Source organism: Spirochaetota bacterium (assembly GCA_004297825.1).
GTDB lineage: Bacteria > Spirochaetota > UBA4802 > UBA4802 > UBA5368 > FW300-bin19.
The window spans coordinates 115,343-173,013 of sequence record SCSX01000068.1; the positions used below are offsets into that span (position 1 = coordinate 115,343).

General features: G+C 59.8%; 46 protein-coding genes and 1 tRNA gene (2 of these 47 running past the window's edge). 30 read left to right on the forward strand and 17 right to left on the reverse strand.

The window, feature by feature from the left end; genetic code table 11:
- The 11 genes in view from EPN93_14380 to EPN93_14430 are tightly spaced (at most 31 nt apart) and all read left to right on the forward strand, a layout consistent with a single transcriptional unit that may run on beyond the window.
- A protein-coding gene (locus EPN93_14380; GenBank protein ID TAL33216.1) for an NADH-quinone oxidoreductase subunit L crosses the window boundary here: on the forward strand, positions 1 to 591 show its 3' portion. Its footprint begins 1,242 nt before the window's first position; the window shows 591 of its 1,833 coding nt (coding positions 1,243–1,833); its start codon lies beyond the left edge, outside the window; it ends in the stop codon at positions 589 to 591.
- A gap of 13 nt (positions 592 to 604) precedes the next feature.
- A complete protein-coding gene (locus EPN93_14385; protein ID TAL33217.1) occupies positions 605 to 2,038 on the forward strand; it encodes an NADH-quinone oxidoreductase subunit L in 1,434 nt (477 codons plus the stop codon).
- Between the two features lie 13 nt (positions 2,039 to 2,051).
- Positions 2,052 to 2,558: a hypothetical protein gene (locus EPN93_14390; GenBank protein ID TAL33218.1), complete on the forward strand. Its 507-nt coding sequence runs from the start codon at positions 2,052 to 2,054 to the stop codon at positions 2,556 to 2,558.
- Positions 2,551 to 2,868, forward strand: coding sequence for an NADH-quinone oxidoreductase subunit K (locus EPN93_14395; protein ID TAL33219.1), 318 nt, complete (start codon positions 2,551 to 2,553; stop codon positions 2,866 to 2,868). The genes EPN93_14390 and EPN93_14395 overlap by 8 nt, the downstream gene beginning before the upstream one ends.
- A 4-nt stretch (positions 2,869 to 2,872) precedes the next feature.
- Complete coding sequence (locus EPN93_14400) at positions 2,873 to 3,205, forward strand: hypothetical protein (protein ID TAL33220.1); 333 nt, start codon at positions 2,873 to 2,875, stop codon at positions 3,203 to 3,205.
- Positions 3,206 to 3,208: 3 nt separating this feature from the next.
- Positions 3,209 to 3,652: an NADH-quinone oxidoreductase subunit B gene (locus EPN93_14405; GenBank protein ID TAL33221.1), complete on the forward strand. Its 444-nt coding sequence runs from the start codon at positions 3,209 to 3,211 to the stop codon at positions 3,650 to 3,652.
- 31 nt (positions 3,653 to 3,683) lie between these two features.
- The gene (locus EPN93_14410) at positions 3,684 to 4,154 is read left to right on the forward strand and encodes an NADH-quinone oxidoreductase subunit C (GenBank protein TAL33222.1); all 471 of its coding nucleotides are present in this window, start codon (positions 3,684 to 3,686) and stop codon (positions 4,152 to 4,154) included.
- Positions 4,155 to 4,159: 5 nt separating this feature from the next.
- A complete protein-coding gene (locus EPN93_14415) occupies positions 4,160 to 5,374 on the forward strand; it encodes an NADH dehydrogenase subunit (protein ID TAL33223.1) in 1,215 nt (404 codons plus the stop codon).
- Between the two features lie 22 nt (positions 5,375 to 5,396).
- Positions 5,397 to 6,338 (forward strand): NADH-quinone oxidoreductase subunit H, encoded by a 942-nt coding sequence (locus tag EPN93_14420; GenBank protein TAL33224.1) that lies wholly within the window; start codon positions 5,397 to 5,399, stop codon positions 6,336 to 6,338.
- A complete protein-coding gene (locus EPN93_14425; protein TAL33225.1) occupies positions 6,335 to 6,718 on the forward strand; it encodes a 4Fe-4S dicluster domain-containing protein in 384 nt (127 codons plus the stop codon). Before EPN93_14420 ends, EPN93_14425 begins: the two co-directional genes overlap by 4 nt.
- On the forward strand, positions 6,681 to 7,205 hold the full coding sequence (locus EPN93_14430) for a hydrogenase 3 maturation endopeptidase HyCI (GenBank protein ID TAL33226.1): 525 nt from the start codon (positions 6,681 to 6,683) through the stop codon (positions 7,203 to 7,205). The genes EPN93_14425 and EPN93_14430 overlap by 38 nt, the downstream gene beginning before the upstream one ends.
- Before the next feature lie 167 nt (positions 7,206 to 7,372).
- On the opposite strand, the gene EPN93_14435 is transcribed toward EPN93_14430, so the two are convergent.
- Positions 7,373 to 8,374 (reverse strand): MBL fold metallo-hydrolase, encoded by a 1,002-nt coding sequence (locus tag EPN93_14435; GenBank protein ID TAL33227.1) that lies wholly within the window; start codon positions 8,372 to 8,374, stop codon positions 7,373 to 7,375.
- 381 nt (positions 8,375 to 8,755) lie between these two features.
- Here EPN93_14435 and EPN93_14440 point away from each other — a divergent pair, with 381 nt between their 5' ends.
- A complete protein-coding gene (locus tag EPN93_14440; GenBank protein ID TAL33228.1) occupies positions 8,756 to 9,631 on the forward strand; it encodes a cation transporter in 876 nt (291 codons plus the stop codon).
- A 2-nt stretch (positions 9,632 to 9,633) separates the two neighbouring features.
- On the opposite strand, the gene EPN93_14445 is transcribed toward EPN93_14440, so the two are convergent.
- From EPN93_14445 to EPN93_14455, 3 genes are all read right to left on the reverse strand, one after another.
- Positions 9,634 to 10,569 carry an acyltransferase gene (locus tag EPN93_14445; protein TAL33282.1) on the reverse strand — a complete coding sequence of 312 codons (936 nt, stop codon included), beginning with the start codon at positions 10,567 to 10,569 and terminating at the stop codon, positions 9,634 to 9,636.
- A 231-nt stretch (positions 10,570 to 10,800) separates the two neighbouring features.
- A complete protein-coding gene (locus EPN93_14450; GenBank protein ID TAL33229.1) occupies positions 10,801 to 15,951 on the reverse strand; it encodes a GAF domain-containing protein in 5,151 nt (1,716 codons plus the stop codon).
- A 146-nt stretch (positions 15,952 to 16,097) separates the two neighbouring features.
- Positions 16,098 to 17,177, reverse strand: coding sequence for a 4Fe-4S dicluster domain-containing protein (locus EPN93_14455; protein ID TAL33230.1), 1,080 nt, complete (start codon positions 17,175 to 17,177; stop codon positions 16,098 to 16,100).
- 409 nt (positions 17,178 to 17,586) lie between these two features.
- Between EPN93_14455 and EPN93_14460 the strand changes: the two genes are divergently transcribed.
- Both EPN93_14460 and EPN93_14465 read left to right on the forward strand, forming a co-directional pair.
- Entirely contained in the window at positions 17,587 to 19,479 is a 1,893-nt protein-coding gene (locus EPN93_14460) for a hypothetical protein (GenBank protein TAL33231.1), read from the forward strand.
- Entirely contained in the window at positions 19,469 to 19,996 is a 528-nt protein-coding gene (locus tag EPN93_14465; protein ID TAL33232.1) for a hypothetical protein, read from the forward strand. The genes EPN93_14460 and EPN93_14465 overlap by 11 nt, the downstream gene beginning before the upstream one ends.
- Before the next feature lie 42 nt (positions 19,997 to 20,038).
- Here the strand turns inward: EPN93_14465 and EPN93_14470 are convergent, their stop codons facing one another.
- Positions 20,039 to 24,169, reverse strand: a complete 4,131-nt coding sequence (locus EPN93_14470) for a hypothetical protein (GenBank protein TAL33233.1) — start codon at positions 24,167 to 24,169, stop codon at positions 20,039 to 20,041.
- A gap of 441 nt (positions 24,170 to 24,610) precedes the next feature.
- On the reverse strand, positions 24,611 to 26,296 hold the full coding sequence (locus EPN93_14475; protein TAL33234.1) for a HAMP domain-containing protein: 1,686 nt from the start codon (positions 26,294 to 26,296) through the stop codon (positions 24,611 to 24,613).
- A 179-nt stretch (positions 26,297 to 26,475) separates the two neighbouring features.
- Here EPN93_14475 and EPN93_14480 point away from each other — a divergent pair, with 179 nt between their 5' ends.
- Complete coding sequence (locus tag EPN93_14480) at positions 26,476 to 27,504, forward strand: radical SAM protein (GenBank protein TAL33235.1); 1,029 nt, start codon at positions 26,476 to 26,478, stop codon at positions 27,502 to 27,504.
- A gap of 37 nt (positions 27,505 to 27,541) precedes the next feature.
- Entirely contained in the window at positions 27,542 to 28,111 is a 570-nt protein-coding gene (locus tag EPN93_14485; GenBank protein TAL33236.1) for a hypothetical protein, read from the forward strand.
- Positions 28,112 to 28,168: 57 nt separating this feature from the next.
- Here the strand turns inward: EPN93_14485 and EPN93_14490 are convergent, their stop codons facing one another.
- From EPN93_14490 to EPN93_14505, 4 genes are all read right to left on the reverse strand, one after another.
- Positions 28,169 to 28,960 carry a Nif3-like dinuclear metal center hexameric protein gene (locus tag EPN93_14490; GenBank protein ID TAL33237.1) on the reverse strand — a complete coding sequence of 264 codons (792 nt, stop codon included), beginning with the start codon at positions 28,958 to 28,960 and terminating at the stop codon, positions 28,169 to 28,171.
- Positions 28,944 to 29,300: a hypothetical protein gene (locus EPN93_14495; protein TAL33238.1), complete on the reverse strand. Its 357-nt coding sequence runs from the start codon at positions 29,298 to 29,300 to the stop codon at positions 28,944 to 28,946. Before EPN93_14495 ends, EPN93_14490 begins: the two co-directional genes overlap by 17 nt.
- A 132-nt stretch (positions 29,301 to 29,432) precedes the next feature.
- Positions 29,433 to 30,599: an ATP-binding protein gene (locus tag EPN93_14500; GenBank protein ID TAL33239.1), complete on the reverse strand. Its 1,167-nt coding sequence runs from the start codon at positions 30,597 to 30,599 to the stop codon at positions 29,433 to 29,435.
- Between the two features lie 250 nt (positions 30,600 to 30,849).
- Positions 30,850 to 32,739, reverse strand: a complete 1,890-nt coding sequence (locus EPN93_14505; GenBank protein TAL33240.1) for a gamma-glutamyltransferase family protein — start codon at positions 32,737 to 32,739, stop codon at positions 30,850 to 30,852.
- 431 nt (positions 32,740 to 33,170) lie between these two features.
- Between EPN93_14505 and EPN93_14510 the strand changes: the two genes are divergently transcribed.
- Together EPN93_14510 and EPN93_14515 are read left to right on the forward strand one after the other, a co-directional pair.
- The gene (locus EPN93_14510; GenBank protein ID TAL33241.1) at positions 33,171 to 34,220 is read left to right on the forward strand and encodes a 6-bladed beta-propeller; all 1,050 of its coding nucleotides are present in this window, start codon (positions 33,171 to 33,173) and stop codon (positions 34,218 to 34,220) included.
- Positions 34,221 to 34,502: 282 nt separating this feature from the next.
- Positions 34,503 to 34,907: a hypothetical protein gene (locus EPN93_14515; GenBank protein ID TAL33242.1), complete on the forward strand. Its 405-nt coding sequence runs from the start codon at positions 34,503 to 34,505 to the stop codon at positions 34,905 to 34,907.
- Between the two features lie 78 nt (positions 34,908 to 34,985).
- On the opposite strand, the gene EPN93_14520 is transcribed toward EPN93_14515, so the two are convergent.
- Positions 34,986 to 36,782 (reverse strand): long-chain fatty acid--CoA ligase, encoded by a 1,797-nt coding sequence (locus EPN93_14520; protein TAL33243.1) that lies wholly within the window; start codon positions 36,780 to 36,782, stop codon positions 34,986 to 34,988.
- 364 nt (positions 36,783 to 37,146) lie between these two features.
- On the opposite strand from EPN93_14520, the gene EPN93_14525 reads away from it, so the two are divergent.
- From EPN93_14525 to EPN93_14540, 4 genes are all read left to right on the forward strand, one after another.
- Complete coding sequence (locus tag EPN93_14525) at positions 37,147 to 37,593, forward strand: DUF3015 domain-containing protein (protein TAL33244.1); 447 nt, start codon at positions 37,147 to 37,149, stop codon at positions 37,591 to 37,593.
- A gap of 2 nt (positions 37,594 to 37,595) precedes the next feature.
- A complete protein-coding gene (locus EPN93_14530; GenBank protein TAL33245.1) occupies positions 37,596 to 39,536 on the forward strand; it encodes a DUF4105 domain-containing protein in 1,941 nt (646 codons plus the stop codon).
- A 12-nt stretch (positions 39,537 to 39,548) separates the two neighbouring features.
- Complete coding sequence (locus EPN93_14535) at positions 39,549 to 40,442, forward strand: Hsp33 family molecular chaperone HslO (GenBank protein ID TAL33246.1); 894 nt, start codon at positions 39,549 to 39,551, stop codon at positions 40,440 to 40,442.
- Positions 40,443 to 40,527: 85 nt separating this feature from the next.
- A complete protein-coding gene (locus EPN93_14540; GenBank protein TAL33247.1) occupies positions 40,528 to 42,381 on the forward strand; it encodes a GNAT family N-acetyltransferase in 1,854 nt (617 codons plus the stop codon).
- Here EPN93_14540 and thyX read toward each other — a convergent pair.
- Positions 42,376 to 43,017: an FAD-dependent thymidylate synthase gene (gene thyX, locus EPN93_14545; GenBank protein TAL33248.1), complete on the reverse strand. Its 642-nt coding sequence runs from the start codon at positions 43,015 to 43,017 to the stop codon at positions 42,376 to 42,378. The two genes, EPN93_14540 and thyX, sit on opposite strands and share 6 nt — an antisense overlap.
- Before the next feature lie 197 nt (positions 43,018 to 43,214).
- On the opposite strand from thyX, the gene EPN93_14550 reads away from it, so the two are divergent.
- Both EPN93_14550 and EPN93_14555 read left to right on the forward strand, forming a co-directional pair.
- Positions 43,215 to 44,306 carry a class I SAM-dependent methyltransferase gene (locus tag EPN93_14550; protein TAL33249.1) on the forward strand — a complete coding sequence of 364 codons (1,092 nt, stop codon included), beginning with the start codon at positions 43,215 to 43,217 and terminating at the stop codon, positions 44,304 to 44,306.
- A 3-nt stretch (positions 44,307 to 44,309) separates the two neighbouring features.
- Complete coding sequence (locus tag EPN93_14555) at positions 44,310 to 46,463, forward strand: GAF domain-containing protein (GenBank protein ID TAL33250.1); 2,154 nt, start codon at positions 44,310 to 44,312, stop codon at positions 46,461 to 46,463.
- A 16-nt stretch (positions 46,464 to 46,479) separates the two neighbouring features.
- Here EPN93_14555 and EPN93_14560 read toward each other — a convergent pair whose 3' ends face one another.
- Positions 46,480 to 48,123: a B12-binding domain-containing radical SAM protein gene (locus EPN93_14560; protein ID TAL33251.1), complete on the reverse strand. Its 1,644-nt coding sequence runs from the start codon at positions 48,121 to 48,123 to the stop codon at positions 46,480 to 46,482.
- Positions 48,124 to 48,332: 209 nt separating this feature from the next.
- Between EPN93_14560 and EPN93_14565 the strand changes: the two genes are divergently transcribed.
- The 3 genes from EPN93_14565 to EPN93_14575 are packed head-to-tail and all read left to right on the forward strand — an operon-like array spanning position 48,333 to position 51,034.
- Entirely contained in the window at positions 48,333 to 48,611 is a 279-nt protein-coding gene (locus tag EPN93_14565; protein TAL33252.1) for a hypothetical protein, read from the forward strand.
- Between the two features lie 3 nt (positions 48,612 to 48,614).
- Positions 48,615 to 49,940, forward strand: a complete 1,326-nt coding sequence (gene rsxC / locus EPN93_14570) for an electron transport complex subunit RsxC (GenBank protein TAL33253.1) — start codon at positions 48,615 to 48,617, stop codon at positions 49,938 to 49,940.
- Positions 49,941 to 49,960: 20 nt separating this feature from the next.
- Complete coding sequence (locus EPN93_14575; GenBank protein TAL33254.1) at positions 49,961 to 51,034, forward strand: RnfABCDGE type electron transport complex subunit D; 1,074 nt, start codon at positions 49,961 to 49,963, stop codon at positions 51,032 to 51,034.
- 1 nt (position 51,035) lies between these two features.
- Here EPN93_14575 and EPN93_14580 read toward each other — a convergent pair whose 3' ends face one another.
- Together EPN93_14580 and EPN93_14585 are read right to left on the reverse strand one after the other, a co-directional pair.
- A complete protein-coding gene (locus EPN93_14580) occupies positions 51,036 to 52,727 on the reverse strand; it encodes an AMP-dependent synthetase (protein ID TAL33255.1) in 1,692 nt (563 codons plus the stop codon).
- Positions 52,728 to 52,969: 242 nt separating this feature from the next.
- The gene (locus EPN93_14585; protein ID TAL33256.1) at positions 52,970 to 53,962 is read right to left on the reverse strand and encodes an MBL fold metallo-hydrolase; all 993 of its coding nucleotides are present in this window, start codon (positions 53,960 to 53,962) and stop codon (positions 52,970 to 52,972) included.
- Between the two features lie 109 nt (positions 53,963 to 54,071).
- Between EPN93_14585 and EPN93_14590 the strand changes: the two genes are divergently transcribed.
- Positions 54,072 to 54,854 carry a DUF2461 domain-containing protein gene (locus tag EPN93_14590; GenBank protein ID TAL33257.1) on the forward strand — a complete coding sequence of 261 codons (783 nt, stop codon included), beginning with the start codon at positions 54,072 to 54,074 and terminating at the stop codon, positions 54,852 to 54,854.
- Positions 54,855 to 54,920: 66 nt separating this feature from the next.
- Positions 54,921 to 55,430: a flavin reductase family protein gene (locus EPN93_14595; GenBank protein TAL33258.1), complete on the forward strand. Its 510-nt coding sequence runs from the start codon at positions 54,921 to 54,923 to the stop codon at positions 55,428 to 55,430.
- Between the two features lie 179 nt (positions 55,431 to 55,609).
- Here the strand turns inward: EPN93_14595 and EPN93_14600 are convergent.
- Positions 55,610 to 55,682: transfer RNA gene (locus EPN93_14600), tRNA-Phe, on the reverse strand.
- 27 nt (positions 55,683 to 55,709) lie between these two features.
- Between EPN93_14600 and EPN93_14605 the strand changes: the two genes are divergently transcribed.
- Entirely contained in the window at positions 55,710 to 56,651 is a 942-nt protein-coding gene (locus EPN93_14605; GenBank protein ID TAL33259.1) for a tetratricopeptide repeat protein, read from the forward strand.
- Positions 56,652 to 56,655: 4 nt separating this feature from the next.
- Here EPN93_14605 and EPN93_14610 read toward each other — a convergent pair whose 3' ends face one another.
- Positions 56,656 to 57,671, reverse strand: partial view of a tetratricopeptide repeat protein gene (locus EPN93_14610; GenBank protein TAL33260.1) — the 3' portion only. 991 nt of this gene lie beyond the right edge of the window; the window shows 1,016 of its 2,007 coding nt (coding positions 992–2,007); the start codon falls outside the window, past its right edge; the stop codon is at positions 56,656 to 56,658.

Below are 57,671 nucleotides of genomic sequence, written 5' to 3' on the forward strand. Positions count from 1 at the left end.
TTCCTGAAGCTGGGACACGCGGTCTACTTCGATCCGAAACAGGAAAGCGCCGAAAAGGTGCGCGAGGCTCCGCTCGCGATGCTCGTCCCCATGATCGTACTCGCGCTCCTGTGCGTCGCGTTCGGCGTGTGGAACGCATGGCCGATCGAGACGCTCATTGCGCCGTCCATCGCGGCGAGCGGCGCCCCGGTCGCGGATGCGCACGGCGGCGCCGGGATATTCCTGATCGTAATGACCTGCGTTGCGCTCGGCGGCGCGGTCCTGAATCACCTGTCCGGCTTCAAGATCACGCACCGCGGGCTCACCGCCGTGGACCATATCCACGACACCCCCGGGCTCTCATGGGCATACGACCGTGCGGAAAACCGCTACAACGATTTCTATGACCTGGGCAAGAAGGCGCTCGTGTCCTTCGCGAAGACGTTATGGAAAATAGACCGCGCCATCGACTGGATATTCGAGCATCTTGCCGGCGCCGTGGCCTTCGCGTTCACGGCGCGCCTGCGCGCCCTGCAGACCGGAAACTATTCGCTCTACATCGTGTTCAGCCTGCTCGGGGCCGCCGCGGTGGTAGCGTACCTGGTGCAATGATGGGAGATAGACCATGCCTACCCTTCTGATAATCGTGCCCCTTGCCCTTATGCTCGTCCTTAACCTCCCGTTCCTCCGGGCGGCCCGGCGCGTCTCGTTCTGGTTCTGCGCGATCCTCGCGCTCGTCCAGGTCGCCGCAGTCGCCGCGCACATGGGCGGGCTCATTCCCGGCTACGAGGATCTGTTCGACCGCTACATTAATTTGACCCTCACCATGAGCGGGCTTTCGGAGGTGGTGCTTCTCTCCATCGGCATCGTGGTTACCGCGAGCCTGTTTACGGCACGCGCGGTGATTGAAAACCACGAGGAGCGCTTCAAGTTCGGCAACCTCGTGATGCTCGCGATGGTGGGCCTCAACGGAACCGCGCTCCTGGCCGACCTCATCTCGCTGTACGTTTTTATCGAAATCACCGCGGTCTCGTCGTTCATCCTCATCGCCTTCAACCGGGACGCGGACGGGCTCGAGGGATCGTTCAAATATATCATCCTCTCCGCCGTGGCGACGGCGGGGCTCCTCTCCGCGATCGCGCTGCTCATGATGGTGTCGCAGGGCACCTCGTACGCGGCGGTGAGGGAGGCGCTGGGCGCATCGAGCAATTCATTCTATGTAAAGCTCGCGATGGGCTTCTTCATGTGCGGGCTCTTCATCAAGGGCGGGATCGTTCCCTTTCACTGGTGGCTGCCCGACGCGTACGCGTCGGCTCCGGCGCCCGCATCGGTGCTTCTCGCGGGAATCGTCACGAAGGTCTCCGGAATCTATACGCTCATCATCGTCACGACGTCGATATTCAGGCTCGATGGCGCCGTGGGCGAGATCATCGTCGTCCTGGGCGCCGTCTCGGCGATCGCGGGCGCGCTGCTCGCGCTGGGGCAGAGGGACATGAAGCGCATGCTGGCGTATTCGAGCGTGAGCCAGGTGGGCTACATCCTGCTGGGTCTGGGTACAGGATCGGCCCTGGGGATCGCGGGGGCCGTGTTCCATTTTTTCAACCACGCGATATTCAAGTCGCTCCTCTTCGTGAACGCCACCGCCGTCGAGGGCTCGCTCGGGACCCGCGATATGGACCGCATGGGCGGGATCGCCTCGAAGATGCCCGTGACGGGCGCGACTTCATTAATTGGATTTTTCTCGGCTGCCGGTATCCCGCCGCTCGCGGGGTTCTGGAGCAAGATTATGATTATCATCGCCCTGTGGCAGACGGGGTACACGGCCGCGGCCGTGATCGCGGCTCTTGTGGGTGTGCTCACGCTCGCCTATTTCCTCTCGATGCAGCGCAGGGTTTTCTTCGGGAAGCTGCGCGAGGGACTGGGCGGGATACGCGAGGCGCGCCTGTCGGTCCTGGTGCCGGCGGTATCGCTCGCGCTCATCACGATAGCCGCGGGCTTATTCTTCAAACCGATCTACACGATGGTGCTCATGCCCATCGGCGAGATGCTGGCGAAATGAACGGGGTGCGCGCATGATCGATGACCTTGCAATAAACGTAATACTCTGCGTGTTAATGACGGCGGCGGCCCTCTGGACCGTTCTCACCGTACGGCTGCTGCGCTCGGCGATAGGGCTCGCCGTGACAAGCGCGCTCCTGACCATAATCATATACCGGTTCGATTCGCCCCTGGCGGCCGCCTTCGAGCTCTCCGTGTGCGCGGGGCTCATATCGGTGATATTCGTGAGCGCGATCACCCTCACCGCCCGCCTGAGCCCGGATCGCCTGACCCAGCGCGAGGGAGAGGTGCTGCGGCGCTTCTGGTTTCTCCCCCTCCTGGTCATCATCGCGGGGGTATTGCTGTATCAGACCTCGATCCCCATCGAAATGGTCGTCGGGGAGGCTAAAACGGGGGCCCAGGGCGACGTCCGGAGCATTATCTGGAACACGCGCCACCTGGACCTGATCGGGCAGATCGCGATTTTATTGGCGGGCGCGATTGGCGTGGTATTATTGTTCAAGGAGCGCAAGCATGACTGACAGCGTGTACGTATTCTGGTTATTCGGCATTTTCGTGGCGCTCCTGGCGATCGTGGGCTTTTACTGCATTCTCATCACCTCGAACCTGATCCGGACGCTCATAGGCCTCGAGATCGTGACCAAGGCGGTCACGCTGCTCATTATTCTCGTGGGCCGGACCACCAACAATACGGGGCTTGCGCAATCCTTCGTGATCACGCTCATCGTCGTCGAGGTCGTGGTGATCGTCGTCGCGAGCGGCGTGGTGATCTCGGTGTTCAGGCGCAACGGCACCGTCGACGCGAATCTTTTCAGGAATCTAAAGGGGTAGGGCAATGGACCACTGGATACTGTCGCCGCCTTCCATATTCATAATCGTGTTCTCCCTCGCGGGAGCGGCGCTCGCGGTCTTTCTGCATGTCGCGCGCCGGAAGCCCGGGGAGGTGTGCGCGTCCCAGGAGCCGTACGCGTGCGGCGAAGATTTACAGAATCACCTGCTCCAGCCCGACTACAGCACCTTCTTTCCTTTCGCATTTTATTTCACTATATTGCATGTGGTCGCGCTGTTCATCTCGACCGTTCCGGCCGAAACGGCCGCGAGTTTCCCGATTGCGGTAATCTATATTATCGGCGCGATGATCGGCATGTTCATCCTCCTGGAGAAATAGGCCATGGGTATCGGCAAAAAAATAATGACGTGGGCCAGGATCAAGTCGCCGTGGATCCTGCATTTCAACACGGGCTCGTGCAACGGGTGCGACATCGAGATCGTCGCCGCGCTCACGCCGCGCTTCGACGTCGAGCGCTTCGGCGTGATTCTCAAGGGAACGCCCCGTCACGCGGACGTGCTCGTCTGCTCGGGACCGGTCACCCGGCAGATCCGGGAGCGGCTCATACGCATCTACGCCCAGATGCCCGCCCCCAAGTTCGTGATCGCGGTCGGGACCTGCGCTTGCAGCGGCGGGGTCTTCGAGGGCTGCTACAACGTCATGGGGGGGATCGATACGGTCATCCCCGTATCGGCGTATATCCCGGGATGTCCGGTCAATCCGCAGGCGATAATCGACGGCGTGGTCAAGCTGGTCGGGAGCCTGGAAGAGGGAAAAAGCGCCTGAGGGGCGCCATCGTGAAGGGGGCATCACTCCAATGGAAGAAGAAAAAATCATACAGGATATTATCGGCGAATACGCCTTTTTAAAAGATTCGATACGGCTCCAGCGCGCGCGGCGCATCTTCATCACCGTGCCCCGCGAGCAGTTCGAAAACGTCTTCAAGAATCTTGCGACGACCAGGGGATTCACCCAGCTCGCCACCATCACCGGCATCGATACCGGAGAAACATTTTCGATACTGTACCACCTGGCCACCGAGAACGGCATCGTGTGTACGCTCACGACGCAAATCCCGCGCGCCAATCCCGAAATAAATTCCATAGCCCGATTCTTCAACGGGGCGGAAATTTACGAGCGCGAGCTCGTCGATCTCCTGGGCATATGCGTGAACGGACTGCCCAAGGGGAACCGTTATCCGCTACCCGACGACTGGCCTGATAATCAGTATCCGCTAAGAAAAGACTGGCGGCCCGAGGGCGCGCCGGTCGAACCAGGCGAGGAGTAACCGCCATGTCCGATCACTCTATAAACGTTCCCATAGGACCGCAGCACCCGGCGCTCAAGGAGCCCGAGAGTTTCATGCTCTCCGTGAGCGGCGAGAAAATCACCGGGGTGTCGATCCGCCTCGGGTATAACCACCGCGGCATCGAAAAGGCCTGCGAGGACCGCAGCTACATCCAGGACATCTACCTGATCGAGCGCATCTGCGGCATATGCTCGCACTCGCACTCGACCGCGTTCATCCAGGCGGTCGAGGAAATCGCGGGGCTCGAAATCCCGCGGCGCGCGGTCTACATTCGCACACTCGTCGCCGAGCTCGAGCGGCTGCACAGCCACCTGCTCTGGCTGGGCGTCGCCGGCCACGAAATAGGGTTCGATACGCTCTTAATGTATACCTGGCGCGATCGCGAGTCCGTGCTCGACGTGCTGGCGGCCCTGACGGGCAACCGGGTCAACTACGGGATCAACACGATCGGCGGGGTGCGCCGCGACATCGACGCCGCACAGCTCGAGAATATTCTTAAAGTTGTCGACGCCGTCGAGGAGCGCACGAAGTACTACATCAAGCTCGCCACGGAGGAGACCACGATCATACAGCGGCTTTCTGGCGTCGGGGTGCTGACGAAGGAAGACGCCCTCCGGCTGGGGGCCGTGGGTCCCACCGCGCGCGCGTCCGGCGTGGCGCGCGACGTGCGCAAGGACGATCCGTATCTCGCGTACGGCGAGCTCGACTTCAAGGTGAGCACAAGCGAGCTTTCGGACGTATACGGAAGGACCGTCGTGCGATTGCTCGAGCTCATGGAATCGTTTTCCATTATTCGCCAGGTGGTCGCGAACATGCCCGACGGGCCCGTGTCCGTAAAGGCGCCGCGCAAGGTTCCCGCGGGGGAGGCCCTCAGCCGCTACGAGGCCCCGCGCGGCGAGGACGTGCACTACGTGCGCGCGAACGGCACCGAGCGTCCCGAGCGCGTCAAGGTGCGCGCCCCTACGCTGGCGAACCTCCAGTCCGTCGCGAAGATGCTCGAAGACCGCTACCTGGCCGATACGCCCATCATCATCGCGGCGATCGACCCGTGTTTTTCGTGCACGGACCGCATGATCGTGAAAGACGAGCGCACGGGAAAGAGCGGCATGATGAACTGGGACGAACTGAGGCGCTACGGTATCGAGTGGTACCGCGGCCGCGGCATCGATACGTCCACGCTGAAACTCGCGCTGCCGTAACGCGCGATTGTGAGAGGAGACAATGGCCGAGATACTTTTTTACATATTCATTTTCCCCGGGATACTGTTCCTGCTGGTGACGAGCTTCGTCATCGAGTTCATCGACCGGAAGCTCCATGCCAGGCTCCAGAACCGCGTAGGTCCGCCCTGGTTCCAGCCGCTCGCCGATTTCATCAAGCTCCTTGGAAAAGAGGTGGTGATAACCGATGACGCCGACCGGACGATATTCCGCACGATGCCGGTGGTCGCGCTCACCGCGGCCGTCACGGCGTTCTTCTATATCCCGCTCTGGGGGACGCAGGCGATATACTCCTTCAACGGGGATCTTATCGTGGTGCTGTACCTCCTCACGCTGCCCACGCTCGCCTTCTTCCTGGGCGGCTGGTACTCGCGCAGCGTCTACGCCATGATCGGCGCGTCGCGCGCGCTCACCCAGCTCTTCGCGTACGAGGTCCCGCTGCTGCTCTCCGTCCTCGCATCGGCGCTCCTGGCGGGCACATGGTCGCTCTCCGAGCTCGCGCAATTCTACGCCGGACACACGGGCTGGTGGCTTTTCAACCTGGTCGGTTTCTTCGTGGCGCTCATCGCGCTCCTGGGCAAGCTCGAGAAGGTTCCCTTCGACATTCCCGAGGCGGAGACCGAGATCGTGGCCGGCTACCTGACCGAGTACAGCGGGAGCCTCTATGCCTTCATCCGCCTTACGCTCAACATCGAGCTGATCGTGGGTTCCGCGCTCCTCGCCGCGGTATTTTTCCCCTGGGGGCTCTCGTACGGCCCCGTCGCCGGCTTCGCGTTTTTCATCCTCAAGCTCGCGCTCATCATGGGACTCATCACGCTCCTGCGCTCGGTGCTCGCGCGATTCCGCATCGACCAGATGATCGAATTCTGCTGGAAGTACGTCTCAACGGTCGCCTTTGCGCAGGTGATCGCCACGCTGGTAATCAAAGGGGTGCTCGTCAGATGAAAAAGCCCGCCGCCATGACCATGCAGCTTCTGCGCTCGCTTTTCACGAAGCCCGCGACGACGCGCTATCCCCACGAACCCTCAAAGATGCCCGACGGCTTCCGGGGCCGCCTCAATTTCGATCCCCGGAAATGCATAGGCTGCAAGCTCTGCGTACGCGACTGTCCCGCCGGGGGCATCGAGGTCACGAAAACCGGCGACCGCGAATTCGAGGTGGTGATCGACCTGGGCAAATGCATCTACTGCGGGCAGTGCGCCGAGAACTGCAACAAGGAAGCGCTCTCCTTCTCGGACGACTTCGAGCTGGCGGAGCTTGAAAACAGCAAGCTCGTGCTCCGGTACAATGTCAAGCCAGAACGAAAGCCTGTCCAGGAGCCTTGAAGGCGCGACACGCGTCGCGGTCCTGGGCGTGGGCTCCGAGCTGCGCGGCGACGACGGCGCGGGCCTCGTCGCGATCCGTGAACTTGAACGCATCTGCCCGGACCTCGTGCACGAATGTTCCCTGGGCGTCTACTGGGGGTCCACCGCTCCCGAAAACCTCACCGGCACGATACGGGATTTCAATCCGTCGCATCTCGTCATCATAGACGCGGCAATGCTCGGGCTCCCGCCCGGCGGCACGCGCGTAATCGCGCGCGACGAGATCGGCGGGGTTTCGTTTTCCACGCACCGCCTTCCCATGAACATTCTCATCGATTTTATCTCGGCGACGCTTTCCTGCGCGATCGTGGTTGTCGGCATCCAGCCCTCGCAGACCGGGCTCTGCTGCGACGTTGATCCGCGGGTGGCCGCAGGGGCCCGGACTCTCGCGGGAGAAATCGCGGACGCCCTCCGCGCGATCCCCCGGGAACAGGTGGATTGCACATAACGGAAGTTCACCGCCCGCGCTCGTCACGGGTGTCACCCTGAGCGAAGTCGAAGGGCGACATTTATCGCCGGAAAGCATGGTTCGGCTCCGCTCACCATGACTGTGGTTGGACGGGGTTTATCCCGAGATTGTCGAGGGACTCGGGCGCCGATTCGCCATTCACCGGTTCAGGCGCGCCCCGCGAAAAACCGTGTCGGGCTTCCTTCGTCGGATTCCGCCCGGCCGGCGTTCACCAGGTGCCTGAGTGTGAGCACTACCCAGCCCTCCGCCATCATGCGTTTTACCCCGCCCCCGCCCGGATAGAGCGTGCGAAGAAGCTGCCTTACCGTGGCGCCCTTTCCACCGTACGAGCGGAGTGCCGCCCACACGTCCTCGATGCGCTTCCGCCTCCAGGCGATGAGCTCCCTGATACGGCCGCGCGGGTCCGTCACCGGGCTTCCATGCGCGCTCAGGATGAGCTCCAGGCGCGGCAGTGCGAGCATCTCTTCGAGCGAGGCAATGTAGTCCATGAGATGGGACTTCGGGGGACCAAGCCATGAGGTTACGCCGCGGAGCACGTTGTCCCCGGAAAAAAGCACGCCCCTGCCCTCGTGGTAGAGCGATATATGGTCGTCCGCGTGGCCGGGCGAGGGGAAGATGCACCACTCCTCGCTGTTTATTATGAGGGGGCCCCGTTCCGCGATGATCAGGTCAGGGTCCGGCAGGAAATTTATTCCGAAGAGCTTCACGTAGTACCGGTGAACCAGCGGGGCGGCCGCGCGATAGAGTAGCTGCCTGAGCGGCGAGTTGGCCACGTCCCCGAAGATCGAGTCCCCGCGCTGGTACGATGCGCGGTAGCGCTCCCCCGACGAGACGATAGACGCCATCTTCGCCGTGAGCGCAACGGGAACGCCGAGCGAGGCGCGGAGCGCGCGCAATCCGGAGAAATGGTCCGGATGGACATGGCTTGGAATGATGCGCGTTATGCGGAACCCACTGCCGCCCGCGTACATCGATTCCAGTTTCCGGAACTCCCGGACAAAGTGGCGCACCGATCCCGGGTCACCGTAACCCGCGTCGAATATAATGCCGTCCGGGCCCGGCAGCACGTAGATATTCACCGGAGGCTTCAATGCGCCAAACGCCCCCCTCTCCGTGATCATGAATATTCCCGCAGCCACCTCGCGCATCCGCTTCTCCTTCGCACGGCCCCGGCCGGCGGTGGCGCCATATTTGCACTATCAGGATAGCCATATCCAGTATTTTCTTTTCTCGAAAGCATAAAATATCCTCTGAATATGCATTTTCTATTATTGGCAAATGTCGTTGCCCCCCGCCGGGGGGTATGGGGGGCTTTGGTCTTGCCCCATCATTGAAAAATTATTGACAATAATTCGAGGCACATTCCTGATTTACTTTAGGAATTCGAAATATCATCGAGATCAGTCGATCCCGCGCGCGCGGGACGCGGACGGGCCCTTGCGGGCAGCAGGCAAAGCTCTGTGGGACAATATGTTCTGCGGGGCTTTTTTGTCATTTGAGCACCCATGGAATGGAGAGGGGGTACCCACATGGCCTCACAGCATAACGATGGCGGGGCAAAGACCCGGGTCGCGCTCGCCTCGGTCTTTGCCGCGGTCTTCCTCACGGGATCCAAGGTGGCGGTGGGCGTGCTTACCGGGAGCCTTGGCATACTCTCGGAGGCCCTTCACTCCGGGCTCGATCTCGTCGCCGCGGTAATCACGTACTTCTCCGTAAGGGTATCGGACATCCCGGCGGACGATGATCATCATTACGGACACGGCAAGGTTGAAAATCTGTCAGCGTTTATCGAAACGCTCCTTCTGCTCGTGACCTGCGCATGGATAATATACGAAGCAGCGCACCGTCTCATTACGGGAAGGGTGATGATCGAGGTTACCCCGTGGAGTTATATCGTCGTTGCGGTTTCCGTCATCGTCGATTTCACGCGATCGCGCGCCCTCATGAAGGCGGCCCGTACGCACAACAGCCAGGCGCTCGAGGCCGATGCGCTTCATTTTTCGACCGATATCTGGAGCTCGGGCGTCGTCTTCCTGGGGCTCGTGTGCGCCAACTTTGGCTGGTTTTTCGCCGACGCGGTCGCGGCGTTTCTCGTGGCGCTCATCGTCCTTTTCGTCTCCTACAGGCTCGGGAGGCGCTCGGTAGAGGTCCTGCTCGACAAGGCGCCGGGCGATATCGTGCCCAGCGTGAGCCGCATCGCCGCGGCGACGCCCGGAATCCTCCGGTACCACGACGTGAGGGCGAGGAACGCGGGGGCGGACGTATTCATCGACCTCTGCATCCACGTGGCGCCCCACTGCACCATCGCGGAAGCTCACGGAATCGCGGAGGAGCTCGAGCGGCGCATCACGGCCGCGATCCCGCGGTGCACGGTGCACATCCACGAGGAGCCCGAGGACGCATAAACCTAGGTCTCCAGCAGCGCATCCTTCCGGATCCAGACGGTATTCAGCCATTCCTGGAATCGCGCCTGGTATTCCTTGTCCTCGATGTAATCGCCGAGCAGTTCGGCGGTGATGGGTATCTTTTCCACCAGGACGCGCACCTCCCTCACCCTGCCCGAGAGAAAGCTCCAGAACCTGGTGTCGCCGCCGGGGTACACTATGGTCACGTTGAGGATGCTGCGCAACTGTTCCCCCATCGTGGTGAGCACGAATCCCACGCCCCCGGCCTTCGGCCGGAGGAGGTGCTTGAAGGGCGATTTCTGGCCGATATGCTTCTTCGCGGTAAAGCGGGTTCCCTCGACAAAATTCATCACGGAAACGGGTATCTTTTCGAACTTCCTGCACGCCTTGCGGGTGATTTCGATGTCCTTGCCGCGCAGGTGGGGGAATTTCTTTAAAAATGCCGCGGAGTAGCGCTTCATGAAGGGAAAATCGAGCGCCCACCATGCCACGCCCAGGAGCGGCACCCATATAAGCTCTTTTTTCAGAAAGAATTTCAGAAACGGTATCTTGCGGTTGAACACCTTCTGCAGCACGACGATGTCGCTCCAGGTCTGGTGGTTGGCGATGACGAGGTACCATTGTTTCATCGAGAGGTCGTCCATCCCCCGCACATCCCACCGAATCCCCTTGGTAAGGTTGATATTCAGGTTATTCACCGATATCCAGCCCTTGGCTATGCCGTTTATGACCTTCCCGCAAAGTTTTCTCCAGCCGTCTATCGGAACGGCAAGCTTCAGCAGGGCCGCAGTCATGAGGGGTCCGAAACAGAATGCCGTGTTCGCCGCGAGGAGCAGGACCGATATCGCCCCGTGAATGTGGTACCCGATCGTGGTAAATATCGACTCCCTCCCCCCGGGGACGGGGTTTACGACGCGTTTTTCTTCAGCAATTCTCATGGCCATGGGTGAGATCTCCAGTATTTTATTGTATACCGCAACACAGAATCGAAGGGAGGCGGCGTTCCAGCGAGTTTATGTCACTGATTTATGAGACAGATATAGCGCACACCGGTTGCAAAATAAAATCTTTATGTAATATTACAAACAATTTTTTGCCGTCCTAATTATTTCGGTCCGCAGCGGACGGCGATCCTTGAGCCCCGTACCGGTCTTCAGCCGGCCGGCCGGCTATTTCGCGCGGAACTCGACTATCAGGATGGTCAGGTCGTCCTCTATCTGCCGCCCCTCGCCCGTATATTCCCTGACCTGGGCGTATATCCCCTCGCACATGCGGGAGGGCGACTCCCCGGAAAGCGACCCCGCCATCTCGAAAAACGCGTCGTCCCCCATCATCACCAGGTTCTCGTTGCGCGCCTCGGTGATGCCGTCCGTATACAGTATCAGCTTATCGCCGCGTTCAAGGAGGATCGTACGGTCGTCGAACTCCGGTTTCAGGTCCTCAAGGATGAGGCGTCCCTTGAGTTGCACGATTTCGAGCGAACCCCCGCGGCGCACGAGGATCGGGCGCGGGTGTCCCGCCGAGCAAAGCGCGAGCTTCCCGCTTTTCAGATCCAGGCAGCCCGCACACGCGGTAATAAAATTGCTGCCCATCTTCCCCTCGAGCGCCTGCTGGATCGATCGGAGCGTCGCCGCCGGCGAATCGAGGGTATCACTCCAGGTATGCAGGGACATCTTGACCATGGACGCGAGAAGGGCGGCAGGCACGCCGTGTCCCGACACGTCGCAAATGAAAAGGCCGAGCAGGCCCCGCCGCGCGTCATACAGCACGTCAAGGAAATCGCCGCCCACGCCCATCATGGGCGCGTAGGTGAAGGCGAGCTCCGCCCCGGGTATGCGCGGAATTTTCTGGGGGAGGAGCGCCGTCTGTATCTTTTGGGCAAGGGTTATCTGGTTTTCGAGCTCCTGCTTCTGGCTCTCTATGGTTAGGGTGCGCTCGGCGACCTTCTCCTCCAGATTCGCGTACAGGCCCGCGTTTTCAATGGAGATCGCGGCCTGGGTCATGAACACGGAGAGGAGGTCGGCGTCATCGTCGGTGAATACGCCGGTCGAGAGGGGATTGTCCAGGTAACATACCCCGATCATGCGTTCGCCCCGGGAAACCGGAATGCAGAGGATCGACTTGAGACCATAGTCCCGCACGCTGCGGAACTCGGTGAGGGCCTCGTCCTCCCCCGCGTTCGTGGTGATCATGGCCCTGCCGCGCCGGAAGACGTCCTCTATAATGTGCTGCGAATACTCCGGTATGCCGGATTCACCAATATTCTTGGCGGCCCTGAGCTCTATGGCGCCGGTACGCTCGTTGTGCATGAAGAGGTAGCCGCGCTGGGCCCCGGTCACCTCGATCGCGCGCGCCATTACGTGCTCCAGGAGCACGTCGAGCCGGAGGATCGAGCTCATGTCCTGGCTGATCCTGATTATCGACGAAAGCCTCTGGCGGTCGGTGAGCCTCTGCATGGGACCACGCTCCTCCGCGGCAGCGCCCGCGCTTTCCGCGGCCTTGCGCTCGTATTGGCGCGCGGCTATTTCCCGGAAAAGCCGCAGCGCCGATTCGAGCCGCCCGGCTGCCTTTCCCCTGTCCCCCGACACGCGCAGCACGAGACCAAACTCCAGGAGCGTCTTCGCCAGCTCGAAACGCCTTCCCGCACGCGAACACTCCTCGACCGCACGCCGGTAGAGCCGTTCCGCCCGCGCGGGTCTTCCCGCGAGCGCCTGGAACCGCGCACGCACCCGGAGCGCGGGGCCCAGATGCGCGGGCCAGCTCCGGCAGGCCTTCCACGCCTCGGCGCAGGCAGCGCGGATCTCGGCAAGGCGCCGTCCCCGTTCGCCTTCTTCCATCGCCGCGTGCTCGTCCTCGTAGGCGCGCAGGAGCGCCTCGGCCCGGTAGACGTAGAGCGGGGCCGCATAGACGCGCAGGGTGAACTTGTGCCGGCGGTCGAGCCCGCGCGCGGCTTCCGTCATGCGCAGCGCGCGCACATGATCGCCCGTCTCGGTATAGAAATACCCCATGTACGCGCTCGCGAGGAAATGCGCGAACCAGATGCCCTGGCTTCTCGAAAGCTCCATGGCCCGCTGCCCGTATTCGCGCGCGCGCGCGTAATCGCCGCTCTCGACGTACACCCAGACGAGGTTCGCGAAGGCGTTGGACAGCCCGAAGTCGTTGCGGATCTTCGTGCTGATATCGATCCACTCGTACAGGGATTTCTCGCACTCCTCGTAGCGCGACATGTAGTACTGGTTGACGCTCATTATGTTGCAGGTCTGCCCCGTTTCCCAGAGGTCGCCTATTCGCCTGAAATCCGCGTACGCCCTGCCCAGCCAGTCCGCGCTCTGCTCCATGTCGCCCGCCCACGAATAATGGGTGCCGATTAACTGCTTGGAGATCGCGATGTACAGCGCGTCCTCGATCTTCCGGGCGATATCGAGCCCGCGCTTCAGGTAGATCATCGCCAGGCCCCGCACGGGCGCCGCCGAATACATCATGCCCAGTCCCAGCAGGCTGATCGCGAGCTCCCGCGAGGTTCCGATACTCTTCTCGGAAATGTTCAGCATGCGCAGGGTGGAGCGCACGAATTTCAGGAGCGAGGAGAGCGCGTAGTTCCAACCCAGCGTATGGTAGAACTGAATGACGAGCTTCAGCCTCAGGTTCTCCGGGCGGCGCCGCGCCCTGTAGGCCGGAGGGAACAACCGGAGGAGGAGATGTACGGCGAACTCCCTGAAAATCCCCGCGATCACCGCGGGCATCGAGAGCGGAAGCGTCTCCCCGAGAAGGGAGAGACCCTGGGCGCCGAATTTCTCGGAATTCGCGAAATCGCCTTTTTTAAAATATGCATAGCTTATCTGCCGGTAGGCCCACGCCTTTTCCTGCTCCGCGGCAAGGTGCGGGAGGAGGCGCGTGTAGAGCGCGATCACGTCGTCGTTCCTGCCGGTGACCAGGAAGAGCTCCCCGGTCATCTTCATGCATTCGCGCAGGAGTGGGCCCGTGCGCGCGTGCGCGGATTCGAAGCCGCCTTCGGCCTCCAGTATCTTCATCATCGCGGCGAAGTACCCGATCGCGTCTTCGTTCGCGAAGCTCGCCATCGCATTTTTCCCGGCGGGCAGCGCATACCTGAGCACGCCCTCACCGTCCCCCGCCTGGGTGAAATGATGTACGAGGTCGAACGCCGAATGCTCCCCCCCGCGCTCCAGGGTACGGGCTATCTCGAGGTGCAGGGCCCTCCTGCGTTCCTCCCCGATTCTATTATAGAAAGCCTCCTTGATCCTGTCGTGGACGAAAAAGAGCTTTCCCTTTTCCTGCGCGTCGGCCTCGAGGAGCTGCATCGCGACGGCGCGGTCCACGATGTGCACCACCTCGTCATGCGTGAAGCCTTCCCCCGCGCCCGAACCCCCGACCAGCAATTCGAACAGGAGCCGGATGTCGAACCTGCGGCCTATCACCGCGGCGCACGAGAGCACCTGGTTTTCGCGCGCGGAGAGCCCGTCGATCCGCTTCATGACGGTGTCGAGCATCGTGGAGGAGATGTTGACCCTGCGCAGGCGCGCCTCGTTGGCGCGCCATGAGCCGTTCACCAGTGAGAGCGCGCCGTCCTGGACGAGCTGTTTCAGTATCTCGACCGCGAAAAAGGGATTGCCCATGCTCTTGTTATACACGATGTCCGCGATCTGCCCCACCTGGTCGCGCTCCTCGTATAAAAGCCCCGCGATGAAGGCGGCGACCGATTCCCGATCGAACGGGGGCAGGCTCATCAGCTCGAGGGGCCGGCCGGAATCGCGCGCGCTTCGGATGAGCCTCTGTACGCCGTGGTCGTCGCCCGTTTCGTTATCCCTGAACGCCCCGACGATCATCACGGGGGCGTGCGCGATCGAGGAGGCGATCTCGTCCAGGAGCGAAAAGCTGCCCTCGTCGGACCATTGCAGGTCGTCCAGGAAAATCACGAGCGGGGCATTCGTGCCGGCCAGGGCGAGGATGAACCCCGCGTTCACCATGAGAAAGCGGCGGTTTTCCCGCTCGGGGTCCAGCTCCACCGGTGAGGGCGTGTCGCCCGTGATCTCGCGCGCGAGCGGGTTAAGCCGGAGCGCCAGCCCCATGAGGTCCCCGCAGCGGGCGCGCACGCGCTCGCTCACGGCGTCCTTTTCGGCCGGGCTCATCCTCGCGAACTTGTTAAAAAACACGTTTTCGGCGTCAATGATGGGCCCGTAGGGGTTCTTGTTCTCGGAGGCGAAGCATTTCCCCTCGGCGAAGGTGCCTCCGCCGGCGATGACGAGCGCCCTGAGCTCCTCGGCCAGGCGCGTCTTTCCGCGGCCCGCCTCCCCGCCGATCAGGCATATCGACCCCCTCCCGCGCAGCAGGTCGTTCCAGCGCGTCTTAAGCCGCGCAAGCTCCGCCTCGCGGCCTACCAGGTTGGTGCGAAAATTCAGGCGCTCCAGCCGGTCGTCGCTCCCCGGGATGAAATCGCGGTCCCCCGAGAGCGCGCGCAGGACGTCCCGCTGCAGGCCGCGGGCGCTCTGGTAGCGGTTCTCCGGCTCCTTTTCCAGGAGCTTGAGCACGATCCGCTCCACCACCATGGGGATGCCGGGCGCGCGGCGCGAGGGCGGCTCGGGAGGCTGGGCGATGTGCAGGTGAATGAGCGAGCTTACGTCGTTCGCGCTAAAGGGGAGCATCCCGGCGAGCAGGCGGTACATGAGCACCCCGAGCGAATAGAGATCGGAGCGCTCGTCGACGCCGCGGCGCATCATGCCGCTCTGCTCGGGCGACATGTAGCTGAAGGTTCCGATTACGGCCTCGCGGCCCGATTCGCTGAACTCCCGCACGTGCGCGAGGCCGAAATCGATGAGCATGGCGCGCCTGCCGCCCGCCCCGTCCGCGGCGAGCATCACGTTCCCGGGGGAGAGGTCGCGGTGCACCACGCCCAGCTCGTGCACGTGTGCCAGGGCCTCGCACAAATGGGACACGATGTGGAGCGTCTCGTCCACCGAAAAGCGCGCGCCTTCCTTGATGAGGGCATGCAGGTTTTCGCCATCGATATATTCCATGACGATGTAGGGAACCCCCGTGACTCCGTCCAAAGAGATTTCCCCCACCTCCACCACCTTCACGATGCCGGGATGGCTCACGCGCGCGACCAGCCGCGCCTCCGCGTGAAAGCGGATCACGTCCTCGATGCGATGCGAGCAGTCGGCGTCCCGTACGATCTTGATCGCGTAGAGCCTGCCGGGATTATCCACGGCGCGGGCGCGGTAGACCACGCTCATGCCGCCTTCCCCGATCAGGTCCTCGACGAGGTATCGTTCATTGATTATTCGGTTCGTGAGATTTGTCATGGCATTACCGGGTCATCGCCGCGCGCGCCCGAGGGCCTTTCTATATAGTGACGTTAATATGGTAAAGAAAGATCATAGACCGTCAATTACTTTTAGCCCTCTCGGGCGGGGGGTCCGATACGCTTCACGGAAGATCGCGCGCGCCCCTATTCGAAGCGCGTGATATCCAGCCCCTGGGCGCGCGCCTTGGCCCGGTACCAGTCCATCTCGTCCTCGGGCGGCTCCGCCTGCAGCGCGGCCTCCTTCCTGACGAGGACGATCGCCTTCTCCGGGCAGGCCGATGCGCACAGCCCGCAGCCGATGCAGCGCGCGGTGTTCACCCTGCGGGCGTTCTCGACGGCGTCGATCGCCTTGATGGGGCATCGCGTTTCGGAACAGGTACCGCAGTTTTTACAGCGTGATTCGTCGATCCGCGCAAAGTAATGCGCGTTCACCGTATCCGGGAGCCCAAACCGCGCGGCCATTAACTGGACGCAGCAGCACCCACAGCAGTTGCAGATGAAGAACTGGCCGTGCCGCGTGTTGGTGGTCATGTGCACCAGGCCCGCCTCCTCCGCCCTTTGGAGGATTTCGAGCGCCTCCCCGCGCGTGATGATGCGCTTCACCAGCGGGTGTCCCCGGAAGTAATCCGGCTTGTCCGATACCGAGAGGCACACCTCGCGCGGTTTGTCGCACGCCCGGTTCAGGAACGACATCTGTTTCTTGCAGATACAGTCGTTCACCGCGAACGAGACGGAGCGCTCGATGATCGCGGAGACCTGTTCGTAGGGGGTCGCGTCGTGTGCGGGGGTGAGCTCCTTCTCGATGGGGAGCACCTGCATCATGTGCGGGCGCGGCGCCAGGAAATAGGGCCCCACGGACTTGATGTACTTTGCGTGCAGGCGCGCGAAACCCTCGTCCAGGCGCTTGTTCTGCAGCTCGTAAAGTCCCAGTATCCACGGCACCAGGCCGTAGCGCCGCGCGGGGCCGGAGGGATCGCAGTCCACGAGCCCCCGCTCCCACATCGCCCCGAGGCGCTCCCCAAGGGAAGCCTCGTCGCGCCCCGTCCTCATGGCAATTTCGTCCACGGTCTCCTTACGCAGCTTCAGCGCGCAAAAGAGCTCCGCCTCGTGCGGCTCGAAGACCTTCTTCAATAGATCGATATCAGCGCCGTTCTGGGCGCGCGGGAAACCGTTCGGAAGGGAACCGAGCACCTCGGCGAGTTTCAGGTAGATGTCGTCGCTCATATTCACTCCTCCGGTGATGCGTGCGGCGCTTGAGGTCGTCGGTCGAAACGATGGCGCCAATGCGCGGCAGGATGATAATCTGCCCCCCTGTGTTCTTTTCGTCACAGTGTACCACGACGCGGGACTCTCAACCAGAAAATGCTGCCTGCATGGTTTTATGCTGCCTTAGACTGTCAAGCATTATCATCCACGGCATAATCTGATGGCGATTGCTGCTTGCATGGGGCTGCCGCAAATCCTTTGAAGGCCGTACCGCGTCCCTCCATCTCCTGCCGAACGGAAACACGATGCTCTGTTTTCCGCTCACTTGTGAGGATTTATCTTGACAATGGGAGATATATAGTATCCTTTTTTTAAAATAAACATACATTACTGAATACTGTTCAACACCATCCATCGAGGTCCGGACATGAAATATAAAAAGACAGTCCCGGCGCTTCTCACCATCCTGTGTTTGAGTCTCCCGTCCTGCATTGGGGCGAAAAGCGACGCATCGTCGTCCATACGGAACCAGAATTACGAGGACGGCTGGATGTACACGGTCACCTATCTCCAGGAGAACCAGGAGGACAGGGATGCCTACCTGGTGTTTTTCGGGAATATCGCGGCGATTCTCAAAGGGATCGATCCCATCAACCAGTCAATCGTCGAAGTGAGCGAGATCGAGGCAATGCGGGGGCGCGTCGACGCGCGCCGGCCCCTGCTCCTGACGATGCGAACGGATTTCGACAAGGCAAGAAAGGCATTCAACCTGAGCGAAGAATTTTTAAGGAAGAATGTCTGGTTCGCGACGGTCAAACTCGAATTCGAGGAAAAAGACAAGACGCTGGCCGATTTCACCACGCGCTATGAACGCGCCCAGTTCGATCTCATCAAGCGGGTGGCGGCCCACGATTCGATGGCTAGGAGGTTGTACAACGTGGGACTCAGAAACCGTGACACGGGCGGTTATGAGGTTGCAGCGGCGGCGTTTACTATTTGCAGGAACTACAACAGGAGCTTCACTGAATCGGCGGACCGGATAATTGCGGGGATGAAGGCCCACGAGGAGGCGGAACAGGCGCGAAGCCGCGATGCCGACAGCTCCAAAACGGAGAATCTATTCCGCCTGGCGATGGGCATGGATCCCACCAATCCGCGCATCATCGAGGGATCGGCGTATTACATGAACCGGCACCTGGTAAACGCCTACCAGCTTGAAACCAAAATGCTCTTAGGCGCCGCGGCGCTGGAATACGCGCAGGTCCTTCGCTTCAAGAACGCGGCACAGGATCTGAACTACCGGAACAAGTATAACGCGCTTGTCGGCGGCGCGAAAAACATGCCGCTCCTGACCGTCGCGATTACCCCGCGCGACGAAGGACAGAACGCGGCGGATGCGGCTGCGTTAACGTCTAATGTAGAAACTGACCTGCGCCAGATCATGGTGGAACAGGGAAATATTATCGATATAAGAAGCGGATACCTTGCAGGGGAAGTAGCGATCGTGTCTATCCCCCGACCGGCTTTCAACGGGGCCGATCTCGCCCTTGGCATTTCCGTGCAAAGCATACGCATGGAGCCGTTGCAGCAGACATCCAATCCCAAGACCCAGAATTTCGTGTACTGCCAGAAATGCATAGAAGTTCAAAATCCCGAGTACATCTCCGCCCTTGAAAAGGTGAGCACCGCGGAAACCGCGGTGTCAACGGCACGGACCTCGGTGGAGATGATGAGGGCGATGCGCATGCACGTCAATGACTCGGCCGTCGATATCGCCGAAAAGGCGCTGGAGGTGGCGCGGATTTTTCTTTCCACCATACCGCAGACAATAATGGGGGACGATGTCCGCCAGGCTTACTGGAACGAGACCGAGAATACCCAAACCGCCGTGGTCGATCTCAAGGTGGAATTCTTCTCCCCGGGGAAGGGTGTCATTCATTCACTCGCGATCCAGGGTACCTCCCGGCACACGGCCACGTCGATAGACCCGGGCGAGTATTGCGATCGCGTGGGCATAACGGCCAAGAATGCGGAATTGCGTCCGGACGACGATCTCCTCCGCGAAGCCAGGGAATCCGCGCGTAAAAACACGTCGGATGATATCCTTCGGGAAATCGGGAAAGACGCCAATCTATTAAGGTACGTTATGCGCAACGTGCCGCCCAGCCTCTCGACATTCGAAAACAAGTGCCTGGCGGCCGATTACTGCGTGCGCATCCTGCTGACCGCACCTTCAAGCACCGGTTCGGATGAGGCACGAAACATGCTGGCGGAAGCCATGCCCGGATATGCGATGGAGGGGATTATCAATGAACGATAACACGGCGTCTCGAATGTCAACATGCGCGCGACTCATAGTCGTACTTCTCGTCCTCATCACCTCGGTTGCGGCGTTCGCCGATGACAAGGTCCTCCTCATTCCCGGGTGCGGTAATTATTCTTCCACCGGTTCCGGTGTTATCCAGAGAATGCTTGCCGCCAATCCCGAAATATTGATCGTGCCCGCGGCGGAAATCGACCTCATGGCGCGTGCAATGAAATCTGACATTGGATCATGTGCCGATCCCGTACGCGCGCTTGCGCTTGCGAGGAACCTTGGCTCCGGTGCCCTCGTGTGGGTTGAGGCGCGCAGGGAGGGCGGAGAAATCTACTTACAGGTGAACGCAATCAGCGCTATCGACGGATCCGCGCTCTTCGCCGAAGAAAAAAGGGTCTCCGAGGCCGGCGCAGATGCGGCATTCGCGGAGATGGGCGGCCGCATGGCGGCAGCGCTTGCGTACTATTTCTCCATTCTCCCGCCCGAGGCTACCGTGACGCTGCTGCGGAACGACCAGTAAAACGTATCCCCCGCGGGTGCCGACTGTCCGCGGCAAGGTATGTTATACAGCCTCCCTGCGCAGTGATTCTTTCTGCCCCGCCGCGAGGTTACGCAGGTACACCTCCGCGATCCTGTTCGGATCGCTCGTGCCGTCGTAGAAGAGCGTGAGCACCGGCGCCGCGAGCCCAGGGGCCAGCTTCTGGAAAATGGCGTTCGTGACGTTCCCCGGCATGCAACCGAAGGGCGCGCAGTTGACGACCATGGCGGCGCCGTCGTTGATAAACCTGAGCGCCCGCCCCACCGTGACGATCGCCTCCCCCTCGAAGATGAGCGGGAAGTATTCCTTTCCCAGGTCGAGTATTTCTCCAACGGGCGGCTCCATCCTCCCGGGCAAAAGCGGCGCGAGCGCCTTTTCAAAGCGGTGCACGCGGTGAAAGAGATAGCGCGTCTTGAGGGCTACCCCCGCGCGCTCCGTCATGCCCCTTCGTTTCACGCGGGCCATGTGGCGCTCCATCCACTGCGTGTAGAGTATCCATTCCATGATGGGCGAGAGCCAGGCCTCGCCGCCGGCGTGCTCGATCGCGCGTACCACGTCGCGGTTGCAGAAGGGATTGCAGCGCACATATATCTCGCCCACGATCCCCACGAGCGGCAGCTCCACGTCGCGCGCGGGGACCGCGAGGATCGATTCGATCGCGCGCTTCGTGGGATCGATAAGGTCCGCCTTGCGCTCGACCTCCGCCTCGAGGATTTCAAGCGCCGATTCCGCGGCGCGGTCGGTCGAGCCGGGCTCGATCTCGCGCGGGCGCACCCGGCATACCGCCTTGTAGAGCATCTCGGCGGCGGTGATGGAATCCCCCAGGTAGAGGCGCAGGCTGTCGGGCATTCCCATGTATGAGTTCACGGAGGTGGGCGAGAATATCTCGCACGCGCCAAACCCGTGCCGCTCCAGGATCCCGCGGTGAAGGATCGTGTACTGCCCAAAACGGCAGGGACCCTCGGCGGTGGGCATGAAGAGGGCGTGCTCCTCGGGACGCGCGCCTATTTTTCGTAAGGTCCGCATGAAGGACCCGATCGTGGTGTGCGCGGGAAGGCACTCGCTGCCGCGCACACCCTGCCTTCCGGCCTCGAGCGCAGCCTCATCCTCGAGGGGAAGCGCCTGTGAATCGAAGCCCCAGGCGCGGAACGCGGCCGCGGTGAAGCGCGGCGCAAACTCGTGCATGGCGGGGATCCAGAGCTTGCGGCCCCTCCCCGTCCACGCCGAATGAAAGCGCTCCCGCACGCGCGGCGCACGCGCGCCCCGCGCGCGCTCCGCGCGCACGACGTCCATGAATGCCTCGATCCGCGTGATGTAGCCTGTCTCCGATCCGTGCTCGTCGAGCTCGATGATGAGGTAGGGCTTGCCGCGCATGAGCTTTTCGAACCGTGAAAGGATGAACGAGTCCGGCCCGCAGCCGAAATTGGTGAAGTAGATCGGGTATATCCCGTCCATGTCGCGGATTTTATCGGCGCACGAAAGGATGCGCTCACCGTAGTTCCAGTACATGTGGTGGATTTCCGGGCCCTCGTCCGCGGGGTCGATAAGCGCCTCGAAGGGAAAGGCCTGGGCGCCCATCGCGCGGAACCGTTCGGGAAGACCCAGGTTGATGACGCGATCATACAGGTTATAGGGCCTTCCCACGAAGACAATGCCCGTCCCTCCCTCCCGCGCGATGCGCGCGGTCAGCCGTTTTCCGTACTCGAAACGCGCCGCGAAGAATGCGTCAAGATCGCGCATCCCGGCCCGGTACGCGTCGCGGACCTCGCGGGCTTCCACGCCCCAGGACGCGAGCGACCGTGTGAGCTCCTCGGTCGCGTGGCGCTCGTCCAGCCTGAAGTCGAGCGCGGGCGCGACGACCGGAAGGCCCGCGTCCATCGCGTGCCGCACGAGCGAGGGAAACGAGATCACGTAGGGGCAAAACACGCGCGGCATCCCGTTTTCCTGGTTCTTCTCGCTTATGACCGTGGGAAAAAAGACCGCGTCCGCCTCGCCCGAATCGCACAGCGATTCGGCGTGCGCGAGGGCCATCTTCACGGGGAAGCAGAAATCCGACTGCGCGATGCGCGCGCCGCGCGCCTTGTGCCCTGCATCGGAATTTCCCGAGGTCACGACCTGGAATCCCAGCGCCTTGAAAAATCCCGACCAGAGCGGGAGATAGTTGAACATCGAAAGCGTCATGGGTATCCCGATGCGCCCGCGCGTTTTCGCTGCCGAGCCTTTCGCCGCGGGGCGCCCGGAAAGGCGCATTACCCTGGTGAAATGATCGGGCGTGCGCGTCCCGGCGGCATCGCCCCCTTCCTCCCTTCCGCACATGCGTCCCCATGAAACGGGGGCGCCGCCCGCGCGGGCGTGCGTGACCTGGCACTTGTTGGCGCACTCTTCGCACCGCGAATACTCGAGCGAAATCTCGTCCTCGAACACGGACAGCCCGCGGAACGTCCGCTCCGCGGCCTCGGCGCGCTCGAGCGCAAGGAGGGCGGCCCCGTACGCGCCCATCACGTGGCAGTGAGGGGAGACGACGATCTCGCGATCGAGCAGAATTTCGAACGCCGCGACGAGCCCGCGATTGCGGGCCGTCGCCCCCTGGAAGAACACCTTGTCGCCGGTTATGGGGCGCTGCCCCACAACGCGGTGCAGGTAGTTCTTCGCGACCGCGAACATAACGCCCGCGAGCGCTTCCTCGCGCGAGTGTCCTTCCCTCAACAGGGCGTGGATGTCCTGCTCCATGAAAACCGTGCAGCGGTCGCTCGCGCGCGGGACCTGTGCGCCCCTGGTAAGCTCACCGATCTCCCTGACGTCGAATCCCAGGCGCGAAGCCTGCTCCTCGATGAACGAGCCGGTCCCGGCCGCGCACACGTAATTCATCGCGCAGTCCTGGACGGCGCCCCCCATGCCGCGGATGTATTTCGCGTCCTGGCCGCCTATCTCGAAAATCGTCTCGATACCGGGATCGCATTCCGCGGCCCCGCGGAAGTGCGCGGTGATCTCGTTCACGATGAGCTCCGCCCCCGCGAGCTCGCCTATGAGCCTGCGCCCCGAGCCGGTGGTCGCGGACGCGGTTATCCGCGCCTCATCGCGCACGATCCCGCGCAGCGCCCGGAACAATGCCCGCGCCGCCGCCGTGGGATCGCCCCCCGTCTTGCGGTAGATGTCGGCGGCGACCTCGCGGGTGCGCGCGTCCACGAGGGCGAGCTTGGTGCTGGTCGAGCCTATATCGATCCCCAGGGCGTAGCGCGCCCCCGGGTCGATCTCCGTGTGGATGCGCACCTCGTTCCCGTCTAACGCGTACTCGTTCATCGCGCCGGGCATCTCGTGCCGGGAGCGCGCGAGCTCCAGCCTGGGCCTATCGGCCCCCCGCCCGTCTTCCGCCGTTTTTTCCGGCCTTGGCCGCGCGCCGGGGACGCCGCGTTGCGCGAGGGAGAGCGCGCCCATAGCGGGAAAGAAATTTCCATTCTCGCGGAACACCGCGCCGGGGAGAACGGACGCGGTCCAGTGCCGCACGTGCCGCGAGAGGAACATCCCGCCGCAAAAGAGGACGCTGCCCGCGGGGTCGCCGCCGTGAAACGCGGTGCGCAGCATCGTCCCCACGACGCCCCGGCAGAGCCCGGACCACATCTGCGCGCGCGAATAACCCTCCTGCTGGCGATGGATTATGTCGGATTTCGCGAAGACCGCGCAGCGCGTGGCGATCTCGCAGGGCGACTCGTCCACGTCCATACCGGAGAGCTCCTCGTAGGTGAAGCCCATGCGCCGCATCTGCTCGTCCAGGAAGCTTCCCGTTCCCGCGGCGCACAGCGAATTCTCCCGGTATGCACGGAATCCCCCGGACTCGTCCAGGTCCACGCAGTTGATGGAACCGGCCCCGACGCTCACGATATGCCGGCATCCGGGCGCGTGCAGGCGGGCCGCCTCGACGAGCGCCGCCGCGTCATCCATGACGGTCCACCCCCGCGATCCCGCCGCCAGATTGTGCGCGAAATGCCCGGTGACGGCGACGCCGCCGTCATGCGGAAGCTCACCGCCGGCGCGAAGCTCCGCAAGCGTAGTTTCCGGGCTTCCCCTGTGTTCGCGGCAGGTGAACCGCGCCGCGCCGGAATCGTCCAGAATTATGAGTTTGAGGAACTTGCTGCCCGCGTCGATACCAGCCCGCATGAGAGACCTCCCCGTCGAAAATAAAGGCCGAAAGCTTACACTTTCGGCTTTATTTACACTTATATTCGAACACTATGCCAATAAATGTATTTTTTCGAACAGGTTTGTCAATGGTATTCTATTGGAAAAAGGCTGTTGGGCGTTGATATTACTAAAATTCCGTGGACACCGTGTCCGGAAGAGGACACGATATTTGAATTATGCGCAAAGGAACCGGGTGCAGGGGGATGTATAACTATGTGTTCGGATTATGCGCTAAAGGCCGGTCATGCGCATTGCATGGAGGAAGCCCATGGAGATTCGCCCTCCGCGAGCGGGGATGACGAATTAATTACATAAACCGAGAATGAACGCCAATGAACGCGAATTGGGGGATCGATATTCGCGTCCATTCGTGTCTATTCGCGGTTAAACATGCCTTTCCCGGCACCTTAAACCGCGTCACACCCTGAAGTAATCCACCCTTCGCTTCAGCGTTTCGGCCATGCCGGAAATTTCCTCGGCGTTGCCCGATATCTCCTCGGCGTTCGATGCGACGCCCTGGGTGAGTGCGCTGATGTTCGATATCGACTTCACGATCTCGGTCACCGCCGTTTTCTGCTCGGCGGTCGCGTTGCGGATTTCACCGGCGCGCTCCTTCACGCCCCCCGATTCCCGGGCAAGCTGGTCGTTCGTTTCCATCTGCCTGCGCATGAAATCGTAGATCGAGGCCATGAGCGTGCTTACCGAGCCCACCCCGCTTATGATTTCACTGATAACGCTCACCGTGCCCTCGACGTCCGTCTTGCCGTGCACGATCTCCTGCTCGTTCACGCGCACGAGGTTCCCGATCTCCTTCACGCTGGAGGCGGTCTGGTCCGCCAGCTTGGAAATCTCGTCGGCCACGACGGCGAATCCGCGCCCCGCGTCTCCCGCGCGCGCCGCCTCGATCGCGGCGTTCAGGGACAGGAGATTGATCTTGTCCGATATATCCCCTATGATGTTCAGGATGCCCGTCATCTCGGTCGAGCTTTCCCGGATCTTCGCCATACTGTCGCTCATCCCCGCGAGGGTGGCCTCCCCGGACTTCGCCTTCTCCGCGATGCCGCGCGAAAGGTCGAGCGACGACTTCACCTGTTCCCCCATTTCGATGATGATGCGCGAGAGCTCGCCAATCCGTCCCACGAGCGAGCCCATGCTGCCGAACTGCTCCTCCGCGTGGTTCGCGACCGAATCCATGCCCGCCGATATCTCTTCGACCGTCGCGGTGATCTCCTCCGAGTTCGCGGCCTGGGTCTGCGCGGTTTCCGCGAAGGTCACGGACGCGGAGGACAATGTCGCGGACGACGCGGTGAGCGTCACCGCCATCTCCTTCATCTCCCGCACGGCCTCGCCCACCCTCGCGATGAAATCGTTGAAGGTGAGGGAGAGCATGCCCAGCTCGTCGCGGGATCCGAGCTCGATGCTCGTGGTCAGGTCCCCCTCCGCAGCCCGGCTGAAGCCCCCCGAAAACACCGATATGGAATGGGTAATCGACCGTATCACGCGCACGGCGCCAAACCCCAGGAGCGCCGCGAGAACCAGGATCACCGTGATCGTCAGGAAGCCGGAGGTACGGCTGAATCCCTCCATTGCAGCCTTGTTGACTTTCACCATGTCGTCGTTGATCGCCATGTGACGATCGAAGAGCTTGCGCAATTCCTCGAGATTTTTCTTCGTTTCGTTCGCGTAGATGGTGATGGCCGCGGCCTTGTTCTCCTCCGCTATGATCTTCGCCGCCGATTCGTGAAGTTGGATATGGAACGGCTCGACCGCGTCGATGATGCCGCGCTGCTCGTCCCCCAGACTCAGGTATGCGGGCGATCCCTTGAACGAATAGTACCATTTCCCGAGCCCGCACTTGTGATAATCCAGCTCCCCGGTGAACGGCTTTTTCATCGATATGGATTCCTGGAGATTGTTCACCCAGGAGAGATGGTCGATCAGGCGGCTTTTAAAAAACAGGCTCTCGTCCTGGAATCGGAACGCCTCCCCCGCCTGGGAACTGATACCCTTCTCGAACGTGAACGACATGAGGCCGAGTCCAATGACCACAAGCAGAATAGTTATAGACGCGAAAATAAGCAGCTTTTTAATCGTAATCTTCATACTATATCCTCGATCGGTCTCATGTGTATAAAAATTGAACTTGAATAATCCGCCGGCTCACCCGGATCCTTAATTCCCACAGAAATAATAGTTGTTTAGCATAGCTCAATCAATGAAAAAACGCAACACAGAAACCCGGATACAATCCATTTTTCCCCGCCCTGAAGGACCGGATCCCGATGCCTAAAACCCAAATAACCATACCGGTATTCGTTCCCCACCTGGGCTGCCCGCACACCTGCGTATTCTGCAACCAGCGGGTAACGGCAGGGGGGGCCGATACGCCAACCCCGGACCAGGTGCGCGGGCTGATTCTACACTACCTGGGGACCGTGCAGCCGGGCGTACGGCGGATCGAGGTGGCCTTTTTCGGGGGAAGCTTTACGGCCATAAACCCGTCCGTGCAGCGCGCGCTTCTCGGGACGGCCCGCGAATTCCTGGAGGCCGGGACCGTGCACGGCATTCGCGTATCGACGCGCCCGGACTGCGTGGACGAACCGGCGCTCGAACTGCTGGCGGAGTACGGCGTGGACACGGTCGAGCTCGGTGCGCAGTCTTTGGATGACGGGGTGCTTTCCCTGGCGGACCGGGGACACTCAGCGGAGGACATACGCAGGGCCTTCCGGGCCGTACGCGGCAGGGGGATGCGGTGCGTCCTCCAGCTCATGTGCGGGCTCCCGGGGGACACGCATGCAAAGGCCGTCGGTTCGGCGCGGGAGGCGGCGCTCATGAACCCGGACGGCGCGCGCATCTACCCGGTGGTCGTGCTTCCCGGCACCGGGCTCGAGACGCTTTTCCGCGAAGGGCGCTACGTCCCGCTCACCCTAGAACAGGCGGTAGAAACCGCCGCCGACATGACCGGCGAATTTTCGTGCGAAGGCGTCCCCGTAATCCGGACCGGACTCCACCCGCTTCGTCCGGAAGAGGCGGCGCGCATCGTATCGGGCCCCTATCATCCGGCCTTCGGATTCCTGGTCCGCGCGCGACTTCGCAGGCGCGAGGCGGAAAGCCTGCTTGCCGCTGCGCTTGACGAGCGGCGCCTGGAACACCCGAAACGCGTTGTGCTGGTGCTCCCCGAGCGAAAGGCGGGCGAATATCTTGGCGGCGGGAGAGAAAATCTCGAATGGCTGCGGGCACGCCATCCCGGTCTCACCCTGGAATTCCGCGTGGAACCCCTGGCGCACGCCTTGACGCTGGAGCTCCTGTAGAAGTACATTAATACTACAGGCTTCGCCGATACCACCTATGAACCTATCGAACCCCGATCCCGGTCTCGAATACCGCCGCAGGGAAGAGCATCTCAAGATGTCCGAGATCAGCATCTGGCTGGACGGATACGACGACATATTCTCGGACTTCGACCCGCGTCCCTACTCGGAGCGCGTTCTCTCGGACGATTTCCTGAAAGAGGCGCAAAAGGTGAGCGATGAGAAGTTCCCCGCCACCCACGAGCTCAACCTCCTGGTCCCGCGCGCCGGGCGCGAAACGAAAACCGAAAAGATAATCCGCAAGCGGCTCAAGCTGTACTTTCGCGCGCGGCTTGATCTGGCGCGGAAAGACCTGCTGCGCATGCGCCTGAAGGGACTCATGCTCGTGGGGATCGCGATCGTCATCCTTACCGTCGCAACACTCGTCTCGCTCATCGAGGAGAAAAACCTCGCCGCGCACATGTTCCTCGTGCTGCTCGAACCCGCCGGCTGGTTCACCATCTGGAACGGTTTCGACGAGCTCTTCTTCGCCCCGGCAAAGAAAAAACCTACGCTCGAATTCTACCGGAAGATGGCGCGGTGCAACATCGTGTTCGTGTCGTATTGAAAAAGGCGTGTAAGAGTGGGAGATGTGGAGATTGAAGAGATAGAGGGGATAGAGATTCTACATCCCCGTCGGAAGATCAATGAAGTGACTCGCGAGGGAAAACTTCCGCGCGCAGTGGGCAGCAAGCGCTTTTACGCCCAGCGTTTCGGTCGCGTAATGCCCCCCGAAGATGACGCTTATGCCAAATTCTCTTGCCGCGTGGAAGGACGAGTGCTTCGTCTCGCCCGTAACGAGCGTGTCGTATCCCGCGCGCGCCGCCTCGTCGAGGGCGAACGTTCCCCCGCCCGAAACGATCGCCACCCTGGACGAGGCTTCGCGATTGGCGAGCACCATGCATTCCGAACCGGTGCCGCCGGAAAGCAGCGCCGCTACCGCGTGTGGATCGAGCGGCTCCGGAAGCGCTCCTCCGCACCCGATCGAGACACCGTGATACTCGCCGAACGGCTGCCGTTTCTCGATCGAAAGGATGCGCGCGATTTCCGCGTTGTTGCCCACCTCGGGGTGAAGATCGAGCGGAAGGTGCGATGCGTAGAGCGATATTCCCCGCTCGATGAGCGTTTTTATCCGCGTGTAGTGCGCGCCCGTGATGGTTTGGGGTTCTCTCCAGAAAAGCCCGTGATGCACGATGATCATCTGCGCGCCGCATTCGGCGGCCATTTCGAACGAGGCGAGCGATGCATCGACCGCCGCCGCGATTGTCGTAATCTCGCCGGGCCCTTCGACCTGCAGGCCGTTCTGTGATTCGTCCCTAATCTCCGCCGTGCGGAGGTAGGAGTCGAGATAGGCGACAAGATCGGCGCGCTTCATGGTTTCCGCTTCCCGGTGACGGTCGTTACTTTTTCCGGACAAGGGTGACGGGTTTTCCGCCGCCCCCGCTCATGGTGATGTTGCTGTCAAGGCCGGGGCGCTTGATGGTGTACTGGTTGCCCATGCCATCCTGGACCTTGTACACCCAGCCCTTGCCCTCGCCCGCGTAGTCATTGCCGATGATCTCGTACTCGAGCCACTTGTCGCCTTTTGCCGAGAAATACACCGCCTGCAGTTGGTCATTGATGTCGAACTTCAGCAAAGCGCTGAACGAAGCGCCTGAATAGATCATGTCCAGATTCGGGTCCATTTCCAGTGCGGCAAGCGGGCCGGATGTTGCGATCAATCCAATGAGTGTGAGCACGATCAGGAACTTTTTCATATCTACCGCCGGTTATTGGGGAGTTCACCGCGCCGTTGCGCGCGCGGTGATATGCGGCCAGGCCGCTCCTGCACTCCGCGACATAAGGCGGCATGTGTCAAGCCGGAATTCCCCGGGTTCTGCAACTACAAATCAAACGAGCGATTCTAAAAATTTATCCGCCGAAATAATGCGTATCCCGTCCTTCAACCAGTCGACGCCGTCTTTGCGCACGACCTGATATACGAAGGGTATTTTCAGCTTATCCTTGAAATGCGACAGGGAGGGAGCGAGCGAATCATCCGAGCTTTTCGCCTCGACGGCGAACCACGGCCGATCATTGACCGTGACAAGGAAATCGACCTCACGTTTTTCCCTGTCCCTTAGAAAATGGAGATTGCATTTGTATCCTTCGGCATCGTACAGGAAGTGCACGAGCTTTAAGAGATGGGAAGCAACGAGGTTTTCAAACCGCGCCCCGGGCTCGATCACTTCCGACCAGTCCCACAGATACAGCTTAGGCCCTTTTTTAAGGGAGCGGATATTATTACCCGCGTAGGGATAAACCCTGAACGCATAATAGAACGACTCAAGAACATCGATCCAATGGGATACCGCCCTGTGGCTTACTCCCAGGTCTTCCCGCAGGGAGTTAATAGACAATAGCGATCCGATCCGCGCGGGAATACTATCGCACAACAATTTCATGCTGCCGATATCCCGGACAAGCATGAGGTCCTGCACATCCTCCCGGAACAGACGCTCTATCTTTTCATTGTGCCATCTTCTCAGGGTGCGCATGTTCCCTTTCAGCAGGGGTTCCGGAAAACCCCCAAAGGTTTCCAGGGCCGCAAGCTCGGCTCCGGATTTGCTTTCCGGAACAGTCAGCGCAGCGAAGGGCTCGAACGTGTTTAGCGTTTCATGTAATTCGGGCAGGGTAAAGGGGTGAAGACGGTAGTAGTGATAACGTCCCTGCAGGGAATCACCCCCGCGGCGATACAGGTCGAGCCGGGCGCTTCCGGTAACTAGAAATTTATAGGTATCTTTAAGTTTGTCGTATTCTCCCTTGACTAGGTTCTTCCATTTCGAATATTTGTGAATTTCATCGAGTATCACCAATTCCGCGTCCCCGGGCCATTCGGATGCCATTATCCTTTTCCGGTCTGCGCGGTTGTCCCAGTTGAAGTACGCCGATTTGCATGTTTTGCCTATTATTTTCTCCGCCAGGGTTGTCTTGCCGACCTGGCGCGGTCCTCCAATAAAGACCATTTTTTCCTTGAGGTCCTCGGCTATATGGCGGTGCAGGTACCTGTCTCTCATGAATTAAAACATACGGGTCTGTTTTTGCGATGTCAACTATTTTTGCTTATAAGCTAAAATAGTTATGACTATTTTAGCTTATAAGCAAAATCGATCTAAACAGGGAATGCCTGCTTTAAGTCATCTCCCCCACCCCTCTTTGTCTCACATCCCCCGTGGAAGGCATACCGGGACATATTTCCCGCGGGAAGCGTGTCTCTAGGTCGCAATGGGCGGGAGCGGTGGGGATAGAAGAGAGGAGGGGATAAAGCTATTTACCCTCGGCCCATGATTCCTCGCGCGGGTCGGCGCCGCCCGTGAGCGTTCCGGTGGACGGATCGCGTATGACCGCGCAGACCGCGCCCACCTTATTGTCCCAATTGCCGAGCGGAAGAACGGTATAGCCCATTTTCGCGAGCGCGGGCTCGTACGAATCATACAAAGACCGTTCCATCTTGATGGTTCCCGCCGTATATGCATGCGGCGCGAATGAATCGGGCCAGTTGAGCGAAATGAAGCGCGGCGCCGAAATCGCCTCCTGCACGTCCATTCCGAACACGACAAGATTCAGGAAAAACTGGATCATCGCCTGAGTCTGTGAATCACCCCCCGGGGTTCCGTAGGACATGTAGAATTTTCCGTTTTTAAAAACCATTCCCGGGTTGGGCGTGATGCGGGGACGCTTGCCGGGCATGAGACCGTCAGGATGTTTTTCATCGAGATAAAACTGAATCATACGCGTACCCAGCGTAAGCCCCGTTCCGGGAACCATGGGCGATTCCGGAAAATCGCTGGGCGTAAGGGAGACGGCGTTGCCCTGTTTGTCGACGACGGCTATGTAGCTCGTATCCTTTCCAAACGAGAGACCACCGTCATTGCGCGCAACGGCAATATTTCTGTTTTCATAAATGAACGCGCCGCCCGTTTTTTGGAACGCGAACGGATCGCCGTGCCTCGGCGTCGCGCCGAACGCCCTGTTCGGGGTGAACAGCTTTCTCCGCTCCGCGGCATACCGCGGATTGAGCAGCCCCTCGACCGGCACATTGACGAACGCGGGGTCGCCAAAAAACGCCTCGCGGTCGGCCAGGCATAATTCTATCGCCTGCAGCACCGTGTGAATGTATTCGAGTGAATTGTGTCCCATGGATTTAAGATCGACGCCGTCGAGAAGCTGGAGCACCATGGGAACAATTGCGCCCTGGTTCCAGGTCCGGTTGGCGAATATCGTGTACTCGCGGAATTTTCCCGAGAGCGGCTTCTCCCAGTAGCCCTTGTAATTTGAAAGATCGGCTTTCGTGATAAGACCCTTTTTTTCCTCGTGGAGCCCGGCGATCGCGTCCGCGATCGGTCCCTTGTAGAAATAGTCGCGCACCGCGTCGAGTCCCTGCTCGCGAGATGCGCCGCGCGCAAGGGCATCCTGTTCGGCCTTGCAGAGCGACTGAAAGGTATTCGCGAGATCGGGAAGCGTAAACCGGTCGGCATGATGGAAGGGGCGCCACCATTGACCTCGGTAATATACGTTTGAATTATACGGTAATAACCACGTGAGCCCGAGCCGCGTAAAAAAGCCCAGGTTCATGTCCGCCATCATCTGCTTGTGGATGGGGAACCCCTCTCGCGCAATTTTTATCGCAGTCGCGCTCACTTCGGTGAAGCTCATGGTCCCGTATTGTTTTAAAACTGCGACGAGCACATCCGGTGATGCGGGCAGCAGGTGCGCAAGCACGTTGAGCTTGGGAATATTGTCGTATCCGTGCGACTTGAAATATTCCACCGTTGCCGCGGAGGGAGCCGTTCCCGCGCCGGTATAGCTTATGACTTCGCCGGTGCGTGCGTCATGCAGCAGGATCGGTGCGACACCCGGAAAGCTCGCGGCGTGTCCAAAGGTCACATTAAGCGCAAGGAGCGACGCAATCGAGGCATCGTACGCGTTTCCGCCCCTGTCCAGGATCTCGATCGCGGCGTGGGCGGCCCACGGTGTCCCCGCGGCAACCATGTAGTTTTTTCCGGTAACCAGGGTCCGTTCCACGCGATATGGATCATTGAACTCCATCGTATCGCGCGGACCGTGCGGAAGAATAAAATAGGCAGCCGTCAGCAAAACGGCAATCGATGCGGCGGTGATTCCGGCTGCCTTGAACACCTTTCGTAATTTACTCATATGAGTTCTCCCTGTAGTGCACACGTTCATAGCTGCGTCTTACCCGGACTTATCCTAAAACGAATAGCTGTATCGCAGATTCAAGGTTATTCCGCCAGTGCATATAGATAGTATCGTCAGTGTAACAGCGGCGCGGACGAAATGCAAGATTTTCGCATAAGTGGATTGGGTTGCCAGTACTCTCTCTCGGCAGGATTCACAAGCAAAAGACCTGAAATATTATTTCTTCGCATTTCGCGAAATATTTCGCATAACGCGAGCGGTGTTTAGTTCAATTAATGTGTTTGTTCAATTTAAAACATTAATACCCATCAATAATGTTCAATTATTCTCTTATATTAAAACACACCTGCGAATTCTGTACGAAATAACCAACCCAACCCATCCATTCAACAAAAATTCACACTGGCACAGTATGTGCTAACTAGACAATGACCAGTCTGATTTTCAACAAAGGAGAAAATGCGATGAAATATCCAAACAGCGTATGTGCCTTTTTAATCAGTATTTGCCTGTTGCTTGGTTTTACTGCATGCGATTCAGGCGCCTCTTCGGAAACTTCTTCAGGCCCCCCTGCCTTTGTGCTGTCCTGGGGTTCTTCCGGAGCAACGGCGGGTCATTTTAATGCCCCCGCCGGGATCGCGGTCGATTCTTCGGGATATGTATATGTCGCCGATTCCGGCAATAACGTGATTCAAATATTCGACTCAAATGGCACCTTCGAGTCCAATATCGGAACCTTCGGTGGCGGCAGTTCAGTTGATGGAAAGTTCAACGCCCCCCAGGGGATGGCCTTTGACGGCTCGGGAAATATTTATGTTGCCGACGCCAATAATAGTCGGGTCCAAAAATTCGCCTTGGGAGCCACAGCTTTTTCCTATACATACTCGTCAAAATTCGGAAGCCCCGGCACCGGAGCGCTCCAGTTTAACGGTGGTCCTACGGGAATCGCAATCGACGACGCTACGGGATATCTATGGGTTGTCGATAAAGGTAATAGCCGGGTGCAGATATGGTATTTAAACGGAGCTGTGTGGACCCAATTCACTACAGTTGGCTATTATCAAGCCGTGATTGATCCCGGGGCTGCCGGAAACTATCAATATAATCAACCCTGGGGAATTGCCATTGCGGGCACCCATGCGTACCTCCCTGATACCAATCATTACAGGATGATCAGAATACAACTGTCTAATGCGACCCCCAATCTGGTCTGGGGAGTAAATGGTACTGCCGATGGCGATCTGGGAGCACCCATGGGGGTCGCAGTTGATTCTTCCGGTCATGTATATGTCGTGGAATATAGCAACAATAGAATTCAGGAGTTTTCATCCTCTGGGGAATTTATAACCAAATGGGGAACTTCGGGGACAGGGGATGGCGAATTTTCCGGTCCCATGGGAATTGCTATCGATGATACCAACGGTTTTATTTATATTGCCGACACGGGTAATAATCGAATTCAAAAATTCAAAAAGTAATGGTAAGACCCGTTTCAATGATGGCCGACGGCCGTTGTTCAATCAGGCTTATATTGGTATCGTAAATTTCAAGCCCCCTATTCGGGGGCTTTTTGCCCGGGATCGTAACCACCAGCGGTTTTCGCTCCGATGGATAATGTTTTGACTTTACATCATTGTAGTATATCATTCGCAAAATGGTCAGATGTCGATTTAACCGATAATCGGGAAAAGGCGTATTTGTTCCATGAAAAGGACGTGGATTTCCTGGTATTTAAACCTCATTATTAAAAGGGGAACACTATGAGCATTACGACGATCGCCGTACTTGAATTTATTTTCGCCGCCGGGATTGCGGGTTTCTGGGTTTATTTCTTTCTTGTTGAGAACAAAAATCCGGAAAAATCACAAGTCTACCTTGGCTTCGAAAGGTCTTTCCCGCTGCCGGATCTGGGTTACCTCGTCCCGGTGCTTCTCGCTGCCGGCTATGGCCTGCTTAACAACCATCACTTCGGTTACATACTAACCATAACCGCGGGCGGCGGGCTCATTTTTCTCGGGCTGGTCGATATCGGCTTTAATGCTCAGAATAAAGGCTACTCCTCTAATATCGGCGATACCATAATGAATCTGTTTATCAACCTGGCCTGTGTGATCATGGGGCCCGTTTTCATTATCAATATTTCCAGGTATATTGCTATTAACTAGCGTATCCCCGCACACACGAAGGGCGCGGATCTAAATCCGCGCCCTTCGTTGCGTATATAATTACGGGCCTGGTAACGATCAGCCCTTGTACGCCGCCTCGATGAGGTCCGCGTATTTCTGGACGACCACGCGGCGCTTGAGCTTCATGGTCTGGGTGAGCATACCGTTATCGAGCGTGAAGTTTTCAGGAATATATACGAACCTCTTGGGTATCTCGTATCCGCCATACTTGCCTTTGAGAGAAGCGACGATCTCGGACGAGATCATGTCCTGGACCTCTTTCTTCCCGATGATCTCCTGCGGGGTCCCGGTCATGCCCTTCTCCTTCGCCCAGCGCTCGAGCACCACGAAATCCGGGACGATGAGCCCGATCGTATTGCGCCTGTTCTCCCCGTAGACCATCACGTTCTCGACGAACTGGTTGAGCTGGATGTCCTGCTCCATGGACGCGGGGAACACGAACTTGCCGTTTTCAAGCTTGAACTGCTCCTTGATGCGGCCCGTGATATAGAGGAACCCGTCATCGTCCAGCCGACCGCGGTCGCCCGTGCGCACGCCCCCGTCCGGGGTCAGGATTTCTTTCGTCTGGTCCGGTTTGTTGTGATAACCCTTCATCACGTTGGGGCCGTAGATAATTATCTCCCCGTCCGACGCCCCTTCCTCGACCACGGATTTGTCGATCACGATGCGCACCTTTTCGATCGCTTTTCCCACACTTCCGATCTTATAGGCGTAGGACGCGTTCATGGTCGCCGCGGGAGAGGTTTCGCTCATGCCGTAGCAGTCGTAGCAGGGTATGCCGACATCGAAGAAGAAATGCGCGATATCGACGGTCATCGCGGCGCTCGCGGTCATGGCGCCCTTGAGCCTGCCGCCGAATCGCTCGCGGATCTTGGAGAACACCAGCTTGTCTCCAATCCTGAATTTCAGGTTGGTGAAAAAGCTCGACGTGCCCCGCTCAGCCAGCGCGCGGCGCTTCTTGCCGGCGTTCACGGCCATCACGAAAAGGGCCTTTTTGAGCCCGCCCTCGTGGTTCATGCGGGTCCAGATGCCGTCGTATATCTTGTTGAACACCCGCGGCACCGCGATCAGGAAGGTAGGCCGTACCTTCGCGATGTCATCGCCCAGGGTCGCGGTGCTCTCCATGAAGCCTATCGACCCCCCGAAATAGATGACCGAGTAAAGCTCGGCGGTCTGCCCGTACGAATGGGCCCAGGGAAGAATGGAGAGGGTGACGTCGCCCTTGCCCAGCTCCGGGTACGCCTTCCGGCCGGCGTGCGAATTGCTGGAAATGTTGCCGTGCGAAAGGAGCACGCCCTTGGGATCGCCCGTCGTGCCCGAGGTATAGATGAGCACTGCGATTTCGTCGGGAACGGGACGGTAGGCCTGGACCGGGTTCGCCTCGCCCAGCTTCTCCAGCGCCGCCATCGAATTTTCGCCCTCGGCTTCGATGATGTAGATGTGCTTGAGCGTGGGGATTTCTTTCGTAAAGTGCTTCACCTTTTCATAAATCTCGGGCTTGGAGACGAAGAGCAGCTTCACGCCCGAATCGGCGATAATGTACTGCCATATCTTGACGAGCTCCGCCTCGTACATGGGTACGTATCGGCCCCCCACGCCGTATGCCGCGAAGGCTACGATGGGCCATTCGGTGCGGTTGTTGGCGATGATCCCCACCGCGTCCCCCTTGCCGATGCCGAGCTTCGCGAGCCCCCCGCGCAGGTTGTCGACGCGGCGTCCTACTTCACCGTAGGTGACCCACTCGTATACGCCCTGCGTGTTCTTCGTGCCGAACAGGGGAAGATCGGAATAATGCTTTACGCCGTATTCGATAAATTCGACCAGGTTATCGGGTTTTTCGAGTTCGTACTTCATGTGAGCCTCCTGCCGTAGAGTGGGTTATTCACATACCGTGCCGCCGGCGTCCTGGGGTTATGCCGGCAGTCGCCAATGCGCATTGTAATCCGGACGGACTGTCTGGTATCATGGATAAACAGCGCCCCCTGTGCGTCAATTGTTTCTCGGCGCGGGCACGAAATTTTTAAGCGCGGCCGGGCAGCGTGTATCAATCCGGGGACTTACGGTAGTATACTACGATATGGTTAATGATTGGCTATTAACTCATCCCGATTCGATGGTGCGCATGATGGATTATTCAAAACAGGAATAAAATCCATTTGACAAGGGGCGCCGGCGCCTTTATCATTTCTTCGAATTCAAATCAAATCAGGAGGTTTTCATGAAAAAGTTTTTAGTAGCCGTGGTCGCATGCTTGATGGTTTTCGCAGTTGCCGAAGTGTACGCAAACAACGCGGGATGTGGTTTTGGAACCGCAATTATGCAGGGCAAGCAGGGCAAGGTTTTCGAGGTTCTCGCAGTCACCACTAATGGAACGTCCGCGAGCAGCACCTTCGCTATAACGACCGGGTCATCCGGCTATAAGGAAGGCGCGGTGATAGGCGTGAACATGGTCGACGTGTATGTCGCCGAGAACATGGACAGCCTCGCAACCGACATCGCTGCAGGACGCGGCGAGTATGTCGACACGCTTGCGCACCTCATGAAGGTCGAGAACAAGGACGCCTTCAAGGACATGCTGCACAAGAATTTCAACAAGATCTACAGCTCCAAGGACATCACCTCGAAACAGGTTGTTGCGAACATCCGCGACCTCCAGAACAGCTAGGCGTGACATTTTTCCGCATCTTTAAATGCGTCGGGTACGGCCTCACGGCCGTACCTTTCTTATTGTTATGCGCGGCGTCGATTCTCCTTACATCCGGACAAAGCCCTGCTGCGGAGAGAGCCCCCGCGGATGAAGCTTATGTTGCCGGCCTCATCGACCGGGCAGCGCGGGAGCGGCTTCACGAAGATCCCTACTGGCACGCGATCCTGCATTACAAGAAGGGCGTGTTCGGATTCACCAGTCTCGTGGACGACCCGGCGTTCTTTTTCGCGAAGGACGGGAAGCACGATCCCTCGGAAGAACTGAAGGAAACAATCCGCGCGTTTTTCAGGGAGCCCATTGAGGGCACGATACACCCTGCCGCGAAATACCCCGCCAGGCTCAAGTGGCTCTCCGACAAGCTGGAGATAGATCCCGCCGCGCTGCCCTTCGACGGGGAGGCCCGGTTCCGGGAGTTTTACAAGGAGGTTAACCCGTCCAGGATCATCCTGGTATTCCCGGCGGGATTCATGAACAGTCCCGCATCCATGTTCGGGCACACCCTCCTTGTCATCGAATCCGGCGGCGGGAACCGCCTGATCGCCCGCGCGGCGAATTACGCCGCGCTCACCGATGAAACCTTCGGCCCGATATTCGCCTTCAGGGGCCTGTTCGGGTTGTACAAGGGATACTTTTCATTCCTGCCCTATTACCAGAAGATACGCGAATACGGGGACGGCGAGATGCGCGATATGTGGGAATACGAGCTCGACATGTCGCCCCGCGACATGGAGCTCATGCTCCGTCACATCGTGGAGATGGAAGACATATCATCCGAGTACTATTTCATCGACGAGAATTGTTCCTATAACCTGCTCTACCTCGTCGAGGCGGCGCGCCCGGAAACCCGGCTCACGGATGCATTCGGCATAGGCGTCGAACCGATCGACACGCTCCGCGTCGCCCGCGACCGCGGGCTCGTCAGGTCGCTGGCGTACCGTCCGTCGCTCTATTCGAAGATCAACCACCTGCGCGCGAAATTGACGGCCCCCCACAGCGACCTGGCCCTGGCCATCTGCAAGGGGGGCGCTCCCGTTTCGAGCCTGGACGGCATACCCGCATCCGAAGAGGAGAAAATCATCATCTGCGACCTGAGCGCCGACTATCTCAAATTCATGGCGATCAAGGGCTCCCTCACCGAACAGGAATACCGCGAGCGTTTCCTGGCGGTGCTCCAGAAACGAAACAGCTACGCCACGCTCGACACGACGGTGGATATCCGCGTCCCCTCAAAGCCCGAGGAATCCCACGGGTCCCGTCGAATAGGGTTCGAATCCGGGATGGCCCGGTCGGGCGCGTATTCCGCGATCTCGTACCGGCAGACCTGCCACGAGCTGATGGACCCGGACGAGGGATACAACCGAAATTCCCAGATCGTGTTCGGGAACGTCTCGGGCCGATACTACTACGAAGACAAGCTGTTCCTGCTCCAGGGGTTCGATATCATCAATCTCACCTCCCTTCCCGCGTCCGATTCCTATTTTTTCGGCGCATGTTACGATTTCAGGACGGGCCTCGAGCGGAACCTCTGGCACGACGGAAAAGAATACCTGTCCTACCGCGTCAAGGGCGCGACCGGTCTCTCGACCCTGTTGGGAAGCCATTTCCAGACATACGCCTTCGCGGGCGTCCGTTCATGGTTCGCCCCGGTCTATGACCACGGCACCGATCTCGAGCTTGGCGGAGAATGGGGGCTTTTCACCTGGCTGGGCCCGTGGAAGAGCCACCTGTTCGCACAGTATTACCGCGCCCCTGTCGGGTATTCCCATACCGCGCTCACCGCGGGGGCGTCCGAACGGCTCAAGATCACGAACGCCTACTCGCTCGTGGCGGAATACCGCTACAATTCGATCTTCTCGTTCCAATTTCACGAGCTTTCCCTTCGCCTGAATTATTATTACTAGGGACGGATACACATGAATGAAGATTTTATCGCGCGCATGCTGTGTGACGACCTGAACGTGCGCGCCTGCGCCGCGATCACCCTGGGAATCTCGAACGGGCTCGCACGGATGCACGGCGCGACCCCCGCCGCCGCGCTCGCCCTTTCGCGCACGGCGACCGCGGCCGCGCTCATGAGCGCGACCCTGAAACCCGGCTCCGACCAGACCGTGAGCGTGCGCATTTCGGGGACCGGGCCCATCCGCGAGATCCACGTCCAGGCGGACGCGAAGGGTCATCTCCGCGGTTACGCGGGCAACCCGGGCGCCCATTCCGATCTTTCCGTTTCCGGTTTGAGCATCTCCGGGCTTATAGGCGCGGGGACGCTTACGGTGATCAAGGACCTGGGACTCAAGGAACCCTATTCGAGCGTGCAGCCGCTCGTGCGCGGCGAGGTCGCGCACGACATCGCGCACTACCTCACGTTCTCGGAACAGGTTCCCTCGGCGCTCATAATAGGCACGGCGCTCGAGCCGGACGGCGCCTTCTCCGCATCGGGGGGCATCCTCATCCAGGGGCTCCCGGGAACCGCCCCGGAGGCGCTCGTTACAATCGAAGAAAATATCGGCGCCATGAAAACGTCTTTAGGAGAGCGGCTCAGGCAGGGGGCCGATATTTACACGGTGACGGGCGAACTCCTGGGCGACCGCGCGCTCGAGCTGCTGGAATCGTCGAAGCTGGAGCTCGCGTGCCGGTGCAACCGGGAACTGCTCGCGCGCATCATCGTGGGGCTCCCGGCGCACGAGATCGAAGACCTTCTCCGGCGCGACCGCGGGATCGAGCTCACCTGCACGTTCTGCACGACCCGCTACCGTTTCGACGAGCGGGAGGTCCGCACGCTGATGAGCGCGGGAAACCGGGTCCCGTAAATTAAAAAATTGTTTCTTCACGGGGCCCGCGTGTGCGAGAATGGCATTACCGTCACGCGGCGGCGCGCACTGGAGGTGAGCCGAGGTGGAAGAAAAATATTTCCCTGAAAAATACGCGGAACCGGGTCGGGTGCTCGATCTCATCAAGCCGGGCAACCGCGTATACCTGAGCAGCGGCCCCGCCATCCCCGCGAGGATCGCGCAGGAGATCGTTAAGTCCGACAAGAAAAACCTCCTGGACCTGGAGCTCGTCCAGCTTATCACCCTGGGCGATTACATCCCGAACGACGCCTCGTTCAACTACAAGTTCAGACTCAAGACCTTCAACACGGGGGAGAGCATCAGCAAGGCGATCAGCGAAGGGCGCGTGGACTTCATACCGGCGAACCTCATCGAGATCCCGTTCATACTCGCCAGCGGCGCTATCGGCATCGACGTCGCCGTCGTGCAGACGTCGCCCCCCGACCGGTACGGATTCCTCAACCTGGGCATCGCGATCGACGTCGCGAACATCGCGATCAAGAACGCCGACATCGTCGTCGCGGAGGTGAACCCTCACGTGCCGCACACCTACGGCGAGACGACCATCCATATCGACCAGGTGAACTATCTCGTGGAGAGCTCCATCCCCCTCCTCGAGCGCGCACGCAAGCCATTCGACGCGGTCATGGACCGGATCGGCTGGCATATATCGAACATCATCGAGGACGAATCCACCGTGGTCCTGCACGCGGGCCGGTTGTTCGACGCGATCGCGCACAACCTGCTTTCAAAGAAGAGGCTGGGCGTCTATACACACGTCATCTCCGACTGGGTCATGGACCTCCTGGAGGCGGGCGCGATCTCCTTCGAACGCAGTCGGTTCCACGGCGGCATGGTGAACACCAGCTACTGTTACGGGACCAGGAGGCTGTACGAATTCGTGGACCGCAATCCCGTGTTCGAATTCCACCCGCTGGCCCGGCTCGTCAATCCGTACGTCGTGGCGCGGATCAATCGCCTGGTGAGCATCATGAACGTAAAGCGCATCGACGTCACGGGCGAATCGGTAATCTTCCATTCGGGCGACAACCTGCTTTCGGGATACGAGAGCAAGCTCAACTTCGCGATCGGGGCCGCATTCTCGAAGGGCGGGAAGGCGGTCGTCGCCCTCCAGTCGGTCGACACGGAAGGCCGGAGCAACATCGTGATTCATCACGGCGAGGATGCGGACCGCGTGCGCGCCACGCTGGGTGCGGCGCGCTACGTGGTGACCGAGTACGGCGTGGCGAACCTCTTCGGGCGCTCCATCCGGGAGCGGGTGCTCGCAATGATCGAGATCGCCCATCCCGACCACCGGGAGGCGCTCCTGGACCAGGCCAAGTCCCGGGGCTACGCCTATCCCGACCAGATTTACGTAAGGGCCAACGCGGTCAACTACCCGGCGGAGCTCGAAACGGTGAAGACATTCAAGGAGGGGCTGGAGGTGAAATTCCGGCCCATCAAGCCGTCGGACGAGGACATGATGCGCCGCCTCTTCTACGAGTTCTCCGACGAGTCCAAGTACCTGCGCTATTTCGCGAAGATACCCTTCATGCCGCACCGCGAGATGCAGAAATACGTGAGCGTCGACTACACCGCGACGGTCTCGATCGTGGGCGTGGTCTCGCACGACCGCACCGAGCGCATCATCGCCGAGGCGCGTTACTCGTACGACCCGCACGAAAAGATGCACGAGATGGCGTTCCTTGTGGATGAGGAATACGGGGGCAGGGGTATCGCCACCTTCCTGGCGAATTACCTCATACGCATCGCGCGGGCGCGCGGGATCACGAAACTGTGCGCAAACGTGCTCTCGCAGAACGACAAGATGCTCAAGGTTTTCCAGAATTGCGAGGTGAAGCCCGAATCGCGCGTATCCAGCGGCGTGATCGAGCTGAAATTCAACCTGGCGTCATGAGGCCAGGTCCGAATGCGCCGTGCGCCCCGCCTCATCGATGACGAAATCCCCGAAGACCGACGGCGCCTCGGCCTGCATGATGCGCAGCATTTCGAGCGCCACCCCGCGAATCTCCCACTGGGCCGCGCGATCGCAGCGCAGCGCGAAGATATGGCGCAGTTCCCTGAAGTTCGCGGAAAACACGATCTGGCTTTCGAGCGCGTTCGGGAGCACGAAGCGCGCGTCCTCCTTCTTCACCCCCAGCTCCCTCAGGCTGATATACGCCTTGCGGGCCGATTCGATGAAATCCCGGTATATGGCCGCCGCGTCGGCGTGCGCGGCGATGTCGGGGGGAATGATGTAGTTGAATTCGCTCTCGGTGACGTAACGCTGGGACTGCTGGGAAAAACTCGCCACGCGGTGGCGCACCAACTGGTGGGTGAATGCGCGCGAGGCCCCCATGATGCGGAAGCTTGCCGATGCGTGCTCCAGTATGGAATGATGCCCGCTGCGGATGCATCGGCGAATGAAGCCCTGCCCGCTGTTCTCGTCGATCCTGTCGAGGGAGAGATAGCAGGTCCTCCCGGCCTCCTCGATGAGCTTTTCGGCCCGCGGGGTCACCGCGAGCAACGTGACTTCCGGTTTCGTGAATTCCACCGCACCCTCCCCGGGGCCTGCGTTTCGCGCGCCGCGAGGCGCATCGCAACCCTGGTATTCCGTAACCGGGGAGCGACCGGATGTCAATATAATTAGCGGGGGGGCAGCCGTCCCGGCGAAAAATATTCTTGATTTCCCTCGTACATAAGGCAGTGCTTTACGGACTGTGATGAATACTACCCCGTACGGAGACTTGTGTGAATAATAGCGATCAAAGCAGGATATCGAAGCGGGACGAAAAGCTCGTGCGGATACTGGACGGATTGCATGATCCGGGAAAGCGCGCGCTGGTGGAGAAATTCTGGCGCGTCACCGCGGCCGCGTATTTCTCACACCTTGAAAAAATCGCCGCCCAGGTTGAACACGAAAACCGCGATCCCGACGAGGCCAGTGAAGAGTTCATACGCGCCTCCGATGACATGCTCGCGGAGTGCGGACGGATCGAAGTCCTCGTGGACGATCCCGCGGCGATGCAGGCGCTGAAAAGCCTGTTCCGCGAGCGCGCCATTCCCCTGGCAGCGGGCTCACAGATCGTCAAGCACGCGTTCCTGAAACCGGGCGGCTACGCGGGGGACTACGGGATTATCGAAATAGTGTACGAAAACCGGCCCCTCTCGAGCGGGTTCGGGCGCTGCATCGACCGGCGGTTCCTCATGGACGATTACGCCCGCGCGGTGCGGGGCCGTAAAAACGCAATGAAGGAATTTCTCTACGAGTATATCGGGTCGTCAACCCTGCCGCGCATTGAAATTCTCAACCTCGCCTGCGGCTCGTCCAGGGAAATCCTCGAGTTATTCAGGGACAGCCCGCCCCAATTCACGGGCCAGGCGGCGTTCACCCTGGTGGACCGCGATCCCGACGCGCTCGCCTTTTCACGCAAGGCGCTCGCGGGCCTTCCCGCGAACATCACCTTCGAGTTTCTCAATCACAGCGCGTACGAGTATATAAAAGATCCCGATCAGTGCGGCACGGAGCTCCGGGGGAAGGACCTGGTGTATTCGATCGGCCTGGCGGATTACCTGCCGGACGATATATTACGGCAGCTCATCCATTTCCTCTTTGACCTGTTGAACGAAGGCGGAAAGCTCGTGATCGCCCACAAGGATTCAAGAAATTATCGGCCCCTCGCGCCCGACTGGTGGTGCGACTGGACCTTTCACCTCCGGGACGAGGCCGGGGTGCGCGCGCTCATCGAGGCGAGCGGGGTCCAGGCTTCCCGCGTTTCGGTCATCCGGGAAGAGGAAACGAATATCATCCTGTTTTTCGTATTGGAGAGGTCCGGGAAATAATAGATGTCCTTCCTGGCGATAACCGGGCTTGTGAATTTTCTGACCAGCGCCGTCCTGGGGCTCTTCGTCCTGTCGCATAACCCGCGAAACGCGCAGAACAGGAGTTTCGCCTACGCGAACGGAAGCATCGCACTTTACAGCCTGGGCTACTTTTTGTGGCAGATCGCCCCCGATGCCGGCACCGCGCACTCCTGGTTCAAGGTGCTCTTCACCGGGATCGTGTTCGTCAACGTAACCTTTCTCCATCTGGTGTACAGCTTCACGGGAAATTACCGCACCCGGAGGCGGGAGCTCCACGCCTACTACGCGGTCAACCTGATTTTCTGCGCGCTCAACCTGGCCTCGCAGCTGTACGATTCAGTGGAGCCGCGGTTCGGTTTGGGATTCTGGCCCACGCCCCTGCCGCTCTTTCACGCCTACCTGGCATTCTGGTTCTGGCAGTGCGTGTACGGGTCGTACTGGCTTATACGGAGCGTGCGCACCCTTCATGGCGTGAGACGGGAGCAGGTCCGATACACCCTGGTCTCGGCCATTGTGGGGTTCCTGGGCGGGTGCTCAAATTGGCCCATGTGGTACGGGTACGATATTCCGCCCTACGCGAATATCCTGGTGAGCGTATACGTGATCATAATCGCCTATGCCATAATACGGTACCGGCTCCTGGACGTGCGCATCGTCCTCACCCGGGCGGGAATCTTCCTCCTCGTGTACGCGCCGGTGCTGGGCATACCCCTGTGGATCGGGCTGCACGGCGGATTCGGCATATCGGCATTCCTCTCGCTCTTCGCGCTCACCCTCGCGGGCCCCTTCATCCAGCGCTACATCCAGGGGAAGGCGGAGGGCGTGCTCATGGCCAAGCAGAGAAGCTATCAGCATATCCTGCTCAATGCAGCCAAGAGCATCGTGCGCGAGCACGACCTGGACAAGCTCCTCAAGCTCATCGCGTACGGGGTCAAGCGCGCCGTGAAGGCAGAATTTACCGCGATTTTTCTCAGGGCGCGGACGGAGGATTGTTACCGGCTCAGGGCCCACGCCAACAGGGAATTCCTTTCAGGGATCGCCCCCTTCAGCAGGGATGATCCCCTTGTCGCGGAGCTCGTAGATAAAATGAAGCCCCTGGTCTTCGAAGAGGTGAACCACTTTCTCGCGCATCGGTTTCCCCGCGAGGTGCACCTGGTCGTCCCCACCTTCTGGGAGGGCGACCTCCTGGGATTCATGCTCATCGGAAAAAAGCTCAACAAGTCCTATTACACCAGGGACGACGTGCGCACCTTCGAAATACTTTCACACCAGGCGGCGCTTGCGGTCGAGAATTGCCTTTACGTCGAGGATATCAAGACGGTGCAGGAGCGGCTTTTCCAGGCCGAGAAACTGGCCTTCATCGGGGGAATGGCGGAGGGCGTCGCGCACCAGATCAAGAACCGCCTCAACCACTTTTCTCTCGCCACACGCGAGATGCAGCTCGAAATCGCCGAGCTTACCGAAACGAAGCGGGAGCTCATGAAGCGCGAGCCCGAGTTGGAAGCCGCGCTGGAATACCTGAAGGAGCTCGGGGACTCGCTCATCGACAACGTAAAGCGCACCGACGCGGTCATACAGGGCATCCTGAGCTTCGCGAGCATGGGGAAGGACGCCGACCAGTTTTCCTCCGTTACCTTCGACGAACTCCTGCGGACCGCCGCGGACCTCGTGCGGATCAAGCACGACGTCGCCGATCTGCCCCTCGCGGTGGAAAGCGCGCCGTATGCGACCCTGTTCGGGATCAGGATGCAGCTCGTCGAGGTGCTCTACGACCTCATCGATAACAGTTACGAATCGATCGTGCAGAAGAAGGGATTCCGGATGGGGGAGGAAGAGCGGCGCTCCTTCGAGCCGCGTATCAGCGTGAGACTGGTGCAGGAAACCGGCACCAGTCTCGTGGAGATCGCCGATAACGGTACGGGGATGAGGGCGGAGGACAGGAAGAAGGTGTTCGCCCCTTACTTCACCACGAAATCGTCCTACAAAATCAAAACCGAATCGGGAATCGGGCTGTATGTCGCCAGGAGGATCATCGAGGAGACGCACCGGGGACAGATATGGTTCGAATCCGAATACGGAAAGGGGACCCGGTTTTTCATCCGGATCCCCCGCCCCGCCTCGTTAATGGAGGAATGACCCGCCGCACCCCTTGTCAGCTCCACCTCACGGTGGAACCCGTCGGAACGCTCTGCACGTCCAGGCACCCTAATCTGACCAGCCTCCCGAGCTCGCCCCCGATAAACTCCTTCGTGCTGCCCGTTTTTGCGTTCAGGTATTCGGTGAAATTCTTCATAACCTCGTCGCGCGACGCGCCGTTGGTCACCCCCGGATAGGCCTCGACCAGCTCCTCGAGTATGATCTTCCGGTTGAACACGAACGTCTCGATGCTTCTGAGTATCTCCTCGTCCCTGTCGGTGAGGGTCTCTCCCTTCGCCTTGCGCGGCGCGATATCGGCCACGTACCTGTGTATCGACGAGTTGAATTCGTTTACGATGCGGTCTATCTCCTCGGGGGAGATTCCGCCGGCGTGGCACACCGACTGGTTCGCGTCGTACAGGTCCCAGTCGTCCGAAAGCACGCGCATTCCGTAGTCCGCGGCTTTTTCCCTCACCTCGGTGCCGGGAAAGGGGGCCAGGATGTGGAAGCCGTAGTTGGCGGACAACTGCGCCGCGAATTCGAGCGTCTTGCTGACGGTCTCGGCAGTCTCGCCGGGCAGGCCCAGAATGTAGGAGGTCATGGGATCGATACCCACCTCCTTGCACATTTCGGCCGCCCTGCGGCATTTCTCGAGCGTGGTCTTTTTCTTTACGCGGTCGAGTATCTCCTGGTTCCCGCTCTCTATGCCGAAGCACAGCGTCGTGCAGTTCGCCTCTTTCAGCTTTTTCAGTAAATCCTCCGATACCGTATCGACGCGCGCGAACGCGCCCCAGATATGGCTGATTCCCCTCCTGATCATTTCATCGCAAATAGCCATGCAGCGCGCCTTGTTCGCCGTGAACAGGTCGTCCACGACGTTGATCTGGTGGAAGCTCATCTTCGAAAGCATCTCGAACTCGTCCACCACGCGGTTCACGTCGAAATAGCGCACCTTGCTGCCCACCATGCGCCGCCCCACGCAGAAGATGCAGTTATGCGGGCAACCGCGCGAGGTGACCATATTGATGGAGAAACCCATCGCACGGTACTTGCCGAGCGCGACGAGATGGCGTGCCGGCAGCGGAAGCACGTTGATGTCGGGAATAAGGGGCCTGTCCTCGTTTTGGAGCACCGCGTTCCCTTCGCGATAGGATATTCCCGGAATGCCCGCCGGTCCCTTTTTCGCGTTCAGCGCGGTCAGCAGCTCGGTGAAGGTTATTTCGCCCTCACCGCGCACGACGCAATCGATGAACCCGGTTTTCAAAATGTTCTCCGCGTCAAAGGTGACGTGCGGTCCGCCCATCACGGTAACTATCCCGGGGGTTACTTCCTTATATTCTTTCAGTATGGAAAGGGCCTTCTTGACGTTCATGGTTACCGCGGTCGCTCCCACCACGTCCGGCTTGAAATCGGCGAGCACCTTTTTGACCCGATCGCGGGAATAGGGCTGTATGATATAATCCTCGATTATTACCTCTACGCCTTCCCGGAGAAGATAGGCCGCCAGCGACATGAGGCCGAACGGCGGCGTGGGCGATTCCTCGAAAGGATAGGGCGGATTGATAAGCAAAACCTTCATTATGTTGTCCTTTTTGTATGCGATTTCCGCCGGGAGGGGCAGGAGAACCCGGGGCGGCGGATATGTCTCCGTAATATGCATACGAACCAGTTTGTAAAGAAAATTCCGGCATCAAACGTTAAATTTCTTCCATTTGGCCGTACTCACACTAAAATATTCTTGACGCTGCCGGACGATACTCTAATGATTGCAGCTTGTGGGACGGCCGAGCCCCGATGGGTCGTGCCCGGCGCCTCCGGGCGGCTCTGACAGAGAACCCTGTCTTCCATCAGTAAAAACGAAGGTACCCAATGGTAAAAGAAAAGATATTCTGCGCGAATTGTCTCAATTGCATCGTAATCCGGCAGTATGAGTCCGAACCGGACCGGTATGTACTCAGGGTGAGATGTCTCAAAAAAAAATGGGTAAAACGCTCGGGTGAAGAGAAGCTGTACAAGTATTTCACCGTCGCCCGTAGAATCATGGACGAATGCGACATGTACACCGATGCCGGGGAACTGTTCCCCTACATCAAGAACCTTCGCAAGGAGCTCCCGATCAAGGACGAGATATACTCGACCAAGGGATGACCCATGATGCGTCTCAGCTTCTCCGGGGGAATTAATCCCCCGGAAAACAAGCATCTTACGGAAGGCGTTTCCTTTCAAAACCTCTCGATTCCCCAGATTTGCTACATCCCCATGCAGCAGCATGCGGGCAGGCCTGCGCGGGTTATTGTCGCCCCGGGCGAAAATGTCATACAGGGACAGATGATTGGCGAGGCCGACGGGCTCCTGAGCGCGCACGTGCACGCATCGATCCCTGGAAGGGTCCTGGATGTCGGCAAGCACCCCACGGTGTATGCCCGGGACACGGAGTGTGTACTGATAGAGCTTCAGGGTTCGTTCAGGTCGTCCCGGAGGGACGAAACCCCCGCGTGGGAAGCCGGTACCGGTGAAATGATCGTTTCGAAGATCGCCGCTGCCGGCATCGTAGGCCTGGGCGGCGCCGCGTTTCCCACACACGTCAAGCTCCAGCCGCCCAAAAACAAGCCTATCGACACCCTGATCGTGAACGGGGCCGAAAGCTCGCCGTATCTCACGGCGGACGACATGCTCATGAGAAGTCACCCCGAGCAGATTATAACCGGTGTGCGCATGCTGCTGAAGGCGCTCGGGATCGCCTCGGCGATTATCGGGATCGAAGACAATAAGCCCGCGGCGGCTGCGGCGCTCAGGACGGCCATAGGGAGAATCGGACCCCCCGAATCCATACAGGTGAAGGTGTTCAAGACGCGCTATCCCCAGGGCGGAGAAAGGCAGCTCATTTACGGCGCGCTGGGCCGGCAGGTTCCCTCGGGCGGGCTCCCCATGGACGCGGGGGCGGTCGTGCAGAACGTGGGAACCGTCTACGCCGTCTACGAGGCGGTCATGTTCGATAAGCCGCTCTACGAGCGCTATGTGACCGTAACCGGGGGCTGCATCGGGAATCCCGGAAATTACAAGGTACGCATAGGCACGCGCATTGCGGACCTGGTCGAGGAATGCGGCGGCCTCACCGGGAAACCCGCGAAGGTGATCATGGGCGGCCCCCTGTGCGGGACCGCACTTGATTCGCTTGAGGTGCCCGTAACCAAGGGGACCTCCGGAATCCTCTTCCTCGCCGCGCGCGAAACGCCGGGAAGTGTGGACTACCTGCCCTGCATACGCTGCGGGCGATGCGTCGCGGCCTGTCCGGCGGGCATTCTCCCTAACATGCTCGGCAAGGCGATCGAGAAGGAACGGTTCGATATCGCCGAAACGCTTCGGCCGTTCGATTGCATCATGTGCGGATCGTGCGCGTATATCTGCCCGGCCCGCAGGCCCAACAACCAGTTTATCAGGTTGGCGCAGGAAAAATTACGCCGGAAAAATACATAACAGCCCCGGACGGAACCGCCATGGCAGAAGAGAAGCAGACCATCTCCCCCGCGCTTTCGGGCGCGCCGCATATCAGATCGGACCAGTCGGTGGCCTTCATCATGTGGGTGGTGGTCCTGGCGCTGGCGCCCGCCGCGGCGTACTCGGTCTTCCTTTTCGGGACGCACGCGCTCCTGGTGATGCTGTGTTCCGTGGGCGCCGCAGTCGCGGCGGAGGCCGCCTACCGCTATGCGTTGAGAAAAAATTTCGCGTCCCTGGACGGCTCGGCCGCGATCACGGGGCTCCTGCTCGCGATGTGCATGCCGCCCCAGGCCCCCGTCTGGCTGGCCGTGACGGGCTCCGTGTTCGCGGTGATCGTCGCAAAGCAGGTATTCGGCGGTCTCGGGTTCAACATCTTCAACCCGGCCCTCGCGGGGCGCGTGTTCCTTCTGGGCGTATGGCCGGTCTACATGACCGCCTCATGGCACAGCTTCGGCGACGGCAATGTGCTCGCGGACGGCGTCATGAACGCGGCGGGGCTTTCCGGGGAGGCATTCGACGCCATTACCATGGCGACGCCGCTGGCAGCCCTCAAGGAGATGCCCGGGGTTTTTACCGGGATGAATGTCCCGCTTGACGGCCTTTACGCGACGCTCTTCTCAAACGACATGCTGCTGTCCCAGTTCCTGGGAAATACCGGGGGGTGTATCGGCGAGACCTCGGCGGTCCTGCTTCTGGCGGGGGGCCTGTTCCTGTTGTACAAGCGCATCATAACCTGGCACATCCCGTTCGCCTTCATCGCCACAGTCGCGGCATTCATGGGTATCTACTTTGCCGCGGGCGCGTTTCCGTACGTGGGACGCGCCGTGCTCTACCACCTGCTTTCGGGGGGCCTTTTCCTGGGGGCCATCTTCATGGCGACCGACACGGTCACCTCGCCGATAACCGCGAAGGGCAAGGTGCTCATGGGGATCGGCTGCGGCGTGATCACCTGCGTTATTCGGTTATGGAGCGGGTTCCCGGAGGGGGTAAGCTTTTCGATTCTCGCGATGAACGCGCTCGTTCCGCTTATTGACCGATACACCCGGCCCCGGGTATTTGGCACGTCAAAATGAATCAGTTCTCTACCATGAGCTTCCTGATTTCGCGCTTTAGTATCTTGCCCACGCCGCTCGTGGGAAGCTGGTCCATGAACTGGATCACCCTGGGCACCTTGTACGGCGCGACGTTCTCCTTCAGGTAGCCGATGATCTTTTCCTTCTCGGCCTGGTTTTTTTCTATCCCCGGCCGCAGCACGATCGCGCAGCCCACCCGCTCCGATCCCGGGCGCTCCGGGTCGGGCATGCCTATCGAGGCGCCCATCTCCACGTCCGGGTGCTTCGCGAGCACGTCGTCGAGTTCCCTGGTGAAGACCTTGAACCCCGAAACGATCACCATGTCCTTCACCCTGTCGACGATGTAGAAATATCCGTCCTCGTCCATTTTCGCCACGTCGCCGGTGTACATCCACCCGTCGCGCACGGCATTGGCCGTTTCCCCCGGCTGCTGGAAGTAGCCCGACATGACCTGCGGCCCGCGGATGGCTAGCTCGCCGGTCTCGCCAAGCTTCGCGTGCTGTCCGGTCTCGGGGTCGATAAGCTTCACGTCAGTATCCGATATCGGAAGGCCGATCGATCCCGCTCTTTTCTTTCCATAGCGCGGGTTGCAAAAGGTCACCGGGCTCGTCTCGGTCATGCCGTAGAGCTCTATAAAATTTCCCTCGCCGATTATCGACTCCAGGTCTTTGATGTATTCGGCGGGGAACGGCGCCGCGGCCGAGAGACACCAGTTGAGATGTCCCCTGAGTTGGAGAGCCCGGAAATCGGGCCTCTTCAACAGCTCGAAATAGACCGTGGGCACGTTTACCATCAGCGTAGGTTTATAGGTCTTGAGCGCGTTGATGAGAAAATGCGAGTCACGCGGATTCGGGACGCATATGACCGTCGTGCCCTGGGTTATCGTGAAACCTCCCAGCGCGAGGCCCGCGATATGGAACAGCGGAAACGCGGAAAGCGCGATATCGGAGGACTTGATGTCCAGCCAGGCGAGCACCTGTATGCGGTTGCTCATATAGCTTTTCTGCGTGAGCATGGCGCCCTTTGCCGGTCCCGTGGTCCCGCCCGTGTACATCATGAACATCATGTCGTTCCATCCGCGTTTCACCATCACCGGGCTCGCGGGAACGCTCTTGATCGCGTCCATGAAGCGCAGTACCGTTTTCCCCGGAAGCGGCGTCACCGGTCCCGTGGGTATCTTTTTCAGGAGCGTACCCAGGACCCTCTTGACGCCCGGCAGAAAATCGGCGATCCTGGAAACCACGACCGTGGTGAAGGGGGCGCTTGCGGCGACCTCCGCGAGCTTCGGGTAGAGCAGGTCCAGTGTGAACACGAGCCTGGTCCCGGAATCCTTCAACTGGTGCTCCATCTCGTGCGCCGTGAGCAGGGGCGACAGGCCCGTGGACACGCACCCGGCCTTCTGAACCGCTATTATCGCTACATAGTGCGCCGGGATATTCGGGAGGTGCAGGCCGACCACTTCGCCGGGCTTGAGCCCGCTCTTGATAAGAAAATTCGCAAGCCTGTTCGATACCTCGTCTACCTGGGTGTAACTGAGCTTCGCCCCCATATAGATGAGCGCGGTCTTATCGGGGAACTTTTTGACGGTCTCCGCGAACATCTCGGCGAACGTCTTTTCTTCATAGCTCAACGCGGGAGCCACCTTTGGATCGAAATGCTTAAGCCACGGTTTACCTTCGTACGCGTCACTCATGGAGGAGCCTCCTTCTTTCTTTTTATTGCTTCCTGTTCGCGTCTCGCGTTCGCGCCGGCGGCGTTCCGTATGTGTTCCTGAATTCGCGGGACGATACCGTCACTGGGGCTGCCTAGAAAGGGGGATCGAGGGCGGGGACGAGGGGCGTTACCGTGCGGCGAGAAGGCCGCGCGGGCACCCGGGTGCAGGCAACCGCACCCGGAGTATAGCATACAACAATATTTTGTCAACGCCGGTTTTTATTAAAGCCGGATTTCTTCCCCGACGCTGAGCGTGCGGAATACGCCAGGGAACTCGTCCCTGAACCGCCCGAGCGCCCAGTCTGAGCTGTCGTGTGGCGAGAGGGCGAGCACTTTAAGACCAAGGGACTTGAGGAGGACGATCGCCTTCTCGACGTCCGCCTCGGACAGGCCCCTCCACGGGGGGAGATCGCTTCCCACCAGCTTCTGGATATTCAGCGGCCCCAGGCGAACCCGTCCCCCCCGCACCGGGAAATGCAGCCCCCCGATAACGGCGAACACCGGCTCCCTGAACAGAAGGCGGGCCCGCTCGACGATGCGCTCGATCGTCTGGTGGCCGCAGCCGATTATCAGCGCAATGCCCTTTCCCTTGACGTGTACCGCGAGCGACTGTTCGCGGACCGGGCCCATGAGGAAGAGCTCGCGCGGAATTGCCCCGATGCTTATCACCCCCGGGGCGAGCGACTGCGGCCAGCTCACCACCTGCGTCACCGGTCCCGGGTTGTACGCCGACGGCCGGATGTCCACGGGCGCGAACACGGGTATCTTGCCCAGTTTCACCTTCCCCCGGGATATGCTGAACGTACGGGTTCGCTGTTCCTTCATGCCGCCCAGGTGGTCCAGGTGCGCATGGCTTATGAATATCATATCAAGCGCCTCCGGATCCACACCGAGTGCCTTCATATTGTCGAGAAGGGGCGACGGGTGTTCCCCCGCCGCGTTGTAACCGGTGTCCATGAGTATCCTGAGCGCACCCGCCTTCACGAGGCAGGATACGCCGGGCTCGGTTTTAAGTCCGGGCCGCGCGGCGTGAAAGTCCAGCAACGGGAGCACCGCGCATTCCTTCACTGCGCCATAATGTGCAAGCGATTCGATGCGCGTTCCCGCGATCTCGGCGAGCGCCCGCTTCCTGCCGCGCGCGAGCCGGATAAGCTTGAGACATACCGTCAATGCGGCCAGAACCAGGAGCCCGCCCAGTGTATACAGTGCCGTCATCCGCAACCTCCTCGATCCGCGGCCCGTTTTCCGGACGGTCTCCCCTGACCGCCCCGTAGAGTGCGCGCCGCTATAAAATATTATTGCATTGCATCCCCCGCGCTGTTAAATGTACATACAGTTTCTTAGGGCAGGGCGGTTTTTCGTCGAAACCGCGCCGGAACGCATCTTTACAGGAGTCGTCATGACCACTACCTATGGCGGATTTCCCCGCGAGATAATCAAGTTCTACCGGGATCTCGGGAAGAACAACAGCAAGGCATGGTTCGAAAAACACCGGGAGGAGTATGAAAACTTCGTAATGAACCCGGCCCGGGAGTTCGTCAGGGACATGGGCGGCGCACTGGCGGGCATCTCCCCGGGCATCATTGCCGATCCCCGTGTGAACCAGTCCATATTCAAGATCCATCGCGACGTCCGGTTCAGCAGGGACAAGACGCCCCTGAAAACCCACCTGGGGCTCTGGTTCTGGGAGGGCGAGCGCTCCCGCATGGAATGTTCAGGGTACTATCTCCAGCTCGAAGCCGACGGCATCATGCTCGGCGCCGGGGCATATGAATTTTCCAGGGACGTGCTCAAGGAATACAGGGATTCGGTCGTTCACCGCGAGCACGGCGCCGCGCTCGCGAAGGCGGCGAAAAAGGTCCGCGCGAAGGGGTACTATATCGGGGGAGAGCATTACAAGAAGGTGCCGCACGGCTATGACCCGGCCCACCCCAACGCCGAGTTCCTCATAAACAACGGCATGTACGCCGGCTACAACGGCAAAATCCCGGCGGAACTTTTCACGGACAGGTTCACCGATTTCTGCCTCGAAAGATTTCGCGACATGGCGCCGATACACCGGTGGCTGGTGGAAATGATCCGCCGGGCCAACGGCGGAAAAAAATAGCGAATACGCCCCGGTTATCAGCCGAACGGGCTCTTCAATAGATACCAACCAGGAACGGAGAACGTCATGACTAAAAGCTTCAGGGAAATTCCACCCTCCGCCATCACCGACAATCCCTTCACCCTCATAGGCACGGACTGGATGCTGGTCACCGCGGGCACGGCCGACTCCTGGAATACCATGACCGCCTCGTGGGGCGGGCTGGGCGTATTGTGGAACAAGCCGGTATGCTTCTGCTTCATCCGGCCGTCGCGCTACACGTGGGAATTTATGGAGCGCAGCACTGCCTTCACGCTTTCGTTCTTCGAGGAATCGTACCGCAGCACCCTCAACTTCTGCGGTTCGCGCTCGGGGCGCGACGTCAACAAGGCCGCCGAAACCGGGCTCACGGTGCAGGGTCCCGCGGCGGGCCCCCTGTATTTCGCGGAGGCGCGCCTCGTGATCGAGTGCACGAAGCTCTACTTCCAGGACATAGACCCGGGCAATTTCCTGAATCCGGAAATCGAGGATAACTATCCTCAGAAAGACTATCACCGGATGTACATCGGGGAGATCACCCGCTGTCTCATAAAGTAATAAAGGATCGCGGCGGTACTGATATTACCGTGCACCGGGTTGTCCTTTATAGCGGTTCATTATAGCTTTAGTGCTATTCCAAAAGGAAAAGAATTTGCCACGGAGAGGAGTCGCAGGACGCCGATACGCGGGACTCATCAGGGATGCGGGCTGCGGAACGAACGGGAAGTTTAGTAATGTGGTCAGGGACGGAGTCGAACCGCCGACACGAGGATTTTCAGTCCTCTGCTCTACCGACTGAGCTACCTGACCACTGAGGATGCATACTCTTAAAAAATCATGCCCCAAAAGTCAATAATATTTTTCGGAGCCTTGTTCTTTATTTACCTGGCCGGGGGCCTCATCGCGGATGAGGGCTGGTCCTACTACATGAAGAAGGCCGAGAAGCAATTCGCCGCGGAACAGTACGGTTTCGCGCTCGAAAACTACGCGCGCGTGCTGGACCGTCGGCCCCATGAAACCGCCGCGCTCAACCGCGTCGCCGCCATTTACCTGAAAAGGAACGAAAAGCGCACGGCGCTCGAATACCTTTCCCGCTCGATCGCCGCCGATCCCCGCCAGCCCGACGTCCAAAACGCGGCGGGAGAGCTGAAGGAATTTTTCGCCGATTATCCCGCGGCCTTTCATCACTACATGGCGGCGATCGGCGCGGACCCCTCACATCTCCACGCGCGCATCAACCTCGTGCGATACTATGCGGCGCTCCATGATTCGGCGAAGGCGTCCGAGCATTTCGAGGTATGCGCGCGGCTGGGAAAGGCCGAGGGCGACAGGCTCGTCGCGATGGGGGCGGCTGAGGAGAAGAAGGGCAACACGATTGAAGCGCTCGCTCTGTACACACAGGCGGTCGGAAAAAGCCCCGCGCACCTGGACGCCTTTTTCCACATCGTGGAGCTCTACCGGCGCGCAGGGGACCCGGAGGCCGCGATCCTGACCCTGGACCGCGTGAAGGAGATACGCCCGGACCTTGAAAAGGCGTACGTCCATTCGGGATACCTCTATTTCGCACAACGGTTCTCCCCGCGAAGGAAATACATGCTCGAGCAGACGATTATAAACGCGGAGACGGCGCTGGAGCTCAACCCGGGCAACAGGGAGATGTATTTCCTGCTGGCGGACGTGTACCGTTTCATGGGGGACGACGTGAAGGCCGCGAAGCTTCTTGAAAAAGCGGACAGCCTTTTCGGTCCCGGTCCCATAAAAGAGATCCCGGGACGCTGATTCGCTATTTTATCATCTTCGCGCGGCGCTTCTTGAGCGGGTAAATGGTGTCGTTCACGTCCACGCGCTCAAGGTCGGCGAGCATCTGCGGCTTCGCGGAGGAGACCAGCGTATCGGCCTCCGCCACCGTGAACAGGATCTTGCGCTTCATGTTGATCTTGTCCGAGTTCGCCGACGGCTCGTACCTAAATGTCGTAAGGTAATCGCCCGCCTTGAGCCCGTCGAAGAGCCCCAGGTTGACGACCACGCTCTCTTCGTTAAGCTTGAGAATTCTCCCCTCGTAGGGGACGGCAGCGTATATCCGGTTCGCCGCGCGCATCGCCAGGCGGGAGAGGTTGTCCTTGCCGCTCTCGCGCAGCGCGAACTCGTCGATTATCACGCCGGTCTTGAAGTCCATGACGCGGAAATTCCCGGAGATGAACCCGTCGCCCTCCCGGTACCCGCCGAACACCACGTAGCGCAACCCCTTGATGTCGCCCTTCCTCGCCATCTTCGCGAGCTTGTCGAGGTTGTCGCCGGTAAAGCCCTCCCCGTCCCTGAGCTCTTTCGAAATCTCGATCCGCCGCTTGATGCGCACCGCGTCCTGGCGTCCCAACTGCCCGAGCGCGAACGTGACGTAGTTGGCGATCTCCTCGCCCAGGTCGGGGTGCGCCGTAAGCTCCCCGTTTGCCGAAAGGTTCATGATCAGTATCCCCGGCACGTCGCGCGTCACGGGCTCATCGGCGTAGCCTTCCCTGAAATAAAGGCGTTCCCTTTTCTTTATCACGGCGATGTGCAGGGGATCTTCAAATCCGCCCTCGGGGAATATCCGCGCCAGCTCTTTGATCTCGTCCAGGAAAAACTGGTAGTAATTCATGGTCGCGTAATAGTCGCGCAGCTTCTCCCGCGCCTCGCGGTTCACGGGGTTCAGGTAGAGCGCGCGCCGGAGGTGCATGATGGCCTCCTCGCTCAGGTTTTCCCTCATCTTCTTCAGCGAGCGCTTCACGTGCTCGTTCGAAAAGCCCACCCGCTGCGGGTTAC

What these genes read in the sequence shown, in the direction of transcription:
- EPN93_14475 (TAL33234.1), bottom strand. Translation starts at nt 26,296, where the DNA reads ATGAAGATTACGATTAAAAAGCTGCTTATTTTCGCGTCTATAACTATT.
- EPN93_14440 (TAL33228.1), top strand. Translation starts at nt 8,756, where the DNA reads ATGGCCTCACAGCATAACGATGGCGGGGCAAAGACCCGGGTCGCGCTC.
- EPN93_14555 (TAL33250.1), top strand. Translation starts at nt 44,310, where the DNA reads ATGTCCTTCCTGGCGATAACCGGGCTTGTGAATTTTCTGACCAGCGCC.
- EPN93_14415 (TAL33223.1), top strand. Translation starts at nt 4,160, where the DNA reads ATGTCCGATCACTCTATAAACGTTCCCATAGGACCGCAGCACCCGGCG.
- EPN93_14565 (TAL33252.1), top strand. Translation starts at nt 48,333, where the DNA reads ATGGTAAAAGAAAAGATATTCTGCGCGAATTGTCTCAATTGCATCGTA.
- EPN93_14480 (TAL33235.1), top strand. Translation starts at nt 26,476, where the DNA reads ATGCCTAAAACCCAAATAACCATACCGGTATTCGTTCCCCACCTGGGC.
- EPN93_14585 (TAL33256.1), bottom strand. Translation starts at nt 53,962, where the DNA reads ATGACGGCACTGTATACACTGGGCGGGCTCCTGGTTCTGGCCGCATTG.
- EPN93_14405 (TAL33221.1), top strand. Translation starts at nt 3,209, where the DNA reads ATGGGTATCGGCAAAAAAATAATGACGTGGGCCAGGATCAAGTCGCCG.
- rsxC (TAL33253.1), top strand. Translation starts at nt 48,615, where the DNA reads ATGATGCGTCTCAGCTTCTCCGGGGGAATTAATCCCCCGGAAAACAAG.
- EPN93_14395 (TAL33219.1), top strand. Translation starts at nt 2,551, where the DNA reads ATGACTGACAGCGTGTACGTATTCTGGTTATTCGGCATTTTCGTGGCG.
- EPN93_14435 (TAL33227.1), bottom strand. Translation starts at nt 8,374, where the DNA reads ATGCGCGAGGTGGCTGCGGGAATATTCATGATCACGGAGAGGGGGGCG.
- EPN93_14455 (TAL33230.1), bottom strand. Translation starts at nt 17,177, where the DNA reads ATGAGCGACGACATCTACCTGAAACTCGCCGAGGTGCTCGGTTCCCTT.
- EPN93_14500 (TAL33239.1), bottom strand. Translation starts at nt 30,599, where the DNA reads ATGAGAGACAGGTACCTGCACCGCCATATAGCCGAGGACCTCAAGGAA.
- EPN93_14485 (TAL33236.1), top strand. Translation starts at nt 27,542, where the DNA reads ATGAACCTATCGAACCCCGATCCCGGTCTCGAATACCGCCGCAGGGAA.
- EPN93_14590 (TAL33257.1), top strand. Translation starts at nt 54,072, where the DNA reads ATGTACATACAGTTTCTTAGGGCAGGGCGGTTTTTCGTCGAAACCGCG.
- EPN93_14465 (TAL33232.1), top strand. Translation starts at nt 19,469, where the DNA reads ATGAACGATAACACGGCGTCTCGAATGTCAACATGCGCGCGACTCATA.
- EPN93_14525 (TAL33244.1), top strand. Translation starts at nt 37,147, where the DNA reads ATGAAAAAGTTTTTAGTAGCCGTGGTCGCATGCTTGATGGTTTTCGCA.
- EPN93_14385 (TAL33217.1), top strand. Translation starts at nt 605, where the DNA reads ATGCCTACCCTTCTGATAATCGTGCCCCTTGCCCTTATGCTCGTCCTT.
- EPN93_14515 (TAL33242.1), top strand. Translation starts at nt 34,503, where the DNA reads ATGAGCATTACGACGATCGCCGTACTTGAATTTATTTTCGCCGCCGGG.
- EPN93_14580 (TAL33255.1), bottom strand. Translation starts at nt 52,727, where the DNA reads ATGAGTGACGCGTACGAAGGTAAACCGTGGCTTAAGCATTTCGATCCA.
- EPN93_14595 (TAL33258.1), top strand. Translation starts at nt 54,921, where the DNA reads ATGACTAAAAGCTTCAGGGAAATTCCACCCTCCGCCATCACCGACAAT.
- EPN93_14430 (TAL33226.1), top strand. Translation starts at nt 6,681, where the DNA reads ATGTCAAGCCAGAACGAAAGCCTGTCCAGGAGCCTTGAAGGCGCGACA.
- EPN93_14410 (TAL33222.1), top strand. Translation starts at nt 3,684, where the DNA reads ATGGAAGAAGAAAAAATCATACAGGATATTATCGGCGAATACGCCTTT.
- EPN93_14520 (TAL33243.1), bottom strand. Translation starts at nt 36,782, where the DNA reads ATGAAGTACGAACTCGAAAAACCCGATAACCTGGTCGAATTTATCGAA.
- EPN93_14535 (TAL33246.1), top strand. Translation starts at nt 39,549, where the DNA reads ATGAATGAAGATTTTATCGCGCGCATGCTGTGTGACGACCTGAACGTG.
- EPN93_14605 (TAL33259.1), top strand. Translation starts at nt 55,710, where the DNA reads ATGCCCCAAAAGTCAATAATATTTTTCGGAGCCTTGTTCTTTATTTAC.
- EPN93_14575 (TAL33254.1), top strand. Translation starts at nt 49,961, where the DNA reads ATGGCAGAAGAGAAGCAGACCATCTCCCCCGCGCTTTCGGGCGCGCCG.
- EPN93_14510 (TAL33241.1), top strand. Translation starts at nt 33,171, where the DNA reads ATGACCAGTCTGATTTTCAACAAAGGAGAAAATGCGATGAAATATCCA.
- EPN93_14495 (TAL33238.1), bottom strand. Translation starts at nt 29,300, where the DNA reads ATGAAAAAGTTCCTGATCGTGCTCACACTCATTGGATTGATCGCAACA.
- EPN93_14460 (TAL33231.1), top strand. Translation starts at nt 17,587, where the DNA reads ATGAAATATAAAAAGACAGTCCCGGCGCTTCTCACCATCCTGTGTTTG.
- EPN93_14420 (TAL33224.1), top strand. Translation starts at nt 5,397, where the DNA reads ATGGCCGAGATACTTTTTTACATATTCATTTTCCCCGGGATACTGTTC.
- EPN93_14470 (TAL33233.1), bottom strand. Translation starts at nt 24,169, where the DNA reads ATGCGGGCTGGTATCGACGCGGGCAGCAAGTTCCTCAAACTCATAATT.
- EPN93_14425 (TAL33225.1), top strand. Translation starts at nt 6,335, where the DNA reads ATGAAAAAGCCCGCCGCCATGACCATGCAGCTTCTGCGCTCGCTTTTC.
- EPN93_14445 (TAL33282.1), bottom strand. Translation starts at nt 10,569, where the DNA reads ATGAGAATTGCTGAAGAAAAACGCGTCGTAAACCCCGTCCCCGGGGGG.
- EPN93_14400 (TAL33220.1), top strand. Translation starts at nt 2,873, where the DNA reads ATGGACCACTGGATACTGTCGCCGCCTTCCATATTCATAATCGTGTTC.
- EPN93_14505 (TAL33240.1), bottom strand. Translation starts at nt 32,739, where the DNA reads ATGAGTAAATTACGAAAGGTGTTCAAGGCAGCCGGAATCACCGCCGCA.
- EPN93_14560 (TAL33251.1), bottom strand. Translation starts at nt 48,123, where the DNA reads ATGCATATTACGGAGACATATCCGCCGCCCCGGGTTCTCCTGCCCCTC.
- EPN93_14450 (TAL33229.1), bottom strand. Translation starts at nt 15,951, where the DNA reads ATGACAAATCTCACGAACCGAATAATCAATGAACGATACCTCGTCGAG.
- EPN93_14390 (TAL33218.1), top strand. Translation starts at nt 2,052, where the DNA reads ATGATCGATGACCTTGCAATAAACGTAATACTCTGCGTGTTAATGACG.